The organism is Acinetobacter sp. NigerLNRRAM0016, assembly GCF_054112845.1.
On the sequence record NZ_JBSYVT010000001.1, the window covers coordinates 57672 to 115342 of the forward strand.

55 protein-coding genes and 3 tRNA genes (2 of these 58 cut by a window edge) are annotated in these 57671 nt (G+C 43.8%); 25 read left to right on the forward strand and 33 right to left on the reverse strand.

Features of this window, described 5'->3' with window-relative positions:
• Nucleotides 1–753 carry the 5' portion of an AraC family transcriptional regulator gene (locus tag ACWQ4X_RS00285; protein ID WP_100240537.1) on the reverse strand. Its footprint begins 255 nt before the window's first position, so 753 of the gene's 1008 nt are visible here — the first part of the coding sequence; the start codon lies at nt 751–753; the stop codon falls past the left edge of the window.
• Nucleotides 754–982: 229 nt separating this feature from the next.
• On the opposite strand from ACWQ4X_RS00285, the gene infA reads away from it, so the two are divergent.
• On the forward strand, nt 983–1204 hold the full coding sequence (gene infA, locus ACWQ4X_RS00290; RefSeq protein ID WP_001284370.1) for a translation initiation factor IF-1: 222 nt from the start codon (nt 983–985) through the stop codon (nt 1202–1204).
• Between the two features lie 140 nt (nt 1205–1344).
• Complete coding sequence (locus tag ACWQ4X_RS00295) at nt 1345–1737, forward strand: hypothetical protein (protein ID WP_457902309.1); 393 nt, start codon at nt 1345–1347, stop codon at nt 1735–1737.
• A gap of 62 nt (nt 1738–1799) precedes the next feature.
• Here ACWQ4X_RS00295 and leuB read toward each other — a convergent pair whose 3' ends face one another.
• The 4 genes from leuB to leuC form a co-directional block, all read right to left on the reverse strand.
• On the reverse strand, nt 1800–2879 hold the full coding sequence (gene leuB, locus ACWQ4X_RS00300; protein ID WP_100240535.1) for a 3-isopropylmalate dehydrogenase: 1080 nt from the start codon (nt 2877–2879) through the stop codon (nt 1800–1802).
• Between the two features lie 42 nt (nt 2880–2921).
• Nucleotides 2922–3485, reverse strand: coding sequence for a hypothetical protein (locus ACWQ4X_RS00305; RefSeq protein ID WP_457902310.1), 564 nt, complete (start codon nt 3483–3485; stop codon nt 2922–2924).
• 100 nt (nt 3486–3585) lie between these two features.
• Nucleotides 3586–4236: a 3-isopropylmalate dehydratase small subunit gene (gene leuD / locus ACWQ4X_RS00310; RefSeq protein WP_100240533.1), complete on the reverse strand. Its 651-nt coding sequence runs from the start codon at nt 4234–4236 to the stop codon at nt 3586–3588.
• A 21-nt stretch (nt 4237–4257) separates the two neighbouring features.
• A complete protein-coding gene (gene leuC / locus ACWQ4X_RS00315) occupies nt 4258–5676 on the reverse strand; it encodes a 3-isopropylmalate dehydratase large subunit (RefSeq protein WP_457902311.1) in 1419 nt (472 codons plus the stop codon).
• Nucleotides 5677–5905: 229 nt separating this feature from the next.
• Here leuC and ACWQ4X_RS00320 point away from each other — a divergent pair, with 229 nt between their 5' ends.
• Nucleotides 5906–6148, forward strand: a complete 243-nt coding sequence (locus ACWQ4X_RS00320) for a DUF2061 domain-containing protein (RefSeq protein WP_100240532.1) — start codon at nt 5906–5908, stop codon at nt 6146–6148.
• A gap of 122 nt (nt 6149–6270) precedes the next feature.
• Nucleotides 6271–7128, forward strand: coding sequence for a LysR family transcriptional regulator (locus tag ACWQ4X_RS00325; protein ID WP_457902312.1), 858 nt, complete (start codon nt 6271–6273; stop codon nt 7126–7128).
• Between the two features lie 50 nt (nt 7129–7178).
• Here ACWQ4X_RS00325 and ACWQ4X_RS00330 read toward each other — a convergent pair whose 3' ends face one another.
• From ACWQ4X_RS00330 to ACWQ4X_RS00340, 3 genes are all read right to left on the reverse strand, one after another.
• Entirely contained in the window at nt 7179–7685 is a 507-nt protein-coding gene (locus ACWQ4X_RS00330) for a DUF2628 domain-containing protein (RefSeq protein ID WP_457902313.1), read from the reverse strand.
• A gap of 76 nt (nt 7686–7761) precedes the next feature.
• Nucleotides 7762–8010, reverse strand: a complete 249-nt coding sequence (locus ACWQ4X_RS00335; protein WP_100240529.1) for a DUF2789 domain-containing protein — start codon at nt 8008–8010, stop codon at nt 7762–7764.
• Nucleotides 8011–8158: 148 nt separating this feature from the next.
• A complete protein-coding gene (locus ACWQ4X_RS00340) occupies nt 8159–8812 on the reverse strand; it encodes an HAD family hydrolase (protein WP_100240528.1) in 654 nt (217 codons plus the stop codon).
• A 182-nt stretch (nt 8813–8994) separates the two neighbouring features.
• On the opposite strand from ACWQ4X_RS00340, the gene ACWQ4X_RS00345 reads away from it, so the two are divergent.
• Complete coding sequence (locus ACWQ4X_RS00345; protein ID WP_374529371.1) at nt 8995–9477, forward strand: RNA pyrophosphohydrolase; 483 nt, start codon at nt 8995–8997, stop codon at nt 9475–9477.
• Nucleotides 9478–9560: 83 nt separating this feature from the next.
• Complete coding sequence (gene ptsP / locus ACWQ4X_RS00350; protein ID WP_100240526.1) at nt 9561–11858, forward strand: phosphoenolpyruvate--protein phosphotransferase; 2298 nt, start codon at nt 9561–9563, stop codon at nt 11856–11858.
• On the opposite strand, the gene ACWQ4X_RS00355 is transcribed toward ptsP, so the two are convergent.
• A complete protein-coding gene (locus ACWQ4X_RS00355; protein ID WP_457902314.1) occupies nt 11855–12055 on the reverse strand; it encodes a DUF7230 family protein in 201 nt (66 codons plus the stop codon). The two genes, ptsP and ACWQ4X_RS00355, sit on opposite strands and share 4 nt — an antisense overlap.
• A gap of 252 nt (nt 12056–12307) precedes the next feature.
• Here ACWQ4X_RS00355 and ACWQ4X_RS00360 point away from each other — a divergent pair, with 252 nt between their 5' ends.
• Nucleotides 12308–12748 (forward strand): MarR family winged helix-turn-helix transcriptional regulator, encoded by a 441-nt coding sequence (locus ACWQ4X_RS00360; protein ID WP_457902315.1) that lies wholly within the window; start codon nt 12308–12310, stop codon nt 12746–12748.
• Nucleotides 12749–13078: 330 nt separating this feature from the next.
• Nucleotides 13079–14068 (forward strand): zinc-binding dehydrogenase, encoded by a 990-nt coding sequence (locus tag ACWQ4X_RS00365; RefSeq protein ID WP_457902316.1) that lies wholly within the window; start codon nt 13079–13081, stop codon nt 14066–14068.
• Between the two features lie 330 nt (nt 14069–14398).
• Here the strand turns inward: ACWQ4X_RS00365 and ACWQ4X_RS00370 are convergent, their stop codons facing one another.
• The gene (locus tag ACWQ4X_RS00370; protein WP_457902466.1) at nt 14399–16051 is read right to left on the reverse strand and encodes an acyl-CoA dehydrogenase family protein; all 1653 of its coding nucleotides are present in this window, start codon (nt 16049–16051) and stop codon (nt 14399–14401) included.
• A gap of 79 nt (nt 16052–16130) precedes the next feature.
• Here ACWQ4X_RS00370 and ACWQ4X_RS00375 point away from each other — a divergent pair, with 79 nt between their 5' ends.
• A complete protein-coding gene (locus ACWQ4X_RS00375; protein ID WP_457902317.1) occupies nt 16131–16748 on the forward strand; it encodes a TetR/AcrR family transcriptional regulator in 618 nt (205 codons plus the stop codon).
• Between the two features lie 174 nt (nt 16749–16922).
• On the opposite strand, the gene ACWQ4X_RS00380 is transcribed toward ACWQ4X_RS00375, so the two are convergent.
• Nucleotides 16923–17456 (reverse strand): PaaI family thioesterase, encoded by a 534-nt coding sequence (locus ACWQ4X_RS00380; protein WP_457902318.1) that lies wholly within the window; start codon nt 17454–17456, stop codon nt 16923–16925.
• Nucleotides 17457–17689: 233 nt separating this feature from the next.
• Nucleotides 17690–18037, reverse strand: coding sequence for a hypothetical protein (locus tag ACWQ4X_RS00385; RefSeq protein ID WP_457902319.1), 348 nt, complete (start codon nt 18035–18037; stop codon nt 17690–17692).
• Between the two features lie 382 nt (nt 18038–18419).
• On the opposite strand from ACWQ4X_RS00385, the gene ACWQ4X_RS00390 reads away from it, so the two are divergent.
• Together ACWQ4X_RS00390 and ACWQ4X_RS00395 are read left to right on the forward strand one after the other, a co-directional pair.
• The gene (locus tag ACWQ4X_RS00390) at nt 18420–18863 is read left to right on the forward strand and encodes an RrF2 family transcriptional regulator (protein WP_374529355.1); all 444 of its coding nucleotides are present in this window, start codon (nt 18420–18422) and stop codon (nt 18861–18863) included.
• Between the two features lie 58 nt (nt 18864–18921).
• A complete protein-coding gene (locus ACWQ4X_RS00395) occupies nt 18922–19278 on the forward strand; it encodes a DUF1360 domain-containing protein (RefSeq protein WP_457902320.1) in 357 nt (118 codons plus the stop codon).
• Nucleotides 19279–19619: 341 nt separating this feature from the next.
• Here ACWQ4X_RS00395 and ACWQ4X_RS00400 read toward each other — a convergent pair whose 3' ends face one another.
• A complete protein-coding gene (locus tag ACWQ4X_RS00400) occupies nt 19620–20495 on the reverse strand; it encodes a LysR family transcriptional regulator (RefSeq protein WP_457902321.1) in 876 nt (291 codons plus the stop codon).
• Nucleotides 20496–20674: 179 nt separating this feature from the next.
• Here ACWQ4X_RS00400 and ACWQ4X_RS00405 point away from each other — a divergent pair, with 179 nt between their 5' ends.
• Entirely contained in the window at nt 20675–21367 is a 693-nt protein-coding gene (locus ACWQ4X_RS00405; RefSeq protein ID WP_457902322.1) for an aspartate/glutamate racemase family protein, read from the forward strand.
• Between the two features lie 89 nt (nt 21368–21456).
• Here ACWQ4X_RS00405 and katG read toward each other — a convergent pair whose 3' ends face one another.
• The 8 genes from katG to hcaE all read right to left on the reverse strand — a co-directional run bounded on the left by katG (nt 21457) and on the right by hcaE (nt 30774).
• Entirely contained in the window at nt 21457–23643 is a 2187-nt protein-coding gene (gene katG / locus ACWQ4X_RS00410; protein WP_457902323.1) for a catalase/peroxidase HPI, read from the reverse strand.
• Nucleotides 23644–23928: 285 nt separating this feature from the next.
• Entirely contained in the window at nt 23929–24981 is a 1053-nt protein-coding gene (locus ACWQ4X_RS00415; RefSeq protein ID WP_457902324.1) for an MBL fold metallo-hydrolase, read from the reverse strand.
• Nucleotides 24982–25226: 245 nt separating this feature from the next.
• Nucleotides 25227–26453 carry a 3-phenylpropionate/cinnamic acid dioxygenase ferredoxin--NAD(+) reductase subunit gene (gene hcaD / locus ACWQ4X_RS00420; RefSeq protein ID WP_457902325.1) on the reverse strand — a complete coding sequence of 409 codons (1227 nt, stop codon included), beginning with the start codon at nt 26451–26453 and terminating at the stop codon, nt 25227–25229.
• 4 nt (nt 26454–26457) lie between these two features.
• Nucleotides 26458–27423, reverse strand: a complete 966-nt coding sequence (locus ACWQ4X_RS00425) for a 3-carboxyethylcatechol 2,3-dioxygenase (RefSeq protein ID WP_457902326.1) — start codon at nt 27421–27423, stop codon at nt 26458–26460.
• A gap of 324 nt (nt 27424–27747) precedes the next feature.
• The gene (gene hcaB / locus ACWQ4X_RS00430; RefSeq protein WP_100240511.1) at nt 27748–28563 is read right to left on the reverse strand and encodes a 3-phenylpropionate-dihydrodiol/cinnamic acid-dihydrodiol dehydrogenase; all 816 of its coding nucleotides are present in this window, start codon (nt 28561–28563) and stop codon (nt 27748–27750) included.
• Between the two features lie 2 nt (nt 28564–28565).
• Nucleotides 28566–28892, reverse strand: a complete 327-nt coding sequence (gene hcaC / locus ACWQ4X_RS00435) for a 3-phenylpropionate/cinnamic acid dioxygenase ferredoxin subunit (RefSeq protein ID WP_457902327.1) — start codon at nt 28890–28892, stop codon at nt 28566–28568.
• Nucleotides 28892–29410 (reverse strand): 3-phenylpropionate/cinnamic acid dioxygenase subunit beta, encoded by a 519-nt coding sequence (gene hcaF, locus ACWQ4X_RS00440; RefSeq protein ID WP_457902328.1) that lies wholly within the window; start codon nt 29408–29410, stop codon nt 28892–28894. The genes hcaC and hcaF overlap by 1 nt, the downstream gene beginning before the upstream one ends.
• Nucleotides 29407–30774 carry a 3-phenylpropionate/cinnamic acid dioxygenase subunit alpha gene (gene hcaE, locus ACWQ4X_RS00445; protein ID WP_457902329.1) on the reverse strand — a complete coding sequence of 456 codons (1368 nt, stop codon included), beginning with the start codon at nt 30772–30774 and terminating at the stop codon, nt 29407–29409. The genes hcaF and hcaE overlap by 4 nt, the downstream gene beginning before the upstream one ends.
• 283 nt (nt 30775–31057) lie before the next feature.
• On the opposite strand from hcaE, the gene hcaR reads away from it, so the two are divergent.
• Both hcaR and ACWQ4X_RS00455 read left to right on the forward strand, forming a co-directional pair.
• The gene (hcaR, locus tag ACWQ4X_RS00450) at nt 31058–31957 is read left to right on the forward strand and encodes a DNA-binding transcriptional regulator HcaR (RefSeq protein WP_457902330.1); all 900 of its coding nucleotides are present in this window, start codon (nt 31058–31060) and stop codon (nt 31955–31957) included.
• Nucleotides 31958–32265: 308 nt separating this feature from the next.
• On the forward strand, nt 32266–32943 hold the full coding sequence (locus ACWQ4X_RS00455) for a DUF1345 domain-containing protein (protein ID WP_457902331.1): 678 nt from the start codon (nt 32266–32268) through the stop codon (nt 32941–32943).
• Nucleotides 32944–33018: 75 nt separating this feature from the next.
• Here ACWQ4X_RS00455 and ACWQ4X_RS00460 read toward each other — a convergent pair whose 3' ends face one another.
• The 9 genes from ACWQ4X_RS00460 to ACWQ4X_RS00500 all read right to left on the reverse strand — a co-directional run bounded on the left by ACWQ4X_RS00460 (nt 33019) and on the right by ACWQ4X_RS00500 (nt 42692).
• On the reverse strand, nt 33019–33879 hold the full coding sequence (locus tag ACWQ4X_RS00460; protein ID WP_241625681.1) for an alpha/beta fold hydrolase: 861 nt from the start codon (nt 33877–33879) through the stop codon (nt 33019–33021).
• Nucleotides 33880–34162: 283 nt separating this feature from the next.
• Nucleotides 34163–35401: an OprD family outer membrane porin gene (locus tag ACWQ4X_RS00465; RefSeq protein ID WP_100240504.1), complete on the reverse strand. Its 1239-nt coding sequence runs from the start codon at nt 35399–35401 to the stop codon at nt 34163–34165.
• Between the two features lie 825 nt (nt 35402–36226).
• Nucleotides 36227–37246 carry a 4-hydroxy-2-oxovalerate aldolase gene (dmpG, locus tag ACWQ4X_RS00470; RefSeq protein ID WP_457902332.1) on the reverse strand — a complete coding sequence of 340 codons (1020 nt, stop codon included), beginning with the start codon at nt 37244–37246 and terminating at the stop codon, nt 36227–36229.
• 10 nt (nt 37247–37256) lie between these two features.
• Entirely contained in the window at nt 37257–38153 is an 897-nt protein-coding gene (locus tag ACWQ4X_RS00475) for an acetaldehyde dehydrogenase (acetylating) (RefSeq protein ID WP_457902333.1), read from the reverse strand.
• Between the two features lie 25 nt (nt 38154–38178).
• Nucleotides 38179–38976 (reverse strand): fumarylacetoacetate hydrolase family protein, encoded by a 798-nt coding sequence (locus ACWQ4X_RS00480; RefSeq protein ID WP_457902334.1) that lies wholly within the window; start codon nt 38974–38976, stop codon nt 38179–38181.
• 416 nt (nt 38977–39392) lie between these two features.
• Nucleotides 39393–39998, reverse strand: a complete 606-nt coding sequence (locus ACWQ4X_RS00485; protein ID WP_457902335.1) for a glutathione S-transferase family protein — start codon at nt 39996–39998, stop codon at nt 39393–39395.
• 49 nt (nt 39999–40047) lie between these two features.
• A complete protein-coding gene (locus ACWQ4X_RS00490) occupies nt 40048–40761 on the reverse strand; it encodes a helix-turn-helix transcriptional regulator (RefSeq protein WP_457902336.1) in 714 nt (237 codons plus the stop codon).
• A gap of 74 nt (nt 40762–40835) precedes the next feature.
• A complete protein-coding gene (locus ACWQ4X_RS00495; protein WP_457902337.1) occupies nt 40836–41504 on the reverse strand; it encodes an HAD-IA family hydrolase in 669 nt (222 codons plus the stop codon).
• A gap of 249 nt (nt 41505–41753) precedes the next feature.
• On the reverse strand, nt 41754–42692 hold the full coding sequence (locus tag ACWQ4X_RS00500; protein ID WP_161933208.1) for an RluA family pseudouridine synthase: 939 nt from the start codon (nt 42690–42692) through the stop codon (nt 41754–41756).
• Between the two features lie 758 nt (nt 42693–43450).
• On the opposite strand from ACWQ4X_RS00500, the gene ACWQ4X_RS00505 reads away from it, so the two are divergent.
• The 5 genes from ACWQ4X_RS00505 (at nt 43451) to ACWQ4X_RS00525 (ending at nt 49255) form a co-directional block, all read left to right on the forward strand.
• Nucleotides 43451–46798, forward strand: a complete 3348-nt coding sequence (locus ACWQ4X_RS00505) for an Rne/Rng family ribonuclease (RefSeq protein WP_457902338.1) — start codon at nt 43451–43453, stop codon at nt 46796–46798.
• A gap of 188 nt (nt 46799–46986) precedes the next feature.
• On the forward strand, nt 46987–48828 hold the full coding sequence (locus ACWQ4X_RS00510) for a long-chain-acyl-CoA synthetase (protein WP_457902339.1): 1842 nt from the start codon (nt 46987–46989) through the stop codon (nt 48826–48828).
• Nucleotides 48829–48961: 133 nt separating this feature from the next.
• Nucleotides 48962–49037: transfer RNA gene (locus tag ACWQ4X_RS00515), tRNA-Lys, on the forward strand.
• A gap of 18 nt (nt 49038–49055) precedes the next feature.
• A tRNA-Lys gene (locus ACWQ4X_RS00520) sits at nt 49056–49131 on the forward strand.
• A 48-nt stretch (nt 49132–49179) separates the two neighbouring features.
• Nucleotides 49180–49255 (forward strand) — tRNA-Lys (locus ACWQ4X_RS00525).
• Between the two features lie 102 nt (nt 49256–49357).
• Here the strand turns inward: ACWQ4X_RS00525 and ACWQ4X_RS00530 are convergent.
• Nucleotides 49358–50017, reverse strand: a complete 660-nt coding sequence (locus ACWQ4X_RS00530; protein ID WP_457902340.1) for a hypothetical protein — start codon at nt 50015–50017, stop codon at nt 49358–49360.
• A gap of 293 nt (nt 50018–50310) precedes the next feature.
• Between ACWQ4X_RS00530 and ACWQ4X_RS00535 the strand changes: the two genes are divergently transcribed.
• Nucleotides 50311–50577, forward strand: coding sequence for a PspC domain-containing protein (locus ACWQ4X_RS00535; protein WP_457902341.1), 267 nt, complete (start codon nt 50311–50313; stop codon nt 50575–50577).
• Between the two features lie 84 nt (nt 50578–50661).
• Here ACWQ4X_RS00535 and ACWQ4X_RS00540 read toward each other — a convergent pair whose 3' ends face one another.
• Complete coding sequence (locus ACWQ4X_RS00540) at nt 50662–51771, reverse strand: HPP family protein (protein WP_457902342.1); 1110 nt, start codon at nt 51769–51771, stop codon at nt 50662–50664.
• A gap of 115 nt (nt 51772–51886) precedes the next feature.
• Entirely contained in the window at nt 51887–52300 is a 414-nt protein-coding gene (locus ACWQ4X_RS00545) for a lysozyme inhibitor LprI family protein (protein WP_457902343.1), read from the reverse strand.
• A gap of 261 nt (nt 52301–52561) precedes the next feature.
• On the opposite strand from ACWQ4X_RS00545, the gene glyQ reads away from it, so the two are divergent.
• From glyQ to ACWQ4X_RS00570, 5 genes are all read left to right on the forward strand, one after another.
• Nucleotides 52562–53551 (forward strand): glycine--tRNA ligase subunit alpha, encoded by a 990-nt coding sequence (gene glyQ / locus ACWQ4X_RS00550; protein WP_457902344.1) that lies wholly within the window; start codon nt 52562–52564, stop codon nt 53549–53551.
• Entirely contained in the window at nt 53551–55620 is a 2070-nt protein-coding gene (glyS, locus tag ACWQ4X_RS00555) for a glycine--tRNA ligase subunit beta (protein ID WP_457902345.1), read from the forward strand. The genes glyQ and glyS overlap by 1 nt, the downstream gene beginning before the upstream one ends.
• A gap of 68 nt (nt 55621–55688) precedes the next feature.
• Entirely contained in the window at nt 55689–56570 is an 882-nt protein-coding gene (locus ACWQ4X_RS00560) for a hypothetical protein (RefSeq protein WP_457902346.1), read from the forward strand.
• Between the two features lie 71 nt (nt 56571–56641).
• Nucleotides 56642–57031, forward strand: coding sequence for a hypothetical protein (locus ACWQ4X_RS00565; protein WP_457902347.1), 390 nt, complete (start codon nt 56642–56644; stop codon nt 57029–57031).
• A 311-nt stretch (nt 57032–57342) separates the two neighbouring features.
• A protein-coding gene (locus ACWQ4X_RS00570) for a hypothetical protein (protein ID WP_457902348.1) crosses the window boundary here: on the forward strand, nt 57343–57671 show its 5' portion. Its footprint extends 280 nt past the window's final position; only the first 329 of its 609 coding nucleotides appear in the window; it begins with the start codon at nt 57343–57345; its stop codon lies beyond the right edge, outside the window.

Consider the following 57671-nt stretch of genomic DNA (forward strand, 5'->3'; position numbering starts at 1 on the left):
TAAAGTCGTTTCACCACTTTCTAGGGTCGACCCGATTGCACGACGAACCTCACCCACCAAATCATAGCGAGCCAGTTCTTGCAGTTTTTCAATAGCCAGTTGCTCGTGTAACTGCAACAGTTCTGGTTCAGCTTGCCATAGCGGATAAGCCAGAATGGCAGGATCGAAATAAAGCCGTGTTTCCTTTTGACCTAAGCTGACAGGGCATTCAAACACCCGGAAGTATTCATCATCGGGTGCGCCTTGAGAAAAGTTAAAGTCAATATACAAGGGCTGAAAACGCCCTTCCGTAATAAACTTAAAAAAGCGCAAGATGCCTGACATCGCACATTCAGAAAAATGACGATTAATTAAGTTTTCCGCCCAAGGTTGTTCACCATTGGTCAAATAACATCGGTCATCTTCTATCACCAAACGTGCATGAAAAGCATCGCTAATCAGACGCTGATACGCCAAGGCACGCTTTAAACCTTCACCAAAATTTTCACTACTGATAAACAAATGTTCAATCACCTGTCCACGATATAAGGGCAAATGCTCCCCTAAATGCAAACCGATATCAGGGTCCTTACTGACGTCTTCTGCTGCTGTCCAAAACGCAAATTGTGCATTCAATGGGGTACGATCATTGGCCTGAACTTGATTTAAGGCCACCCCTGCTTTTGTTAAAATTTCTTCGGTTGGTAATCCTGAACGACGAATCGCCTGATAGCCCAATCGTAGTACAACCGATGCATCCGTTAGCTGACCCACGCAATGACCTTCCTTGTATGTGATTCATTTATACCTAAAACAATAAATTTAGATTAACTGCGATTGACCAAACTGACAACATCTATAGTCAATTTTTTCTGGAATTTTTTGAAACCACCAGTTCGCTTAATTTACTGCCAGCTAGCACACTCACAGGGGTTTGATTCTTGATTTTTTCTAAAAAATTGACTATAATTTGCCCCTTTCCAATTTGATCATCAGGTAGGCTATGGCCAATAAAGAGGAACTCATTGAGTTCGAAGGCGTTGTCACCGAAACGCTTCCTAATACGATGTTCCGTGTACGTTTAGAAAACGGTCACGAAGTAATTGCCCACATTTCTGGTAAAATGCGTAAACACTATATCCGCATTTTGACTGGCGACAGTGTGAAGGTAGAAATGACCCCTTATGACCTCACTAAAGGTCGTATCACGTACCGTGCACGCTAATTAGTGAATGCAAATGAAGCCACACATGATGTGGCTTTTTTGTTGCCTAAATTTGTCGATTTCACCGCCTATCGTGTTATGAATCACATCCAATAAGGGATGCTTATAATGAAGGGAATGATCAAGCCTAGGATACTCCGATGAAGCTGGTTTATCTCTTTCTGACAAGCAGTTGTCTGTATTTATCTGCATGTGCGACATCACCCTCTTCACATCTGCAACTCGAGCAATACTTGCAAGGCTATGTTGGTCAATCCAGCCAGCGAATTGTGCAAGACTTTGACCTCCGTGCTTTAGGCTATGCGCCTGCTCGCCTGATCAAACACAATCAAGACGTCTTGATCTACAGCATTCCTCGAGCTGTGAATATCCCGATTCCTATTCCGCAAGCACCGAATAGTGCAGGTGAAGCCCCAATTTACATCCCCAGTAACAGCGCGCAACAGTACTCCACCGACTTGTCTTGCACGATTCAGTTTCAGCTCAAAAATGACATCGCAACGGCTGTACAAGTGAGCCAAGGGACGTGTTAAATGTGCGATTTAACCCATAAAAAAACGCAGCTCAGGGCTGCGTTTCTAACATCAAACAAGGATTAGGCAAGTGCCGCAACCACTGCTTGACCCATTTCCACTGTGCCTACTTTATTCATACCTTCAGACATAATATCCGCGGTACGCAAACCTTGATCCAAAACTTGACCCACCGCATCTTCAATCGCCTGTGCAGCAGCTTCCTCACGGAAGGTGTAACGTAACATCATGGCAACTGACAAAATTGTAGCTAATGGATTAGCAAGGTTCTGACCTGCGATGTCTGGCGCCGAACCATGGCATGGCTCATACATGCCTTTACCATTTTCATCTAATGAAGCCGATGGCAACATACCAATCGAACCTGTCAACATTGCCGCTTCGTCAGAAAGGATATCACCGAACAAGTTACCCGTTACAATCACATCAAACTGCTTCGGTGCACGCACCAACTGCATGGCAGCATTGTCGACATACATGTGCGACAAATTAATTTCAGGATATTGCTCTTCTTTTAATGCCGTAACGGTTTGCTTCCAAAGCTCAGTCACTTCGAGTACGTTGGCTTTATCCACCGAACAAACTTTACCACCACGTAAACCTGCCAATTCAAAAGCAACTTTAGCAATGCGCTTAATCTCAGATTCAGCATATACGTCGGTATTGAAACCTTGTTTCTCACCATTTTCGAGTTCACGAATACCACGTGGCTGACCGAAATAGATCCCCCCCGTTAATTCACGCACGATCAAGATATCCAAACCTGCCACGATTTCAGGTTTTAGACTTGAAGCATCTGCCAATTGCGGATACAGAATTGCAGGACGCAAATTCGCGAATAAATTCAATTCACTACGAATCTTTAATAAACCACGTTCAGGACGAATTGAACGTTCAATGGTATCCCACTTAGGACCTCCCACAGCCCCTAATAAAATCGCATCGGCATTTTTCGCCTGCGCTGCTGTCACTGCTGGGTACGGTTCGCCATGTGCATCAATCGCTGCACCGCCTAACAAGCCGTGTTCCCATGTAAGACCTAAATTAAATTTTTCATTGACTCGGTCGAGTACATGTTCAGCCGCCTTGACAATTTCAGGACCAATACCATCACCCGCCAAAATCAAAATTTGTTTAGACATGAGAACTTCCATTATTGCATCAGTACATTGACTGTTTAGAGATTAATTTTTTTGCTCTACAAACTCACCCAACCCCGTTTGCGGGTTATATGGTCTGCAAAAGCGACGAATGGTTTTTTGTTGTTGCTGCAAATCGACACAAAGTGGGTCAGGCACAGATGCATTCAGTAGACTGACATGCTGTCGAGTACGATCCCGATACATTTTAAAGGTGTAAGTCTGCTTGGCTTTAAAGGCATGAATCACATGCAAGGTTTCTGCTCGGTCTGGTGAAATCGGATAAAATCGGATCACCAGTTCCTGCTGCTTTGCAGGTGCAGATAAGTACAATGCATTCGGCTGATTTAGCGTTTTTGCCTGTAAACGGACCAAACCTTTATCAATTGCATCCGCATTCACTCGATGCGTTTTAGCATCCACAATGAAAACTTCACCTAGACGCTCAAACTCACAATTATGCGTTCCAGCACAATAAATTAAAGCATTTGCTGGCGTGTTCTCGGTGTATTCCACCTGCTTGATGCGAGCACTATCCACCCACTGGCACGCGTTGAGGGTACTGAACAATAATCCCGCAATGACACATTGACCGAGAACCTTCGTCATTTTGCTAGCCCAACCTTGCGTAATAAAGCATTGATCATGTTGATTATGCCCCGATGTTAGCAAGAGTTGGGCGGTGTTGTCATGAGTAAATATGCAACCTTTAGCCTTGAATTTCTTGAAAAACCCAAGGACGCGACTGTTTGGTTTTTTCTTCATAGGCACGAATGTCATCTTGCGCCTGTAAAGTTAAACCAATGTCATCCAAACCATTTAACAAACAATGCTTGCGGAACGGATCAATTTCAAATTTGAACGCTTCACCTGATGGGGTACGCACTTCTTGCGCAGCAAGATCAATCGTCAACTGATAGCCTTCATTCGCTGCACATTCTTTAAAAAGTTGATCGACAATCTCTTCAGCCAAAATCACTGGTAACATGCCGTTTTTAAAGCTGTTATTGAAGAAAATGTCCGCATAGCTTGGTGCAATCACAGTACGGAAACCGTATTCTTCCAATGCCCATGGTGCATGTTCACGGCTTGAACCACAACCAAAATTGGCACGAGAAATGAGAACCGAAGCCCCTTGATAACGCGGTTGATTTAACACGAAGTCAGGATTTTTCGGACGTTGTGAATTATCCTGTCCTGGATAGCCTTCGTCTAAATAACGCAACTCATCAAATAAGTTATCGCCAAAACCTGTGCGTTTAATTGATTTCAAAAACTGCTTCGGAATAATTAAATCGGTATCGACATTGGCACGGTCTAATGGTGCAACAATACCTTGTTCAACGGTATAAGCTTTCATTCTTTGCTCCCTTCAACCCAATTAAAATGTACGAACATCGACAAAGTGACCTGCAATTGCCGCTGCTGCTGCCATTGCTGGACTCACCAAGTGCGTGCGACCGCCATTGCCTTGACGACCTTCAAAGTTACGGTTTGAAGTTGAAGCACAGTGTTCACCAGGTTGTAATTTATCGGCATTCATCGCCAAACACATTGAGCAACCTGGTTCACGCCATTCAAAGCCTGCCTCAAGGAACACTTGATCCAAGCCTTCTTCTTCGGCTTGTTTTTTCACTAAGCCCGAACCTGGAACCACCATCGCTTGTTTAATGCTTGCAGCCACTTTGCGACCTTTGATCACTTCTGCCGCGGCACGAATGTCTTCAATACGCGAATTGGTACATGAACCAATAAACACGCGATCCAATTGAATGTCCGCCAATGCCTGACCCGCTTCTAAGCCCATGTAGTTATAGGCACGTGTCCAGTCATTGCGTTGTACATCATCTTTCGCTTCAGCCAAAGTGGGTACTGCTTGAGACACTGGAATCACCATCTCTGGCGAAGTTCCCCAAGACACTTGTGGCTCAATCTCTTCGCCTTGTAATACTACAACAGTATCGAATTCTGCATCGGCATCTGAGTGTAAGGTATTCCAGTACTCAACCGCTGCATCCCATTGCTCCGCTTTCGGTGCATATGGACGATCTTTGACATAAGCAATGGTTTTGTCATCGACTGCAACCATACCGACACGCGCACCCGCTTCAATCGCCATGTTACATACCGTCATACGACCTTCAATCGACATATCACGGAACACTTGACCACCGAATTCAATCGCATGACCTGTGCCGCCCGCAGTGCCGATTTTACCAATTATAGCTAAAACCACGTCTTTTGAAGTTACACCCTGACCCAAAGTGCCATCCACGCGAACCAACATGTTCTTCATTTTCTTTTGAACCAAGCATTGGGTTGCCAATACATGTTCAACTTCAGACGTCCCGATCCCATGTGCCAAACAACCGAAAGCACCATGCGTAGCCGTATGTGAATCACCGCACACCACAGTCATGCCAGGTAAGGTTAAGCCTTGTTCTGGTCCAACCACGTGCGCAATGCCTTGACGGATATCGTTGATTTTGAATTCAACAATATTAAAGGCTTCACAGTTGTCATCCAAGGTTTGTACTTGAATACGTGACGTATCATCTTCAATACCTGCAATACCTTGCTCACGCTCTTTCTTCGAGGTCGGTACGTTATGGTCAGGCGTTGCCACATTGGCACTTAAACGCCAAGGTTGACGTCCTGCAAGCTGTAAACCTTCGAATGCTTGCGGTGAAGTCACTTCATGTAATAAATGACGGTCGATATAGAGCAAGCATGAACCATCATCACGTTGTTTTACTAAGTGGTCATCCCACAATTTGTCATATAAGGTTTTGCCTGCCATGTCGACGCGCTCCATAGAACTGGGTAATTGCTTTACTTTAGGTGATTATAACGCTGAAATAATATAAATCTAATTTATCATTTTTATAAATTTAAGAACTTTTTGGAATAGTTTAATATCAAAACTTAAATCGAATTATTCGATCATTTTTAAAAAAATATTCGTTTTTACAGATTAAATAAAACTCATTATCATTTACTCATACCCAGCGACTCAAGGCAAAAAACTCATGGCGCATATTTATCAATTTGTTCAACACAATCAACGCACTTTAAAGAAAACCTTCAGCTATTACATTATGCATATTAGCGTTGCCATGCTGGTTGGCTATTTTGTCACAGGCAGCTTAGTGATGGCGATTACCTTAAGTTTACTCGAACCAACAGTACAAGCGATTGCCTTCTTCTTCCATGAAAAAGTATGGGACAAGAAATCTAACCCAGAAACGAACACTCAAGAAAGCACAGCTTAAATTGTTCTTCCTTGAGTCGGCTTTCCACTTTGCACCCTACCCTCGGGTGCTTTTTTTATTGCTTAATGCAAAAAGTTTATAAATAATACATTACACATAAAAAAACTTTATGGATTACTCCTATGAATTTGGCCGCCTTTGAAGCATTTGTAAAAGTCATGGAAACAGGTTCTATTTCTTTGGCGGCAGATCAACTGTTTATTACCCAACCCGCAGTCACCAAGCGAATTCATAGTCTGGAAGATTATTTTGGGGTGAAATTATTTGAGTCGGCTGGACGCGGGGTACAAGCCACCCATGCGGCACATTCACTATTACCGAAAGTCAAAAACTGGCTGAATGAACTGGGCGATATTCACCATACCCTCAGCCATGAACAAGGTCAGGTGCAAGGCAAGCTCAAGATTGGCACCAGCCATCATATTGGCTTACACCATTTACCGCATCATTTACGCAATTATGTACAACACTTTCCGCAAGTCACTTTAGATGTGCATTTTGTTGATTCAGAACAAGCACATGAACAAGTACTGGCGGGTGATTTGGAGTTGGCATTTCTGACCTTGCCTCCGCAAGGTGATGATCGCCTCAATTATGTCACTATCTGGAAAGATCCTTTGGTGTTTGTGGCAGCGCCTTTTCATCCCTTGGCACAAAAGAAAAATCTCAAACTGGAAGATTTAATCGCCTATCCGAGTTTATTGCCCTCTGCGCAAACCTATACCAGTCAAATTACACTGGCAGAATTTGAAAAACAGGGGTTAAAACCGAAAATCACCATGAGCAATAACCCACTGGAATCGATTCGGATGTTGGTTTCGATTGGCTTAGGTTGGTCAGTACTGCCGCAAACCTTGCTTAATCAAGACCTACAGCAACTCGACATTAATTTTGAAATGAACCGTCAACTGGGTATGGTGTGGCACCCTGGGCGTACACAATCCAAAGCGGTACTGGAATTGATTGAAATGATGAAGTAATCGCGACAATAAAAAACCATCTCAAAGATGGTTTTTTATTGTATTGGGTCTTAGGAATTCATGATGGCCAGTCCAATCAACCCAAGCACTATCAGCAACGGGATTAAACCTGCAACAACATTGGTTCCACCACATTTTTCCAATTCAACGCTCAGGTCACCTTTTTCCAACTGTCGTAGCTTGGCAATCTGCTTATCAACATGGTGCTTATACAAAGTATTGCCAAATACACCGAAGGCGACACTCAAGCCGATAGTTGAAGCAAAACCGTCTATCCCCAAAACGGTTTCAATCACCCCAATCAGGATAATCAATGCGATTGCCATTACCGCATAGCTATACATTTTTCGGTAAAACAACCAAATAACACCAAAGAAAAAGGCGGCAATATTAAAGCCAGCATACGGTTTCTTGGGCGTCATTTCCCCAAACTGTTGCTGGTAATAAGTTTGATATTTCTCACCGACAAATGCGGCACGATCTTGCTCCAGCTGATGCATCAAGGCTGAATTTTCTAAGGGCACTGACGGCGGAACTGCTTGTTGATCTAAAGTCATATTATTCTTCTTCATTTATAGGTTTATTTACAACCAGACGTAAAAGTCTTTTGATCACCACACTTGAATATAAACCCTATTTTTTAAGCACGGACTCTTCATGCAAGGATTCATTCAACTGATCAACTACAATCGCCCACTCGCCATCGGACTGGATTTTTTCTTCTAAAAACTGACGTTGCGCTTCGTTCCAGTAATCTGCCTGCACAATATGGGTCTTTGCATTCAATTGATGGGTCACAATAAATAATGCAATCGCATCTTCACTCGCGTCTAAACCGAGCTGTTCAAATAAATGTGTCATTCTTGGTCGAACTTGATTCATGCTCATGTCCTTATCGTCTTATTATTCTCACCATCAGCATAGCAACTCGAAGCGCTGAAAACTGTTAAATCTCTTTAACATGCGCAAAAAAAATGGGCAGATTTTCATCCACCCATGTCATTTAGAATCCGCGTCAGATATACATGATTTAGGCAATCGACCAGTCTTGAATATCCCAACCTTGTTCTTTGGCTAAGACTTCCAAGCGATCATCTGGATTGACAGCAATGGCATGATCCGCATATTCCAACAGGAAACGGTCATTGATGGAATCTGAGTATGCCCAAGACTCCTCCACTTCACGTCCGGCCAACCATAAATCCAAACGTGCCAATTTGCCTTTTTGATAACATGCAATATTAATTACTTTACCCGTGTATTTACCATCAACCACTTCCGCATTGGTCGCAATAATTTCCGTAATTCCAAATTCACGAAAAATCGGTGCGGTAATAAAGTCTGAAGTGGCGGTAATGCCCACCAAGGCATGACCTGCTTCACGATGCTTTTCAATCGCAGCAAAACCCTCTGGGCGCATTTGAGGACGAATCACTTTCTGCATGAACAATTCATGCAGGTCGCTTAAATACTGATTGTCATGCTGAGTCAGAAATTCAAATACAAATTCATTGTAGGCAATCGGGTCTAATTGCCCTGCCTTGTAGTCTTCATAAAATTTGTCGTTCATTTGACGATGGCGGATGGGATCGACCAGTCCTTCATTGACTAAAAACTCTCCCCAAGAATGATCTGAATCGGTATTAAGTAAGGTGTGATCGAGATCAAATAGCGCCAATTTCATGAAAATACTCGTAAAAACTGAAATTTAAGAAAAAAATTGTAAATCTATCTCCGCTAGTCGATAGAAATTCGTTAAGATCATAGCAATTTTAACATTTTAGCTTTGTTTTGGTTCGAGTTGGATAAAGAAATAACAATCCCCGAACGCGAGGCCACAATATTACACAAAATTTAGGTAGCCAAATGATCGACTCTGAAGGTTTCCGACCCAATGTCGGGATCATTTTGGCAAACGAGTTTGGACAGGTTTTATGGGCAAAACGCATTGGACACAATGCATGGCAATTTCCACAAGGAGGTATCCAATATGGAGAAACCCCTGAACAGGCACTTTATCGTGAGCTGAGAGAAGAAGTTGGCTTACTGCCCGAACACGTCGAAATCATAGCGCAAACTAAAGGGTGGTTGCGCTATCGTTTGCCACATCGGTATATACGTGCGGATTCAGACCCCGTATGTATTGGTCAAAAACAAAAGTGGTTTTTACTCAAGTTGACCGCTTCGGTACAGCATATTCAATTGAATTTGTCCGATCCTCCTGAATTCGACCAATGGCAATGGGTGAGCTATTGGTATCCCTTGGGACAGGTGGTCAATTTCAAGCGTGATGTTTACCGAAAAGCCATGGTGGAATTGTGCAATCAATTACCCATTAAAAAACCTTAAAAAAATTGTATAAATATGCAGATTTTTTAGGGCACTATTGCTATAAATAAAACTAATTTACACTTTTTTTGGGAGCAGACTCTATGTCGAATATGCAACTGGATACCCTTAGACGGATTGTGCAAGAAATCAATGCGTCCACCAGTATGCATGAATCGCTCGACATTATGGTCAATCAGGTCGCAGAAGCGATGCATGTGGATGTCTGCTCCATCTATCTGCTTGATGAGCGGAATCAACGCTATTTGCTCATGGCATCGAAGGGTCTCAACCCTGAGTCTGTCGGACATGTATCGCTGCATACCGGTGAAGGTCTAGTCGGTCTGGTTGGACAACGTGAAGAAATTGTCAACCTAGATGATGCACCTAAGCATGAACGCTTTATGTACCTGCCAGAAACTGGGGAAGAAATTTATAATTCTTTCCTTGGTGTGCCTGTCATGTACCGCCGTAAGGTGATGGGCGTGTTGGTGGTGCAAAATAAAGATAAACAAGATTTTAGTGAAGCCGCAGAGTCCTTCTTAGTGACCCTCTGTGCGCAGCTTTCAGGCGTAATCGCACATGCACATGCTGTGGGCAATATTGATGTCTTCCGTAAACCTAGCAATCTACCTGCCTATAAGACCTTCCAAGGGGTTTCAGGTTCAGGTGGCATCGCTTTAGGTCGTGCTGTCATTCTGTATCCGCCTGCCGATTTATCTGCTGTTCCTGACCGCGAAGCCGATGACATCAGTGAAGAACTAGATCTACTGGATCGTGCATTGAAAGCAGTCCGTGAAGAAATTCAATCGCTAGACGATAAAATGCAAGATGCCTTGATGGCAGAAGAACGTGCTTTATTTAGTGTGTTCTTGCGCATGCTGGATGAAAATGCCCTGCCTGCCGAAATTAAATCGGAAATTCGTGATGGCAACTGGGCGCAAGGCGCAGTCCGTATTGTCATTGATAACCATATTGCGCTGTTTGCGCAAATGGAAGATGACTACTTGCGCGAGCGCGTGGCAGATCTGAAAGACCTAGGTCGACGGATTTTAGCCTTCTTGCAAGAAGCCGATTCCAGCCATCGTGAACTCACCGATGAAAGCATATTGATTGGTGAGGAAATTTCGACCGCAGCCTTGGTGGAATTGCCTGTCGATAAAATTGCAGCGATTGTGACCACTGAAGGCGCCATGAATTCACATATGGTGATTGTGGCACGTGCGCTGGGTATTCCGACTGTGGTCGGGGTGACTGAACTGCCGATTAATACCCTTGATGATGCAGAAATGATTGTGGATGCCCATCAAGGACGGGTCTTTATTAATCCGCCACGTCGTTTACGTACCCGCTATAAAGAAATTCAGAAAGAAGAAGAGCAAATTGCCAAAGACCTGAAACAGTACGAGACCAAAGATGCAATCACGCCTGATGGGGTTGCGGTTCGTCTCTATGTGAATACAGGTTTGATGATTGATGTGGTCCGTGGCGTGCAACGCGGCGCTAAGGGCGTGGGACTATATCGCTCTGAAATTCCGTTTATGTTGCGTGACCGCTTCCCGGGTGAAGAAGAACAACGCGCCATTTACCGTCAGCAGCTCAGCCACTTTGCCAACAAGCCTGTGGTGATGCGAACGCTGGATATTGGTGCGGATAAGGATTTACCCTACTTCTCGATTGAAGAAGAGAACTCGGCATTGGGTTGGCGAGGCATTCGCTTTACTCTGGATCATCCTGAAATTTTCTCTTCGCAAATTCGTGCCATGCTCAAAGCCAGCATTGGTCTCAACAATTTGCATATCTTATTGCCAATGGTCACTAGTGTCAGTGAAGTCGAAGAAGCCCTGTATTTACTTGATCGTGACTGGCATGCGGTTCAAGAAGAAGAACAGGTCAAAATCAATAAACCGAAAATCGGGATCATGGTTGAAGTGCCAAGTGTGCTGCTGCAAATTGAAGAGTTTGCAGAGTTGGTGGACTTCTTCTCGGTGGGTTCGAACGACTTGACCCAATATCTATTGGCGGTGGATCGTAACAACCCTCGGGTTGCCAATGTCTATTCACACTATCATCCATCCATACTACGTGCGCTCACTCGCTTGGTTCAAGAATGTCATAAATTTGATAAACCGATCAGTATTTGTGGTGAAATGGCGGGAGATCCGCTCTCTGCAATTTTACTCATGGCGATGGGCTTTAATACCCTGTCCATGAGTTCGAGTAACATTCTGCGCGTGCGTAAAGCGATTTGTCATGTGCCGATGTCTGATGCGCAAGAACAGTTGGATCGTGTGTTAAAAATGAGTAATCCTCTGATGGTGAAAAGCTGGATGGAATATTATTTCAAAACCCACGGCTTAGCAGACATGGTCAAATCTAGTACCCGTATTGTTGGGGTTTAACACAGCGTTATAGGCTGAAAAACTGAGCATAAAAAAGGGCGATAATCTTCGGAATATCGCCCTTGCTTATGTTTGCTATAACCACGTTTTGCATTTTTCTTTCGATCTACAAACACTTGGCTTTTATTGACCTCATGCATATGTTTTGCCACAAAGTTATGCACGACCTGTTCAGGTTGTCGTTTCTGTTTTGCCATGTAATTTCACCTTTTACACACCAATGTTGATTGAACTACTGAAAAAGTAGGAAGTTGATGATACGCCTTTTTGGCTATTTTACAAGCAAATTTCATCCTCTATAGATACTGTGCTTCGATGTTCAAGTTCACCACCTCTATACAGGTTCTCGCCTGTAGCTTTTGCCTAAACGCCTGAATCTACAGATAGCTATGTGCGTCATGCTGGCTTAAAGTTATAATAAAGCCTATTCATTAAATTGGTACGATCCTATGTCAAATCAAGAGGAATTATTAAAGCTCGATAATCAACTTTGTTTTGCTTTATATTCCACTCATCTTGCCTTGAATCAGTACTATAGAAAACTGTTACAACCGCATGGCATTACCTATCCACAATATTTGGTGATGCTGATTTTATGGGAACAAGACCAACTCACCGTTTCTGAGATTGGACAACGTATTTTCTTAGAATCCTCCACCCTCACTCCCTTATTAAAGCGTCTGGAAAGTTTGGGTTTGATTGAACGTAAACGCTCAGCTGAAGATGAACGACGTGTGCTGATATCCCTGACTGCCGAAGGTCGTGCTTTAAAGCAAGCTGTCATGCCAATTCCTGAACAGATTCTGACCGCGATTCAGTGTGCGCCCGATCAAGTTAGCCAGTTACGTGAAGAGCTCAATCGTTTACGCACACAACTCAAAGAACAATGATGTAGAAAACTGATCAAGACACAATTGAAAAGCAGTGATGCTCCATTTTACAATCATCTTATGACTTAGTTTCTGAGACATTAGAGCAATGACTGAACTCATTCAGTTGGGTGCAGTAAAGGCAGAGCAAAGTTCTTATGAAATAAAGCCAATCCATAGCTGTTGGCAATGACAGTTTTCATTGATTCGATACACAGATAAGATTTCACACCGTAATATCCCCCAAACTGAAACCGAGAATAATTAAAGCAACAACAACTGATAATTCAATGCTTTCGCTAGATAAGTGCAAGATCAATTATAAAAAGCAAATGCAAAAGGATGACAATAATGAGGAATCAAGCATTTCGGTTATCCAGATATCCACAAGGAAAATTCAGTATGGATATATTTGATATGGTTCCCTTACCACTCCCGCACTTTACCGAGGGTGAGTTTCTGGTCATGCAGACCCATATGTCTTTAGACCCTATGATGCACGCGTGGTTGCAGCAAAATAAATTCCATCATGCTCCGCCCATGCACATTGGTGAAATTTTGCAATCTTATGGTGTCGGTAAAGTGGTTGAATCGTTAAATCCAGATTTTCCCGTGGGAGCACAGGTGGTCGGTTTGACGGGCTGGAGTGAATATATAGTCGGGAATGACGACATGTACCTGATGGATGCAAGTCTCGCACCTGAAGCAATCCTGTCTCTGTTCTATTTCACAGGGCTAACCGCCTATGTCAGTCTGTTCAAACTCGCGCAGCCCAAACAAGGCGAAACTCTGGTCATCACAGATGCCGCAAGTGCGGTAGGCTCCCTGCTGGGTCAACTGGCTAAAGCCAACGGTTTAAGTGTGCTGGGCATAACCGACTCAGAGGAAAAGTGCCAATGGTTAATGCAAGAAATCGGATTTGATGCTGTCATCAATACGCATAGCGAACATCTCGAAGCACAATTAAAAGCCGCCGCACCGAATGGGATTGATATCTTCTTTGAAAATAGCGATGAACCGATTCAAGAATTGATCTATCCGCTGATGAATCCTTATGGGCGTGTCATTATTACGGACATACCTGAAACACAGCAGCACAAAGCCCGCCCTATTCCAGATTTAATACAGATTCAGCACAAACGCTTAAGTATTCAAGGATTTGAAGTCCGTGATTATCTCGCGTTGATGCAGGAATCGCATTGCGTGTTGGCGGAGTATTTCGCGCAAGGCAAAATTAAATACCAAGCCCATGTGATTGAGGGTTTTGAAAACTTGCCTGAAACTTTAATACAGTACTTCAATGAGACAGCCCCCATGGGCAAATTGATTGTCCGATTTTAGTACAGCAACAAAATGGAATGATGCAGATGAAGCGGCGGGTTGATTGATGAGATGCTGTGCGAATACACATAAAAAAAGCCCAACATCCTGTCGGGCCTTTTCCATATTCGTTGCTCGGTATAACTTCCTGTTGCACCAAAACGATCCTTGCTTTAGAACATCACAATCCTTGTATGTTCTGGAACATCCTGTTCCTGAATGAAATGCATGATAGGAGATTTCGAAAAAATTGCCTATACGCAATGTCCATCATTCATTGTAAGCCTAGGCTTACACGTGTGATTAAATAACAATCAACAGTCTATCTAAACAAACAGCCTCTGCTCGCGATTAAATCGCCAAAGCCCGTGCCAGTATGGCTTCGACATCATCATGTTGTAATTCCAGCATACCGACCACGCGCCCATGAAAAGCCTGATAGCGGGATTGAATAAATGCCCCTGCTACATATGCAGGTGCATATTGTTGTAATAATATTGCTTGCGCAAGGATTACCAAGCGACTGACCAAGCTGCGGGCCATAAATTGTAACGCATCGGGTGATTGCTGGAATAACTGGGTCAGTTGTTGCAGTTCTTGTTGCAATATAGGTTGGTGCTTTACCACCTGAGCAAAAGACTGGAACAATAGCTGGATGGATTCAGGTTCGCGTTGAATCGCACGTAGCACATCCAGACACATGACATTACCTGAACCTTCCCAAATAGTATTTACTGGGGCCTCTTTAAAAATTCGCGCCATAATGCCCGTATCGACATAGCCATTGCCACCAAACACTTCCATCATTTCGCCTGTTAATTCCACTGCCCGTTTACAAATCCAGAACTTTGCCGCAGGCGTCATCACCCGTTTCCATACTTCAGACAAGGGATCCTCTTGCGCATAACAATGTGCCAAATGGAAGCTCAGTTGGACTGCGGCCTCGGTTTCTAATGCCAAATCGACCAAAACGGCCTGCATCAATGGTTGTTCCGCCAAATGTTTGCCAAAGGCTTTGCGTTGTCGGGTATAGGCTAGGCACTGCACCAAAGCCTGACGCAGCATGGCACTGCTGCCCACCGAACACGTGAGTCGAGTGTAATTTGCCATTTCAATAATGGTCGGAATGCCGCGTCCTACCTCACCAATCATGATGCCCCAAGCCTCTTGAAATTCGACTTCGGAACTGGAATTACTGCGGTTCCCGACTTTTTCTTTTAAGCGTTGCACCTGTACGGTGTTTTTACTGCCATCTTCCAACCAGCGCGGCACAAAGAAGCACGCCAAGCCGTCCTGTTCGGTTTTTGCCACCACTAAATGTGCATCACACATCGGTGCCGAGAAAAACCATTTATGCCCTGTAAGCAAATAGGCTTGCCCCCGCCCCCCTGTAGAGACTGGGCGTGCAAGGGTCTGATTGGCACGTACATCCGATCCGCCCTGCTTTTCAGTCATGCCCATGCCCAACCAAATTGACTTTTTCTGGGCGATTGGGAGATCGCGTGGATCATATTCGGTCGAGAGCAATTGACTGCCGATTTTTTCCCACAATTCAGGTTCACGCTGCAGTAAAGGAATACTGCCAAGCGTCATCGCTGTTGGACATAAACTGCCGCATTCCACTTGCCCCGAGAGATAAAAACGTGCAGCCCAGTCTACCCAAGCCGACTTTGATTGCGGTGCTAAAAAGGGATGGGCATGCACGGCATGCTGGCGATTGAATGCCATCCACTGATGCCATGCTGGATGAAATTCAATAAAGTCCTTACGCCGTCCACGTGCATCGAAAGCATGTAAAATTGGCGTATGTCGATTGGCTTGATCGGCGTAGCTGTAATATTCCGCAGAACCTGCGACCTGTCCGAGTTCAGTTAAAGTCGTTTGATCTTGACTGCCATAACGGGTCAAAATTTCCTGTAGCACTTGATCGGTAGCAAACAGGTTATAGTCCTGTTTTTCATCAAATTGATTACTGATTTGATGGGTCATCCATGTATTGATCATCGTCATTTTGCTCTTGTTCTGATTCGATTTTCATTTCAGTATAGAGAAAAAATGACCTTGATATGTTCAGCTTTGTGCCATGAAAAATCCTGAGATCCAAGTCCGCCGCAGACCGCGCCAATCACGTGCCAAGCTTACCCAAGAAGCCTTGCAGGAAAGTTTTGTTCGGCTTTTGCATGAGCATTCAGCCGATAAAATTACCATTCGTGAAATTACCGATCTGGCCGGTGTCGGCTTAGGTACCTTTTATGAATACTTTTCCAAAAAAGAAGATTTGATTGCATTGACCATTTTCCAGCAGGTGAAAAGCAATGCTGAACAACTCAAAAGTTATGCACAGCAACAGATTGAGTTATCCACAAATTTGACTTTACAAGGGTATTTACAGCGCATTATTCATTTTCAACTAGAACAGATTCAAGCCCAGCAATTTTTATGGGCACAGACATTTTTGCTGGAACGGCAGATCTCCAACATTGAAAGTTACCGTAAAAGTTATGCCATGATGCTGGAGATGTGGCGCAGCATTCTTGCCCCTTTTATTCAGGACCGTGAACAATTACAACGCAGCAGTTTGAATGTACAACGGATTTGCTATGGCTTTGTCTCGCAAAGCCTGTTGATGGAACCCGAATTTGATGCTTGGTCAATCTTAGAACAGGACATCCTTTTCGGCTTATCGACTTTGGGTAGCTGAGTAATATCACTGCTTCCAATGGTACAACATCACTGGTTTCATTGGTCTATTTGCAACAAAATCCGATGTGGGTATATCACATCGGATATTTTGAACAATTTAAATTTAGCAGTGCAATAGACAGTTCAATCAACCACTTTTAAAAGTGCATGAACTAGAACGCTAATGTAGAAGTTAAGGCCGCACATCAAAAATTAAACAGGTTGTGGTGGCGTGAGCATAAATTTTCCCGTCTGGACCCACGATACGACCTTCGGCTGTGGAAACTTGATGCCCACTGTGAACCACTTTAGCTTCAGCGCGAACAAGCGGGACATCCACGGTTAATGCCCGCACCATATTGACTTTGATTTCCAACGTCGTAAATGCCTTGCCCTGAGGTAGCGTACTCTGAACCGCACATCCGACCGCAGAATCCAGCAAGGTACATAACCAACCACCATGTACCGTCCCTAAAGGGTTATAGTGTTGATACAGTGGTCGCCCTTGGAACACCGCACTCCCATTTTCCATATGTAAGGGAATAAAATTTAAAGTCTCACCGATCGGGGGTGATGGCAGTTTGCCTGCAAACATGTCATTAAAGAAATCCATACCTGTGCGTTCAATCAGCTCGGATGGATGAACTGAACCAGCTGATGCCAAATGTTCACGCACCTGCCGCTCTTCCTCTTCCCAAATTTTTAGGACGTCTTGAATATTGTTCATTACTCATCCTTTTCTTCTTGGTTTTTTTGATTGTTTGAGCGTATTCATCTTCCTCGCTGTGATTCATCTCACTTTCATTTTACGCCCAAAATCGGCAATCTCTGCGAAACCAGAACCCCAAGCGCTGTATTGTTTGTGAGCAATTATCTCCATCTACAAGACACTCATAAAACATAAAAATGAAAAAAACCGCCTTTAACGGCGGTTTTCACTCTTGATTCAGGATCACATAATTACTGAGCTTTGGCTGCAGGATGGTCTTTAGCATTCATATCTTTGGGTGGCATTGGGCAACCGCTCGCATCCTTTGGTGGTTGCGGACGATCTTTACCTTGCGCATCTTTTAGAGGTTGTGGGCGGTCTTTACCCTGTGCATCTTTTGGTGGCTGCGGACGGTCTTTCCCTTGCGCACCTTTTGGTGGCGGTGGACAACCTTTCGCATTCATTTCTTTATGCTGAGCAGCATCATGCTGCATGGTTTGAGGGTTTTTAGTATCCTTAGTCGTGTTCGCTGCGAATGCGGTCCCTGTCATTGCCAATGCACTCAAACTTAAAATTAAGCCCGATAAGATTTTTTTCATTGTGATGAATCTCATTTGTTCCGTTTATTCTCACCATCCTATAAATCAATTATGAATTTTTAATGGATTTATACAGTTTATCCTGTATTTTCTAATAAATAAGATTTCACTCATCCGCATAAAAATGTTGCTTTAATTCGTTAAACAGGCCGCTTAAATTGGCAAAACTCTTTAAAATTTCTGACAAAAATATAGACTTGTTTCAGAGCCGGTATTTTAAATGAGACTAAATGTTTTAAGTTACTAATATTTAAATAAATATATAAGATATTTTCACATAACCCCCTTATGTTAAATGAATAATAATTAATTTCTTGCGCAAGAATTTTAAATCCAAACTAGAGCTATAATCATTATTAAATTATGCAATAAGTATTTGATAGTGAGAAAAGACAGCCGCCTTTCTAGAATGTTACATGTCCTTCTACATATGGCATATGCGAACAAGCCGCTTTCATCCGAAGTGATTGCTCAAATGATAGAAACGAATCCCGTTGTAGTCCGTAGAACAATGGCAGGACTAAAAAAAGATGGATATGTGAAATCTTTGAATGGTTCAAATGGTGGCTGGATCTTAAACAATCGCCTTGAAAATATCACTTTATATGATGTTTTAATGGCTGTAGGCCAAACAGAATTGTTTACTATTAATACAGATATAGAACATGCAAACTGTGCCGTAGAAGTCGCTGTAAACCAAGTACTTGATAGTATTTTACGAGATGCTGAGCAACAATTGATTGATCAGTTTAAAGCTATAAAATTATCAGAGCTGTTAATTCATTTTGAGAATGAAGCAAATAATAAAAATTGTCCGTCTAATTGAATGAAGACATTTTAAGTGATTTAATATGTAACTTTAAAAGATACATATTGGTTCTGATATGGAATTTATTCAAGATCTTTGGGTTTGTCTGGTAATTTCTGTTGCATCTGCAAGTATTGCAACAACGATTACACTTACAGAACTTTTCGTACCTGTACGTAATTTTGCTAATAAATGCGGGCATATGATAGGTTATCTATTCCAATGCTTTTATTGCATGAGCCACTGGATCGTTCTATTCGCAGTTGCAATTTATCAACCTATCTTGATTAAAAGTGAATATTATTTAATTGATTTAATCTTTTCAGCTTTCTTTACGATAACAATCAGCACACTTGTGAATGGGATAATTTTTAAAGTATTTACATGCAAAATGAAGATGAAAGTTATTGAAAATGAAATAGCTAAATTATAAAGGTTCTCTAAAATTGACATAACACAACTCAGACATGATTAAAAAACAATCAATACATTTCAATGTCTTAAACCACAGAAACCAAACAAATTAGCCGTTTATTTTTAAAAGATAAAATAAATATCCCACTAAAAACCGCCCTTACGAGCGGTTTTTTGATGGTGAAAAATTACTTCACATCAAAGCGGTTTGCATTCGTGATCCTAATCAAAATCTGATTGAAATTGCTAACGATATGGACTGATCGCTTTAATATTCGATGTTTGAAAGCAAACTCACACTGCTGCTATACATCCAATTTTGAAAACACGTATATGCCCTTTCTCCGAAACGGCTTGGAATTATTGCACCGCAGTAACCGTACTTTTCAGGCATTTTTCGAGTGCTTGAATATTTGCAGAGGCTAAATTTTTTCTCCAAATTAATTCAATCTGAATGCGTCCTAATACAGTATTCAGGGGATGTATCGACAGTAAATCTGTATTCGGAAAAATCTCCAACATCGATTTGGGAATAATCGCAATACCCATCCCAGCAGCCACACCGCCTAAAATTGCATGGTAGGAAGTGACCTCCGCAATTCTTTTCGGGGTCCTATTGAATGACTGATACCAGCTTAATAAGCGATCACGATAAGAGCACCCCTCTTTAAACACAAGGACAGTCGCATTTTCAGTATCAGATGGGGTCACAATTGCAGGATGCGCTTTGGCTGCAATGATCACCAGCTCTTCATCAAAAATGAATGTTCTGTTCAGGAGTGGATTCTGCGGTGCATCCCCAATCAAAATCACATCCAGCGCCCCATCGATCAGAGATTGATACAAGGTATCTCGGATGCCAGTGACCAGTTCTAATTCTATTGCAGGATAAGTTGCATATAACTGAGCCAGCGGAAGTGGCAATCTGGCTGCCGCCATACTTTCCAGTGCTCCCACTCTAAAAGGCCCACAAGGTTGATCACTTTTGATCTGATGTTCTGCTTCTTGTGCTAATGCCACAATCTGCTGGGCGTACTGGTAAAGCAATAATGCTTTTGGCGTAGCAATTAAGCTTTTTTTCTCGCGTAAAAACAGCGGTGTATCCAAATTTTCTTCAAGTTGTTGCAGGCGAATAGTAATCGCAGACGGAACGCGATTGAGTATTCTGGCTGCCCCTGTAATGCTTCCAGTATCGACCAGTGCAATTAATGTTTTCAGTTGGCTAATGTCCATCATTCAATATAGTTAAACCATTTATTCAATATTATTTAATTTTATTGAATACAACCAACCTTTAACATGCTGCATATCGGTTGAAAAAAGTATAGAGATCAGTCAATGCTTGGTATAAATCTGCAATTCATAGAAGTAAGCATCGGAGAAACAACAACACAGTTCTGTGCAGAGGCTGGGAAATGAAAAAACTCGGATTAATTGGTGGCATTGGACCAGAGTCGACCCTGCTTTACTATAAAACACTGGTCTATGCCTTACAGCGTGAAGTAGGTGCAACATTCTTTCCAGACTTAGCAATTGAAAGCTTGAATGTCTTTGATGTACTGGCATTTTGTGAAAACAAAGATTTGGAAGGGCTGATTGCCTATCTAATGCAAGGTATTCACAGTCTGATTGCAGGTGGTGCCGAAGTCATCGCCCTGACAGGCAATACGCCGCATATTGTATTTGAACAACTTCAAGCGAAGTCCTCCGTTCCATTAATCAGTATTGTGGAAGCAACCAAAGAGGAAGCTGTGCATCATAGATACAAAAAAGTCGGATTGTTTGGGACAAAGTTCACCATGCAAGCCGAGTTCTTCAAGCAACCGTTCATTGCAGCGGGCATCGACGTCATTGTTCCGCAGAACAGTGAACAAGGCTTTATTGCGGACAAAATTTCAAATGAGCTAGAACATGGCATGGTTTGCAAAGAAACGCAGCAACAGATGTTGAAGATTGTGCAACGGATGTATCAGGAAGATCAGATCGAGGCGATCATCTTAGGCTGCACGGAATTGCCTTTGATCTTTAAGGATACTGCTTTGCCTATCCCTGCTTTAGATACCCTAGACATTCACATTCAAAAGCTGATCAAAGCCGTTCTATGCTGAGTTCTAAGCGTAAAATGAATTCTGACGATACGCACTTTAATCACGGATAAGAAAACCGCTCTGAAGAGCGGTTTTTTATGGTGCGAAGCTTACTTCACATCAAAGCGGTCTGCATTCATCACTTTATTCCACGCAGCAATAAAGTCATGGACAAATTTCTCTTTATTATCGTCCTGCGCATACACTTCAGCATAAGAACGTAAAATTGAGTTTGAACCAAACACCAAATCCACACGGGTTGCCGTCCACTTCACTGCACCCGTAGCACGGTCACAAATTTCGTAACGGTTTTTACCCACAGGTTTCCATGTGTAATTCATGTCGGTTAAGTTGACAAAGAAGTCATTGCTGAGCACGCCAACGCGGTCTGTGAATACGCCTTCTTTTGCACCGCCATAGTTAGTGTCGAGCACACGCATACCACCAATCAATACGGTCATTTCGGGTGCAGTCAAGCCCATTAACTGGGTACGATCCAACAGCATTTCTTCAGGTTGCACCGCATAGTCTTGTTTTAACCAGTTACGGTAACCATCATGGGTTGGTTCCAAATCGGCAAATGAATATTCATCGGTTTGCTCTTGGGTTGCATCGCCACGACCTGGTGTAAATGGCACTTTTACATTCACGCCCGCCGCTTGTGCAGCTTTTTCTACCGCAGCCGTACCGCCCAGTACAATCAGGTCGGCAATGCTGACTTTCGTGGTCAGACCTGCCTGAATTTCTTCCAGTTTCGCAAGTACTTTGGCTAAACGTTCAGGTTCATTCCCTGCCCAGTCTTTTTGTGGTGATAAACGAATACGCGCACCGTTAGCGCCACCACGGAAGTCCGAACCACGATAAGTACGTGCACTGTCCCAAGCCGTCGTAATTAAATCACTGCTGGATAAACCACTGTTCAGCAATTTGGCTTTCAGTTCATCAATTTCCGCTTCAGATAAGGTGTAATCCACAGCAGGAATTGGGTCTTGCCAAATTAAGTCTTCTGCAGGGACATCTGCACCCAAGTAGCGAGATTTTGGTCCCATGTCACGATGGGTCAACTTGTACCAAGCACGGGCAAAGACTTCGGCTAAACGCGCTGGGTCTTTATAAAAACCTTCTGCAATTTTGCGGTATTCAGGATCGATTTTGAGTGCCATGTCGGCATCGGTCATCATTGGGTTGCGACGCACATTCGGGTTGTGCGCATCAACAGGCTTGTCTTCCTCTTTGATGTTAATCGGTTCCCATTGTCTTGCACCCGCAGGACTTTTGGTTTTTTCCCACTCATACGTGAACAACAGATAGAGGAATTCATTGTCCCATTTGGTTGGATGTGTAGTCCAAGCACCTTCTAGACCACTAACCATGGTATTCGGGCCGTTACCTGTGCCTTCAGGGTTATGCCAGCCTAAGCCTTGGAATTCGACATCGGCACCTTCCACATCTTTACCGAGTAACTCGGCTTTACCATTACCATGCGCTTTACCCACGGTATGACCACCGACGGTAAGCGCAACGGTTTCTTCATCGTCCATCCCCATACGGTCAAAGGTGACTCGCATGTCTTGTGCAGTACGCAGTGGGTCTTGTACCCCATCTACCCCTTCAGGATTGACATAGATCAAGCCCATTTGTACCGCAGCCAAAGGATTTTCCAGTGATTTACGGTCTTGGTCACTGGCATAACGGTTGGCTGTTGGTGCTAACCATTCCTGTTCATCGCCCCAGTAAATGTCTTTTTCTGGATGCCAGATATCTTTACGACCACCACCAAAACCAAAGGTTTTTAGTCCTGCAACGTCATAGGCGACAGTCCCTGCTAGAACGATTAGATCGCCCCAAGAAAGTTTGTTGCCATATTTTTTCTTGATAGGCCAAAGCAAGCGGCGACCTTTGTCGGTGTTGACGTTATCGGGCCAGCTGTTCAGCGGGGCAAAACGCTGATTACCCGTATTGGCACCACCACGTCCATCTTGCTTACGATAAGAACCTGCCAAATGCCATGCAGTACGGACAAACATACCAATGTAGCTGCCATAATCGGATGGCCACCAGTCTTGGCTGCTGTTAATGAGTTCGCGGATATCTTGTTTAACGGCTTCTAAATCGAGGGATTCAAAGGCTTTCGCATAATCAAAATCGGGATCTAAAGGATTGGTTTTAGTGTCGTGCTGAGAAAGAATGTCTAAATTAAGTGAATTTGGCCACCAATCGTTTGAGCTGGCAGCGGAGGTATTTGCACCATGCGAAAATGGGCACTTACCTGACGAGGCTTGCGAATTATTGTCCATGTTATCTCTCCAAACTCAATTTCATAAATTGATTATTATTGAACCGTCTAAAGTAGTGTTCGACTACCAACATAGCCTGTTTTTCAGCTGAGCTAAAGCGGAATTTACTAATCAAAACAATCGAATTCTTCTATCTAAAACATTCACAATCTTGAGTTTTTTTGCTTTGAATTCATCAATTTCTGGCAAAAAATAAAGGCTGTGCTGATGAGCAGCAAAGCCTTTAAGTAATATCGAATAAACTGTTTAAATTTTATTCAAAATAAAATAATGTAAACAGCACATTTACACAATTAGTCGTTTCCCTTCACGGATGCAATAAAACGGATTCATCAGTTTGGACGAACCACGCATTGCCACATGTAAATCATGTTCAGGCTGCTCGCGTGCTTCATCGGTCAGTTGATAAGTCCGATAATGAATCGCCAAAGAACATTTGGCATGTAAATCTTTATGTGCCTGAAAAGCATCTTCAGGATTCATATGCATATAACGCATCAGTTCACGGGGTTCATATGCCCCAATTGGCAATAAGGCAATGCGCGGCGCACCCAAACGGGTATGAATTTCTTTAAAATGTGGTGAATAACCTGTATCACCTGCAAAGAAGCTGTATTCACGTCCCTGCTTAACCGCAAAGCCGCCCCAAAGTGCCATATTTTGATCGCGCATACCGCGTCCAGAACCGTGTTGCGCAGGGGTATATATCAATTCCAGCTCATGAAACTGCGCCGATTGCCACCAGTCCAGCTCTATCACATGCATGCTTTTTGGCAGATACCAGCCATTGCCCAAGCCAGTATAAATTGGCATGGCGAATTTATCATGCAACCAGTTCAGGCTGGCCAAATCCATATGGTCATAATGATTATGACTGAGCAGCACCGCATGAATGGTTGGCAATTCTTCTAGTGCAATGCCAGCGGGACAAAAACGCTTGGGACCACGCCCCTGTTTCGGACTGACAAACTCCGCCCAGACAGGGTCAGTCAATAAATTATAGGGACCAATCTGTAACAGCACAGTGGCATGTCCCACAAACCAAACTTGCCAATCATTCGAGGCCGCATTCGGACGGTCTTGTGGTAAAACACGCTTTGCTGTATTCGAGTTGAGATCTACGGTTTCTGGGGTTCCCCACGTTGAGGATTTGCGTTTTAACAGCCATTTAAATAAATCAAAACGGGTACGCCCTTCAGGTGAAGGTAGCGGATTTAAAAATCGAGTCCCATTAAAATGTGCCGATTCAAGATATTGAAAATAAGGTTTGCGCCAAGTATGTGACCAACATTCTTGGGTTTTAATCTGGAAATGCTGTTGTTCTAAATTCTGTTTCATGTACTGTCATTATCTAAAAGAAACGTCACATTCAATGCAATAACATGAATGTCGAGATTGGCGTGTTTCTTATTGTAGATACTCTATGCGCTAATTCAAGCCAAACAACAAAATATAAACTTTAGACTTCGCTATGCTTTATCGCGCGTTCAAATCGAGTAAGCATTGAAAATAACAGATACATCACAAAAAAAAGCGGCAGACTTAAATCCAACTCAGTCTGCCGAGGTTGTAAACCCAAAAACTTAAGCAATTTTGCGTAAGTCTTGCACCAGATCTAAATGCTTTTCTGCATCGAAAGGCTGTTGTTTACTGATCATTTTTTTCAGATGGCGCATTTCTTTGGCAGCATTGATGGTAATACCGCCCACCACCACACCATCAGTCACACCAAACAGCACACAAGAACAGGCTGAACCTAAAGTGGCATCCATTTCACCGCGTACATGCCACTGTGTCGCCTGCATATCGCCAACAAATTGGTAGTTAATATCCAACTGGTCCGTCCAGAACCATGCAGGATTGGCTTGAGGGTGTGCCACTCCCATCACATGGCATGCAAAAATACCCGCCTGCAGATTGGCATTTTCCCAAGTTTCTACGCGACGATACTGTCCATCGGCACGTAACTGAGTTGCAACATCCCCTGCCGCATAAATATCAGGATTTGAGCTTTGGCAGTTTTCATTGACCTGAATGGCAAAATCAACCGCTAAACCTGCATCCACTGCCAATTGGGCATTCGGCACTATTCCAATCCCGTAAATCACTGCATCGGCACGCAGTTCCTCGCCATCGGCCAGCGTGATCACCACATCTTCACCATCTAAACGACAGGTGCTGATTTGGGTATTCAGGCGGACATCAACACCGGCTTGACGCTGCTGTGCCAATAGAAACTCGCTCAAAAGCTGCGGTGAAGAACGCCCCATCACCATTGGACCCATTTCAATGACCGTGACTTGGCAATCTTTAAAACGTGCCGAAGACGCCAGTTCCAAACCAATCACACCGCCCCCAATCAGGACTATGCGACGTTCGGGTTGCAGGACGGGCACCAAGGCTTGTGAGTCTTCCAAATTACGTAAGGTATACACCTGCTGCCCCAAGGCATCGAAATTCGGCAAGCGGCGTGCTGCGCCACCTGTAGCCAGCAATAGTTTGTCATATCCCAACACATCGCCATTTTTCAGAGTCACGGTTTTGGCTTCTGCATTGAGTTTGACTACGCCATTGTTGCGGATCACCTCAACACCCAACTCTGCCAGTTTGGCTTCCGACAAAATTTCGATTTTGGTCGCTTCAGGCTTTAAAATCACATCTTTGGATAAAGGTGGGCGCTCATACGGAAGATGGCTTTCATCTCCCACCAAAATGATTTTGCCTGTATATTGATTGCTACGCAGTTCTAAAATCGCACTTGCGCCAGCTTGTCCTGCACCGACAATGATGATGGTTTCAATCGTACTCATGTGCTTATCCTTTTAACTCTGCCGATACGATGCCAAAGCCCGCAATCCATTCACTGATCGCTTCATAGCAATGTGTAGTCATCTGGTATTCCCCCAATGCATGCAAGGCTGCAAATGCCGCCATCCATGAACGGACTTCCTGTCCACCACGTCCACCATCACGACGGATGTCCGCTTCGGTCATGGCTTCAATCGCGGCAAAGTCAGCTTTGGCCAATGTCTCGAGTAATGCCCGATCCCATTCGGGATTTAGCGGCACAGCAACCGACATATCTCCCGCGGCCAGTTTCTGTCCCACCGCAATAATTTTGGCTTGACGATTGTTGCGTGATTCTGCGGTTGGATTGCGCCCACAAATCAGGAACTCTTCGACCTCGGCAGGCACCGAACCCATTTGTGGTGTTGGTGGATCATGTGACAATCCGCCTGTACCTAAAATCAGTACGCGTTCATTTTCCAGATTTAAAGACTGGATGAACTGCCCCACTGCACGACCCAAAGCCAGCGTACGCTTGGTGGTGGGCATCGGAGCGGCGGCACCGTTAATAAAAATTGGAATGGTTGGATAACGGTTCAGTTGCCCATCACATAAGAAATGCAAGGGCTGAGTCACGCCATGATCGGCCTGCATACGGTAGGAATACGCCACATCCACGCCTTCATCCAAGACACGGTGCACCAATTGCAACGCGGTGGCTTCAGGCACATTCAGTTCAGGATGCGCTTTGCCATAATCCCAATCCCCTGCGGCTGTGGCACGAATACCCACGCAGAAACTTGGCATCAAGTCATAAAAGAAACCATTAAAATGGTCTGGGCCAAAAGTAATAATTAAGGTTGGATCGTAGGCTTTGACTTCCGCAGCCAGCTTGGCAAAAGTGTCACGAACAACTTGCTCTTTGCGTTGTTCCTGCGGAGAGGCAAATTCCATTAATGGGCTGTGCGATGCACAAATGAGTTTAACGGCCATGTGTGACTCCAAAATAAAAATATCCACTAAAAAGACAGCTGCCCAGTAAAGTCTTTAGTAAATGGCTTAAATCATTGTGAGTGGTTTCAAATGAAATATAGAATTCACGAAGCTATTCACTATCGCGGTTGGCGACATGGATGTCGCCGTTGGGTGAAGGTTTCAGGGATGAACCTCTCACCCAACCATGGATTTTTGTTACTTTTGATCCTTCAAAAGTAAGGAAATGCCTTCGAAAAACCATCTAAACTTTCGCACTTATTTGAGGCTGTGCTTCATTTAATTTAAATCTGGGCTAATCAAAAATGCGGCACCACACCCAAATCACTCATCAAAAAAACCAGCACGAGGCTGACGTAAGCCGCGAATTCCCAGACCACATTCCGCATTGATTAACACACCGGTCAGTGGACGGTTATTTTGGCGCGATGCCAGCAGCACATAAGAGCCTGTCATTTCTTCAGGTTCAGGCAGGAAATTCAGTGGCATACCACGTGCAATTTTTTCAGGGTCGCGTGCGTCCAGCAGACCCAGATTCTCTTGCCCTAAAGAAGCAGCCCCTTTGATATTCACATTCATGCCTGATGGCGCGACGGCATTGACGCGTACCTTCGGTGCAAGCTCATACGCCAACTCTTTCATCACACCCACACCCGCATGTTTCGATGCCGTATAAATTGGACCACCGCCCGCAGAATACAGGGCTGAATTGGACAGGGTGAAAATGATGGAACCTTCGGACTTCACCAATTCATCCAGTGCCGCTTTCGCCCCCAAAATCAATGCTTTGGTATTAATCCCCATGATTTCATCAAAGGCGTGTTCTAACTGTTCACCTGACATATTCACGATGTCGGCATAGTGATCCCAGATTCCTGCATTGCCAATAAAGCAATCCAGTTTGCCAAAGCGTTCTACCGTGGCCTGAACAGCACGAACGTTGTCGGCAAAATTCGCCACGTCGCCTGTGACCGCCACAATACGGTCACCAAAATGAGCTTTTAGTGCATCCACTTTGGCTTGTGAGCGTTGCAGAACCGCAACCTGAGCACCTTCTTCTAGAAAGCGTTCGACCAAAGCCCAGCCTAGCCCCGAGCCACCGCCCGTAATCAGGGCAACTTCACCCTCAAGCCAGCCCATGCTTATGCTCCTTCCATATGGACGTACAGCGCACCATCTTCCACCATCACAGGAAAGGTCTGAATCGAATCCGTTGCAGGCAGGCACAATGCCTGACCTGTTTTCAGACAGAAACGGGCAGAATGTAATGGGCATTCCACCGTGCCATCGTCTTCCAGATAGCCTTCTGACATCGAGGCATTGCCATGCGAGCAACGGTCATTCATGGCGAAGAATTCTCCGCCATTGTTGAACACAGCCAAGGCATCAATTCCATTGACACCGCAATCGACCTTGAGTGCTTCGCCTTCATCCAACTCATCGATTTGGCATACAAAAATCTTATTCATTAGAAGAACACACTCAAGTTATGTGACGAATAGGTCACCTGATCCAATACAATTTTGCGGTTAAAAATCTGCCAGCCCAGCTCCGTATCTACCTTTCGGATTTTGTCTAAGCGTTTGCCGCAATAAATGGTCACGTCTTTTTCCTTTTGCGTGCGATACAGCAAATAGGTCAGATGCACATCATATTCGCCTTCAACTCCAGTCGCTTCGACCAAAATATTCGAGACCATATGCGTGGTTCGAGATGGTGGCTCTTCTGCCCAAGCCATCCCTGTTTCCAGACGGGCTACACGACGCTCCAACAAGTGTTTATTGTCATTAAACACCCACGTGGTTGGCGGCTCGACCGAACGGCGACGGTCACGGGTTTGTGCATTTGGCGTGGTGCGTAAGGTGTAGGAAATATCTTCTGCCAGCACATCCAGCCATTCCCGAAATTTCCAGTCATCCAATAACTTGGCTTCAGTATACATAAACTGGCTAATAGAATGATAAAGCTCTAAGCTGACTGGTTTCATTTCACAAGCTCCTTCTCGTAGGCTTCGGCTGCGGCTTCAACGTCTTCCCATTTCTCATGGATCAGCAAGTCTGCCCAACGGCGGTATAAACCACGCGCTGCGGTTTCAGAGAAAATGTAATTGGTAATGCCTGGAATACCATCTTCACGGACTTTCTCATTACCCATGCCCATTTCCATAATCAGTTGGTTTTGACGGGCTTTATAACCACGCAAGACTTTCTGAATTTCCACCCAGTTTTCCGAGTCATCTTGCTCAAGGAAACCTGCTGGACCAAAGGCACGGGTGGCTGAACGTTCAAACGCATCTTTGACTTCTTGTGATGCTTCGGCATCGGCAATACAGAATGCCCAAACTTCAGTCTTGTTTGGACCACGTGGGTGCCATACGCGTAAGGTTGCTGTCCCATTTAACCAAGATAAGGTTGGGAACATGGTGTTATGTCCAGCCAAACGTAAGGCACGGATTTCACCCAAGCGTTCTTTGACTTCGTCAAAAGTTTCGCGGAAGTAATTCGCCACTTCACCATCGACCCAAACGTTGGCATCGGGTTTTTCGGTAAAGAAGAAACCTGAACCATGACCGCGCTGCCCATATTGCAAAGCATCTTTGGCGGTTTCCCAGACTGGACGTGCGGTTTGTGCAGCGCCCAGTTGTTTGGAAGCATCATCATTCGGTTTTGCACCCAACACTTGTACCGCAGACGCATGTGAGAACAAGGCATGGTACTGATCTGAAGCAAACTGCTCCGCAGCAAATTTCCAGTTACACTCGATTTCCCACTTGTGTACGCCACCAATAATTTCCGTGCCGCCAGGACGACGGTCTAGCACACCATCAAGATACCAAGTAATATCGCCCATGTACTCGACCAGATCAGGCGTGGTTTCATCCCAGCAACCAAAGATCAAACCTTTGTAGCTTTCAACACGGTTAACTTCGACCAAGCCCCACTTCTCTTTACACGCCCCTTGCGGAAAAGCACGGTCTTCCAACGGAATATCTTTTAATGCGCCATCCACACCGTATGACCAGCCATGATAAGGACAGGTAAAGGCACGGGTGTTGCCACAGTCAGCAAAGCTCACACGCATAGAGCGGTGACGGCACTGGTTTAAAAATGCTTTGATTGAGCCATCTTTTTGACGTGCCACAATAATCGGGTCTTCACCCATATAGGTATTAAAGAAGTCGCCCGACTTTGGAATTTGGCTTTCATGGCAGAGAAATAACCAAGTACGCCCAAACACACGTTCAAGTTCTAATTCGTATAAATCTGGGTCTGTATAGATGGATGGCGAGATACGTCCATTTTGTGCATCGACCAAAGCGTCGATTTCACGCACATCAATTTTTCCACTCATGAAAAGCTCTCCTGCGACCAATACACGGCACAACGTAAATAGACTCAACTTTTGCAGGAATCATGATTTTTTAGACCCATTTAGGGAAATATTTTTTTTGTTTTAATTAATACGTTTTAGCAATTATTAAAAAAGTTAATTCTTATATTAAAATCTCAGCTCTAAGCTCAAGACCATTTATTTTCTAAATGCTTGAATCAACTTCACGGCATAGTTGTTTATAGATTATACTTTGCTGCAGTCGTGGTAAGACATTTTTTGGATTACTCAGTGGGTTATTTATATGGAACTTAGACACCTTCGTTACTTCATTACCGTTGCTGAAGAACTGAACTTTAGCAAGGCGGCCTTGAAGCTTTATACCGCTCAACCCTCTTTAAGCCAGCAGATTAAAGATCTGGAGGAAGATGTCGGGGTGCAGTTACTGCATCGCACCAAACGCAAAGTAGAACTCACGGAAGAAGGTGCTGTTTTTCTGGAACAAGCGCGCCTGACCTTGGCACAAGCCGATAAAGCCGTGGCGATGGCACGCCAAGTGGCACAAGCCAAACAGCAAATGCTGCGCATTGGTTTTGTCCCTGTCGCGGAAATGAAAATTTTCCCTTATGTTCTGCCGAATTTACGGGTACAGAATCCTGACCTGAAAATTGAATTGCTGAGTATGAACAATACCGAGCAAATGCGCTTGCTCAAGAAAGGCGAACTGGACATCACCTTTACCCGGCATAATTTTCATAATGATGAGATTGAAAGCCAGTTTGTGCTGCGTGAACCGCTACTGTTCCTGCTTCCGAAAGATCATCCTTTGGCAAAATACGAACGTATTCCTGTCAAAGCCTTGAACGGGATTGATTTTATTATTCCTGCGGCAGAGCAGTCACTGACCTTGCACAACACCATTTTGGAGTTTGCCAAAGCCAACAATGTTGAATTCAATATTGTGCAAAAAGCCGACAACATTCTGTTCAATATCAACTCGATTGGCATGGGACTCGGTTGTACGATTTTACCGGGTTACATTGCGCCACTGACCATGAACAATACCGTGATTCGCCCACTCGAAGTCGAATTACCTTCGCTCGACTTGTATGTGAGTTACCGCAAACAGAACTCCTCGCAAGCGGTGGACAAATTTATGGAATTGCTGACACGCGTGTTTTATTTGGATATAAATCGCAATTAATACGCCCTCGTGACGATTGAGCAACTAAACTTTGTGCACACCATTATTTCCTGAGTAAATATTGGTGTGCTTTTTTTACGGTAAAAATGCCTGTTTTCTCGCCAAAACTCAGCATTCCAAACCGTATTTTTCCTAACCCATGCTGAACTTCCAGCACTGCCTCAATTTTTACGATACGATTGCAAAATAAAATCAGATTTTTTGTAGGGTTTTTCCTACAACTTAAGTCTAAACAGATGCGACCCCCAGCATAAATTTTTATACTGTCAGGCATACGATAAAAAACAAAAATCAAAAGGGAGCGCTTTATGCCTATGCCCACCTTGCATCGCCTAAAATCTGGGATGCAATTTCGCCCTTACTTTTTTATTACCTTTTTGCTGACCGCACTGCTATTTGGTGCACTCACCCTGTTTACCCACTGGACATGGTCGACCAATTTACTGATTAGCTGGAATATTGCTGTTTCCAGTTATTTACTGAAAACCATGACCACACTCTGGGCTGTCGATCATCAGCACATTTTGCAACATGCACAGCAGCAGGATGCCAGTAAATGGATTATTTTATTGCTGGTGATTCTGACCCTAGGCATGTGCCTGATTGCAATTGTGATTGAATTGACGCATTTGCCACACAACTCAATGCTGACCCTTGGGCATCTCTTACTTTCATTGCTGACCATTATCAGCGCATGGTTCTTTATGCATACCATTTTTGCGATTCATTATGCGCATGATTATTATCTGGCACTGGCAGATGAGCAAGATGCAGGACTGGATTTCCCCAAGACCCAATATCCAACTTATCCTGACTTCTTATACTTTAGTTATGTGATTGGCACCTCGGCACAAACCGCAGATGTATCCATTACGTCCCGCTCCATGCGGATTTTAAATATTCTGCATATTATTCTGGCTTATGGTTTCAACACCTCCATTTTAGCCATCAGCATTAATGTGGCTGCTGGCTTTATCACGCTTTAAATTTGCATTTCCTCCCACGAAATTTCAGGCATAAAAAAAGGGATGGCTCAAGCATCCCTTTTCTTTTCGATCAGATTATTTCACGCCACGCGCGGTCAAATAATCTTTAATCACCGTATTAAATTCTTCGGCTTTTTCCACTTGCGACCAGTGTCCACACTGACTAAAAATGTGTGCATCGGCAAATGGAACAGTATTTAAGATATCCCATGTGCGTGAAACGGGAATCACCACATCCTGAACGCCATGAATCAACAATACAGGCACTTGGATGTCTTTCATTTTTTCAAAATCGAGCGGGAATTCAAAACGATCGCGGTCACGTGCACCAACCACATCCATTAAACGGTCTGAAGCATAATCATTTTTTGCAGCTTCATAGCGAACTTTGACCAATTCATCGGTAATCAGGCTTTTATCGACCACAAACATCGACAAGGTGTTTTTAATGCCTTCTTCGGTCAATACTGGGTTGGCATGTGCTTTCAAGGCAGCGGTTTGCTTAGCACCACCTGTTCCCATCGAGACAATACCCAATACACGTTCAGGATAATCCAGCACCATTTGGAAGGCTAACCAGCCACCCAATGAATTTCCGACTAGCCACGTTTTCTCAATGCCCAGCGCATCGAGGGTACGCACCGCATGATCAACCCATGCGCGAATGCCATACGCTGTACCTTCCGCCACGACTGTTTGACCATAGCCAATCGAATCGATGGCGATACAACGGGCTTGTTCACCAATTTGAGGTAAATTCAACCACCAGTTTGCTGCTGCCGAAACACCCGTTCCAGAGCCGTGTAAAAATAAAATCGGCGTTCCTTGACCCACTTCATGGTAATGGGTTAACTCACCTTCAGCCGTTTCAATCCATTTATCTTCCAAGCCAAAAAATGGGTCGGTGGTGTAATTCGGGATTTGGACCGTGCTCATACATACTCCTCGTACAGCCTAAGACCTGTCTGATGTTCTGTGTTCAAGACAGGTCAATTCATTCATTTCGACAGGTTTTACTGCTCCATCTTACCTGTTCAAAAGCCTCATACTGATACTTGTTTTCGATCACACACTACAAAAAAACGATTATTTAAGCTTATGTTTTAAAACAATATTTTAAAGATTAAACCCAATAATTCATTCGCTACTCTGTATTTCAAGATTGCATCAATAAAAAAAGAGCGACTTGTTACCAAATCGCCCGCTTGCAGCTGAAAACTTAGAATTTATAGCTATAGGTGGTCGCTACACGATATTCTTTCAGGTCGCTTTTCCAGTCATAATCGGTGTCGATGTACATGGCTTGTACCCCCAGACCTTTGAGTTTGCCTTCAGGCACGGTGTAATTCACAATCAGGTTCAGTTCTTGTTCATCCTGATTGGTCTTGCCGCCTGCTTTGGCATCAAAGCCTGCAAAATAAATGGCATTGGCATTTAAGCCTTTCAGCCCCAATCCTGCAAAATCATAAGCATAAGACACACTCCAAGATTTCTCCTTGGCATTGGTAAAGGTCGCAACAGACCAGTTCACCAAATACGGCTGTGGCACCCAGCCTGCCAAGGTTGGAAAATTATTTTCCCCAAACATTTGTTGATAGCCCAGACCCAGCGTATGCGCGCCATGATTGAATTTCGCCCCAACCGACAAGGCTTGGTTGTCAATATCACCATACAGTTTGTCGCCTGACTCGGAGTTATCAAAATAGCGCACATGACTGCTGAGCTTGGTGTTTGCTGTTAAATTGGTGTTGTAATTGATGCCTGCATAATGCTGTTGATAGATGTCTTTGACATCGGCATACCAATAACTCGCGCCAATCGCAGGATTAAACTGATGATCAATCCCCGCGATATACATCCCATCCGCAGCTTTGGCGGTATTCGGATTATTGTTCGGGAATAAACTTAAGTCCTGAAACTGATTGTCATAACGCGCATTAATGCCATCGATATACGCCAAACTCAGTTTGGTATCTTTCAGCTCTTTAGACTCTAACCACGCGCCGCTATAGGTGGTGAGTAACTGACGCGATGGGTCAAACACCAACACCGGGGACACAGGCAATAACTCACCTACTTTAAGTTCGGTTTGCGACACTTTGGCTTTTAAAGTCGCACCGACTTTGCCGAAATTGCTGGCTTGTTCCTGTCCATTGTGCGGAAGTACCCAATCCGCATTTTTGTCACGCCCATTTAAACGAAATGCATGTTGCACCAAAAGATCGGCACCTAACTGCAAACCACCCAATTCGGCATAACCTGATTTGGCATCTAAAGTGATGCCTTGCGACCAACTGCCCCAATTGTTTTGCGGCACCGTTTCATACTGACGGTCTAAATAAAAATTTCTGAGTTTAAGCTGGACTTGGCTATCGTCGATAAATTCTGCATTCGTTGCAGTTGTACCTAATGCTGCTGTTGCAACACAGATGGCTGTCCATAAAGTTTGACGACGCATGAGATTCATTCCAATGATCACGTTAAGCTATGACGCCATCATGCGGAACTTGTCGGGCAGAAAAAATCCGACCACAGTCTTAAGAGAATGCACCTAAACCTGACTTAAATAGCTGAATAGAGCGAACATTTTTTAGATTAAGATATAATCACAATAACTCGCTCTTTACCCAATTTCGCAAGATATGATGAGAGCTTAGCTCTACCAAGCCTTTCCTAAGGAAATTTGATTTATTTTCTCAAGAGCTGAAATTTTTAAGTGTTTTTTTGTTTAAATTTTAAAGTGGAAAATTTTACGTTCGCTACAGAATTATAAGAAAAAGCGCTCATATCACAGATATTTTCTATATTTAAAGCAAGTAAGTGAACAGCCTGAAAACCTGATGAATATGCAATTAAATTGAGGAAGAAAAGTATTTTTCCCTATAGCTTATTTAACAATCATGACTTGGTTCATTGTGAGTTCATAAAATAAAATTAGCTTTCCTTTGGAATCTTCTTTTTATTTGATACGCGAAAATGGCATTCGCAATTGTTTGAGGCAGACTGTATTTTGCAAATAAAGTTTCTGCGATTAATTATTTAGTAATAATTATATGACGAGTTTTGCGATGAGGCGCACTGCGCCGCAAGATACCTTTCTTGCGAACTCAAAATATATTTTGAGTTTCTCATTTGGGCTTATCCAAAGTAACATACGAGCTCCAAGTATATGATTCTTGAGGGACTCAACAAAATTATGAAAAGAAAAAAGTTAAGGAGTTTACGAGAAACTCCTTAACTTATAGACATTAGATGCTTTCGATTCTTCGCTTTAATTAATAAATTAAACCAAAGCTGCCTTCGCTTTAGACATGGTCAACGCCAAATCTTCAATCATGTCTTCCTGACCACCCACGGTACCACGACGACCCAATTCCAGCAGAATTTCACGGGCAGAGACACCATATTTGGCTTCAGCGCGTTTCGCGAACAACAGAAATGATGAATACACGCCTGCATAGCCTAAAGTTGCGGCATCACGGTCGGCACGGATTGGATTTAGCATCATTGGAATCACCAAATCTTCTGCCACATCTTGCACCTTAAACAGATCTACACCTGTTTCCATGCCCATACGGTTTGCCACCGCAATAAACAATTCCAATGGTGTATTGCCCGCACCAGCACCCAAGCCTGCAGAAGCCAAGTCGACACGAATTGCACCCGCTTCAACCGCTGCCACCGTATTGGCTACGCCCATGCCCAAGTTATGATGCCCGTGGAAACCCAGTTCAATACTGCTGTCCAATTCTTGGCGCAGTAAAGCAACACGGTCGGTCACATCTTGTGGCAGCATATAACCGGCTGAGTCCGTCACATAAATACAGTTTGCCCCGTAAGACACCATCTTTTTCGCTTCTTCTAAAAGACGCTCAGGTGATGCCATATGCGCCAACATCAAGAAACCTACTGTATCCATCCCCAAGTGACGCGCAGCGGTGATATGCTGTTCGGAACAATCTGCTTCGGTACAGTGCGTCGCCACACGAATGGTCGACACCCCAATCTCATGCGCCATTTTCAAATGATCAACGGTACCAATCCCAGGTAAAAGTAATGCCGAAACTTTGGCATTTTTCATCCGTGGAACCACAGCAGATAAGTATTCTTCATCGCTTGCCGCAGCAAAACCGTAATTGACCGATGAACCACCCAATCCATCCCCATGAGTGACTTCAATTAACGGTACACCCGCATCATCCAAAGCAGTTGAAATTGCAATCATTTGCTCAACCGTAGTTTGATGGCGCTGAGGATGCATCCCATCACGCAAAGTCATATCATGCACAATAATCTTAGACATGGGTTGCTCCTTATACTTCAGCGGTTTCCAATAAACGTTCTGCAAACATTTCTGCGGTTCGTGCAGCTGCTGCAGTCATAATGTCGAGATTGCCTGCATAGGTCGGCAAGAAATCGCCCAAACCTTGCACTTCAAGGAAAATCGAAACACGATTGCCATCAAAAACAGGACCATTCACCAATTTATAGCCCGGTACATATTTTTGTACTTCTGTGATCATGGCTTGCACCGAAGCGGTAATTGCCGCTTGATCAGGTTCTCCTTCGACCAAGCAATGCACGGTGTCACGCATCATCAATGGAGGTTCGGCTGGATTAATAATGATGATGGCTTTACCTTGTTTTGCACCGCCAACTTTTTCAATCGCGCCTGCCGTAGTACGGGTAAATTCATCAATATTTTTACGTGTCCCTGGACCGACCGATTTGGTCGAAACGGTGGCAATAATTTCACCATAGTTCACAGGCTGTACACGTGAAATCGCAGCTACCATGGGAATGGTTGCTTGACCACCACAGGTCACCATGTTCACATTTGGCAACTCACCTGCATCCAACAATTCTTGCAAATTCACGGGCGGTACACAAAACGGGCCAATCGCAGCAGGTGTCAGGTCAATCATCTGTACACCCAACTCATTCAACTTGCGGCTGTTTTCTGCATGCACATACGCTGAAGTCGCATCAAAGGCAATCTGAATTTCATCTGCCAGCACATGTGGCAGCAAACCGTCTACGCCTTCTGACGTAGTTTTGATGCCCATGCTGGCAGCACGTGCCAAACCTTCCGAGGTTGGGTCAATCCCGACCATCCATACAGGTTCCAGAAATTCGCTACGCTGCAACTTATACAATAAATCTGTTCCGATATTTCCCGGACCGATTAATGCGCATTTAATCTTTTTCATGCATTTACTCTCTCAAGAATCCAATTTATTCCGCAGCAAACGCAGCGACCACTGAGCCAAATCCTTCAATTTCAACCTTGAATTCATCTCCAGGATGGGCAACCACCATAGGTCCCAAAGCACCAGTTAAAATAATGTCACCTGCAAGCAATGGACGACCACGGCGTACCATCTCATCGGCAAGCCATACCGCAGCATTCAGCGGATTGGCTAAACACGCCTTACCCACGCCTTGCGAAACCACTTCTTCACCACGCGTCATGATCATTGTGCAATTGACCAAATCAAGTTGATCTAATTTGACTGGACGTGAGCCCAATACAAACGCAGCCGATGAAGCATTGTCCGCCACCGTATCAATCAATGAAATTTTCCAGTTTTCAATGCGGCTATCCACCACTTCAATTGCAGGCAAGGCATAGGCTGTGGCACTGATAATATCGGCATAGCTATGTTTTGCTTGGGTCAAATCTTGGTTGATGACCAGCGCGATTTCAGCTTCGACTTTGGGCTGAATCAACAATCCGGCTGGAATGGCTTCACCATCTCCATAGGCCATATCGGCAAACAGCATTCCAAAGTCAGGCTGATCCACGCCAAGTTGTGCTTGAACCACTTTGGAGGTCAGACCAATTTTGCGTCCGACTAAACGACGACCTTCGCTTAAGGCACGTTGGGTATTGACTTCCTGAACCGCATACGCAATATCGACGTCTGCTTGTTCCGCACCCAGTTGTGGGCGAATAGGAGCAATCGCAGTCTGTGTAAGCTCAGCGTTACGAAGTGCCAAGGCAACGGATTCAACAACAGCAGAATTCGACATCTATGTTTCCTTAAACTGTAAATAAAGATAGATAACGTTTTGCGCGAGAGAAGCGTATAGACAGCATCTTTTCGATTTAACGAAAGTGCGAAATGAAATCTGATGGCTGTCCCTAACCACCGCTAAAAACGTGTATATTTAGACAGCTTAAGCATCGGAAAATTGGCGATTTTATGCCAATACTTATTTTATTTTTTACAATAGCTAGAACTTATTAATCTTTGTTTTTTTACTCATCAAAATAAACAATGTAGAAAAATCAAAGAGAAAAATACGCTAATTATTCAAAACTCAGCGTTATAGATTGGATTGAATTTTTCAACTACGACTAAAAAATAATACGCGAGCAGTCTATTGAGATAGATCTATAACTTTAAAAAGCCTCTTAGATCAGAGGCTTTTTGAGTCAAATGGCGTTATGCTGCAAACAAAGCCGGATTGTTCTTTAAACTTTCACGTTGCTGTATAGCTGATACATAGCGGTCAATTGCAGGATGCGGCTTTAATAAATTCATCTTTAATTGCCACATAAGCATTGCGCCTAAACTGATATCGGCTGCCGTAAACTGTGCACCGCACAAATATGGACTCGCCTGCTCCAAACCTTGAATCAAGGCTTGATAGGTATCCTGATAATCGCCATAGCCCATAAACATTTTTTGCTCGGGCGCCACCTGAACTTTTAAATGTTCATTGTCGGAAGCTGCTGCAAACGGGCCTGCAGCAAAGAACAACCAACGATAATATAAACCTCTTTTCGGATCATCGAGTGCGGGCGCTAAACCTTTTTCAGCGAATTTATCTGCCAAATATGCACAAATGGCATCTAATTCATAAATCACCACATCACCATCTACCAACACAGGCACTTTACCAAATGGGTTGAGTTGTAAAAATTCGGCTGATTTCATTTCTGCACCATAAGTGACTTCTATCCGTTCAACCTCAATCCCCAAATCAAGCAAGAGCCAATCCACCACTACGCCTCGAGATTGCTTATTTGTATATAAAGTTAAAGCCATGGTTCTATCCTCTGTGTTTATTGTTTTTTTAGAATAGACCTGAGCTGTGTCAGTTTTTGTCAGTAGTGCTGGCTGATTTTTCTGAATTTGAAAATTCTTTTTGACACCATTGCTGAAATAAGTGACGTTTAAACTGAGGATAGATGTGCTCAGTCAATACCAGCGTTTGTATGCGATCTAAACGGAAATTTCTAAAATCTTCCCTTAATTCACACCATGCAGCCAACAACATTTTGTCATTAAAATATCCCAATGCGAACGGCCATAATTGTCTATGTGAAATCTGTTTGTGCTCATCTAGATAATCAATCTGGATTTTAGTTTGTAAACGAATGGCGATACGCACTTGTTCAACAACAGTTGAGTCGACCTCAATCCACGAATGAATCGATTTTAGATAAGTATCATTTAAAAATTCTTGTTTTCTTTGGGGTAATACTGCTCTTAATTTACTTAATACCGAATGTGAAGCCTGTTGTAAGGCTTGATCAGGAATGGATTTGGCCCATTGTAAGGCCAAATACATGGCCTCAATTTCTGATTCATCCAAACTCATAGGGGGAAGAAGAAAGTTTTCTTTCAATTGAAAGCCTACACCGACACTTCCCTCAATATTGACGCCTTGATCACGTAAACTTTCAATATCCCGATAAACACTTCGTACACTGATGTCTAGATGTTCAGCCAAACGTTGCGCAGTAACAGGATAACGCTGTTCACGAAGATGCTGTAATAAATGCAGTAATCGAATAGAACGACTCATAGCTTATTTTCTTGTTATTCAAAAGTCATTTTAGGCGCATATCCTAATACGCCTTGAAAAATAATCAACGTTGCTTATGCCACATCAGCAGCCTTGACTTGCCGATTTAAAAACTGCGCTAAACTGGCAACATCATCGACAATGGTTAAAGGTTGATACTGTTTTAAGGTTTCAGGCGTATGCACACCATAACTCACCCCTACGCGAGGCATGGCAATATTTCTCGCCATTTCCAAGTCGTAGCTGGTATCACCGACCATAATCGCTTGTTCGGCATGCAGTCCAGTCACCTGCAAAATTTCCTGTAACATTAGCGGATCAGGTTTAGAACGGGTTTCGCTGGCAGCACGTGTCGCAACAAATAACTCGTGGCTATTGGTTTGCGCCAAAACACGATCCAGACCTTTACGGCTTTTGCCTGTTGCAACCGCCAACAACAAACCAGCTTCGCGTAATTCAGTGAGCATGTTTGCCACACCATCAAACCAGACATCGCCTTTGGAATTTGCCACATAATGCTCGGCATAACATTGCAAAATTTCGGTGTGCAATTCAGGCACTTGCGGGAATAAACGCTGAGCGACTTCAGGCAAACCTAAACCAATAATACTTTTGGCATCTTCACTCGTGAGCGGTTGCGAAAATTGCTGTGCTGCAAACAACAAACTCGCCACAATCTGCCCGACTGAATCAAATAAAGTACCGTCCCAATCAAAGATAATTAGTTCTACAGGTTTTTGCATGCTGGGGTTCCAATATTTGCTTTTATGAAGAAAATTTCACGAGGCATTTGCTACATGATGGCAACAAGGATGTCGCCGTTGAGCTGTGGTACAAGTACGTTCCATCAGCTCAACAAATGATTTTTGTTACTTTTCATCGCTGAAAAGTAAAGATGACCAATACCGCATCATTTCCAGTTAATCACGACAAAAGAGGTCCTATATTATTAGCTCTCGCTAATCCTCTTCTAAAAAGGAGAGGGAAACAGCTTAGTCCTTTTTCTGTGCTCTCAACTGCGCCACAATACTCTGCATATCTTCAGGCAACGGTGCTTCAATTGGCGGATAACCAGGAATATCCAAACGCATGGCGTGTAGACATAAACGACGTGGTTTAGGACCGTTGTACTCGGTTTCATGTCCATATTTTTCATCCCCTACCAGCGGATGACCAATACTTAAACCATGCACACGAATTTGATGAGTACGACCTGAAAGCGGCGATGCATACACCAAAGTGGCATGCATAAAACGCTCCGCCACATTCCATTGGGTTTTCGAGTCCTTACCTTCTTTCGATACACGCACACGACGTTCGCCATTGGAAAGTTCATAGCGGTGCAACGGTGCATCTATCAGTTGCTTATCTAAACTCACCACACCTTTCACGACAGCCGCGTAGGTTTTCTTGATTTTGTGCTCACGCAACAGGTCTTGTAAGGTTTTTAACACACTGCGCTTTTTAGAAATCATCACCAGACCTGACGTATCACGGTCAATACGGTGAATCAATTCTAAATATTTTTTGCCTGTAGCCGCACGCAAGCCTTCAATCAGACCATAGGCCACACCGCTTCCGCCATGTACCGCAATGCCCGATGGCTTATTCACCACCATCAGACCTTCATCTTCATACACCACACGGCTGAGTAAACTCTGCGCCACTTTGTCCGATACAGGCGCAGCCGTTTCATCTTTTTGTTCATAGCGAATCGGTGCAACGCGAATTTGGTCCCCAATCGCCAATTTGGTTTCGGCTTTAATGCGCTTTTTGTTCACGCGCACCTGCCCTTCACGAATCAAACGATAAATGCGACTTTTCGGTACACCTTTGAGTCGGCTAAATAAAAAATTATCGATGCGTTGACCCGCTTGATGCTCATCCACTTCAAACCAAGTGACACTTTGCCATTCTTGCGTAGAATTCATACAGATACTGTGACCTAAAAAAATACTAAAATTGATTAAAAACTGATCATTTAGGCTATACTTTTCACTAGAAACGTAAGCTTAGCCCATAGGCAGATGATGCAAGGTTTGCTATAGTCAGCGCACGGAAACCACCGTAAGTGAATCATCATCAACACATTTCAATTATCTTCATATTGAAATATGGCTGAAATTTTGATTATAAACTCGGAAAGGTCCCAAAAGAATTATGCCGACGCCGAAGGCTTATTATATCGGCAAAACTGCAAACTGTTGCGTTTAATTGTACCTCAGGTACATAAATCAGTTTGCCTGAAAAAATATGTCGCCAACCTCAAGTTGGTTTTTAAACGTAAACTGATACACATCAGATTAGTCGCACCCTGAAACCACATTCAGGCTACAGCGTCTGATGCATTGGATCTGCACAATTTGTAAAGATACGACGATAATTCCGTATCAAGACACTCTTATTTTGTAGGGATGCTCTTCGAGCAATGTGACAGTGAAAGTTACTCACATCCAATGCACCGCTTGTTTGCCAGTGAAGTGTACAGGTGACTTTAATCGTTTAAAGATTGAAGCCGTATTGCCATCATCAATACGTGAATCAAAACTGGAGCCCACCTTAAAACAGGCCAGTGTAAACCCTCAGACCGCAATCGGTTTATTTGAGATCTGAGTTTGATCCGTGATGTTTGATGTTCGCTACGTGTATAGCGATTTTTTGCTGTGTATCACTATAAGGTGTTACACCCATGAAACGTATGTTGATTAATGCAACACATGCCGAGGAAATCCGCGTTGCACTGGTTACAGGTCAGCGTCTTTACGATTTTGATTTAGAAAATCGTACCCGTGAACAAAAAAAATCGAATATCTATAAAGGTCACGTAACTCGCGTTGAGCCTTCTCTAGAAGCCGTATTTGTTGAATACGGTGCGGGACGCCAAGGCTTCCTGTCTATGCGCGAAATCGCAAACTCATACTACAAAGCCGACCCTCGCCAAACTTCAAATATTCGTGAACTGATTACTGAAGGCACTGAGCTTTTGGTTCAAGTTGAAAAAGAAGAACGTGGCAACAAAGGTGCTGCGCTTTCGACCTTCATTTCTTTGGCTGGTCGCTATTTAGTGTTGATGCCAAACAACCCAAAAGGTGGTGGCATCAGCCGTCAAATTTCGGGTTCAGTTCGTGAAGAATTGAAAGAAATGTTGGCCTCATTGAATGTGCCGCGTGGCATGAGCGTGATTGTACGCACTGCGGGGATTGGTCGTTCTCAAGAAGAATTACAACTTGATCTTCAACACTTGCTTGACCTTTGGGCACAAATCCAAAATACAGCGAGTTCTGGTCCATCACCAATGTTGGTGCATCAAGAAGCGGGTGTAGTGACACGTGCGATTCGTGATTACTTACGTGATGATGTGGCTGAAATCCTGATTGACTCTGAGCAAGCTTATAACGAAGCGTATAACTTCGTAAAAGCAGTCATGCCGCGTCAAATCGACAAGTTAAAAACCTACACTTTAAATGAGCCGTTATTTGCACATTTCGGTATCGAAAGCCAAATTCAAACGGCTTATGAACGTGAAGTAAAATTGCCTTCTGGCGGCTCAATCGTGATTGACCAAACAGAAGCTTTAGTTTCCATTGATATTAACTCTGCGAAATCTACACGCGGACACGATGTTGAAGAAACTGCACTGAACACCAACCTTGAAGCCGCAGAAGAAATTGCACGTCAACTTCGCTTGCGTGATATTGGCGGTTTGGTGGTGATCGACTTCATCGACATGACCAAAGACCGCAACCAACGCATGGTTGAAGCAAAGTTACGTGAAGCAACGCAAAGTGACCGCGCACGTATTCAGTTTGGTCAATTGTCTCGCTTTGGTTTAATGGAAATGAGCCGTCAACGCTTACGTCCATCTTTAGAAGAAGCAACGGGTTATGTCTGCCCACGCTGTCATGGCACAGGCATGGTCCGTGACCTTCGTTCACTTTCGCTTTCAATTATGCGTAAAGTGGAAGAAATTGCCTTACGTGAACGTCATGGTGAAGTACAAGTTGAAGTGCCTGTAGAAATTGCAGCATTCTTATTGAATGAAAAGCGTCACAGCTTGGTTTACTTAGAACAAACGTCAAATGTACGTGTCACAGTATTACCGCACCCACACTTAGAAACCCCTCATTATGAGATTTCTTATAACCCTGAAGGCTTCGCGCCAACCAGCTATGAACGCACTGAAGCAACACGTTCTAGCGAAAAAGAATTGGGTTATGAAGCTTCAGATTGGCACTTAGAAGATGCTGATCAACAACCAAGTGTTGCACCCGTAGCTGAAAAACATGGTAAGAAAAAACCACAGCAAGCGGTTCAACAACAACAGCAAGCCCCTGCCGCTGCACCAGCTGCATCAAGCAGCCCATGTGCATGGTTAGAAAACCTGTTTGTTCAAAAGCAAGCTGCAACTGTAGACCAAGCGCGTACAGCAAATAACGCAGCTGCTGCAATCGAACAAATGGTGAATGGCGGTGCCGTTAGCCGTGGTCAATTTGGTCAAGTAGCAACGCCTGCTGCTGTTGCACCAGCACCTGTGGCAAGCAACAACGCGTACCTCTCTTCAACACCTGCTCCACAAAAAACTGAGCAACGTGACTTTGCTGAGAAAAATGCAGAGAAAGAAGAAAGAACGCAACGTCACAACAAAAAGCGTAATAACAACAAGCAACGTGAGCCGCGCGAACAGCAACCGCAAGAACAAAATCAAGTGGTTGAAGAAGTTGTGCAAATGTCGCGTCAAGAGCAACGCCAAGAACAGCGTGAGCAAAAGCGTCAACGTCAACAACAACGTCAGCAACAGCCTGAACAACAAAATGAAGTTCAAGCTGAACAAGCTGTACCACGTCGTGACCGTAACAACCAGCAACGTCCAAATCGCCCAAATCGCCACCGCGACCAAAGCGTATTTAACGAGCAACAACAACCTGCGGCAGCAGCTCCAGCGCCAGTGGTTGTAGATGAGCAACAGGTCAAAGTGGAACTGATTGATGCGCCACGTCAAGACATGCTGCCTACGGCATTGGTGGTGAATGTTGATCAAGCACAAAGCGAAATCGTAGCCATCAACAACACTGCGCCAGTCGCTGCGGTTGAAGCTGCAGCTCCAGTTGCGGCTGAACCTGTAGAAGCCGTGAAAACTGCACCTGTGGCTGTGGAAGCAGAAAGCAAGGCAGAAGCTCAACCAGAAGCTACGCCAAGCGTTGAAAAAGAAGAGCAAAAGCCGCGTTCTGAAGTGAAACGTGCCAGCAACGATCCGCGTATGCGTCGTCGTCAGCAACGTGAAGCGCACGCTAAACAAGCGCAAGCACCTAAGCTCAACCCTTCACAAGTGCCGACTTTGGCGCAATACACAGTGGGCAGTTTAATCCGCCATGTCTATGGTGAAGACTGTGCTGTACTGATTGAACAATTTGGTCTAATTCCAACGTTCAACCGTGCGCTACAAAAGTTCACGACAGAGTATGCAGCCAGCTTAAGCAGCGCTCCTGCTGCTGAAGCAGAGAAGAAGCCTGTTACACGTGATGTAGAAGTGGCGAAACCTACGCCTGAAGCTGAACCAGCGCCAGTGTTGGATTTAACTCCACCAAAGCCTGAGTCAGAAAAGCGTGTTGCCAATGACCCGCGTGAGCGTCGTCGTTTAGCCAAACAAGCGGCTGAACAAGCCCATGCGCAAGCCAAACAAGCACAAGTGGAAGATGCTCCTGTTGCCGCTGAACCAGCTGCTCCAGTTGTAGAAGAAGCTCCTGCTATTGCTGAGCCAGTAGCGGTCGTTGCTGAAGTTACAGAAACTGAAGTTGTTGCTGAAGCACCAGCCCCTGCTGTAGTCGAAGAAGTAGTGGTTGAAGCGAAAGCCCCTACGAAAGCTAAAGCCAAGGCAGAACCTGTACAAACTGAACTGGCGGTAGATGTGGTTGAAGAGACAGCCCCTGAAGCAGTTACGACAGAAGACACTGCGGCTGAAAAGGAAGAGAAAGAAAAAGCTCGTCCGCGTCGCCCACGTGGTCGTCCACCGAAAAAAGCTAATCCAACAGCAGAGTAAGTATTTACCCAATTGCTGTGAAAAAATTAAAACCTAGTCATTTCGATGGCTAGGTTTTTTTTGTTATTTTGAGCAGATTAGGTTGATTGCACTAGAAAGAAACGATTAAAAGGACAACTGTACAGATTACCTCGTTCAACCTGTAGACAAAGACATCGTATTGGACACGAAAAATAAATAGGATTCTTATGAGCCAAACCACACAAAGCGATCTTATTGGAATTACAGACGTCGCTGCCAAAATCCCACAATTTCTTGGAAAACTGCCGCATCTGGTTACAGGGTTGAAACAAGCCTATATCCGCACCCCAAATTCTCCTGCTGGTTTAGGGATTGCCTTTGAAAAAGCGGTCAAACGCAATCCTCATGGCGCTGCACTCCTATTTGAAGAACAAAAATATACCTACCAGCAACTCAACGACTGGGCCAACCAGATCGGACATTATTATTTGTCGATTGGCGCGCAAAAAGGTGATGTGATTGCGGTCATGATTGAAAACCGCCCTGAACTGGTTGCCACGGTACTGGCATTGGCTAAGATTGGCGTGACTGCAGCACTGGTGAACACTTCCCAAGTGGGCAAGGTACTGGCGCATAGCATCAATTTAGTTCATCCAATAGCCTTAATTGTCGGTGAAGAATGCCGCAAAGCGGTCGATGAAATTCGCCAAGAACTGAATTTGCCTGAACAGCGTTTTTACTGGTTTGCCGATCAAGAAACACGTCAAGATGCAGGTACTGCCCCTGCGCAGTATCTGAATTTGGCCAATGAAATTATCACCTTCCCGACCTTTAACACGCCAACTACACACAGTGTCAAAGGCAAAGACGGTTTATTTTATATCTACACCTCGGGAACCACTGGCTTACCGAAAGCCGTGATTTTTACCCACAGCCGCTGGACCCTCGCCTATGGCACTTACGGGCATGTGCTGGGCTTAAACAGCAACGACGTGATGTATGTAACCCTGCCACTCTACCATGCCACAGGCATTGTGGTGTGCTGGTGTGGCGTGATTGCAGGGAGTGCCGCATTGGCCCTGCGTCGCAAATATTCCACCTCCTCTTTCTGGAAAGATGTACAGAAATTTGATGCCTCTGCAATTGGCTATGTCGGAGAATTGTGCCGCTACTTAATGGATGCACCTGCATCGGATTTAGACCGTGCCCATCGTGTGAAAAAGATGATTGGCAATGGCATGCGCCCAAATATTTGGGACAAATTCAAGCAACGTTTTGGTGTTGAAGAAGTACTGGAACTGTATGCCTCGAGTGAAGGCAATGTCGGCTTTAGCAATGTGTTTAATTTCGACAATACCGTGGGTTTCTCGCCGACACCGTATGCGATTATTCAATTCGACAAAGAAAAGAATGAGCCGATTCGTGATGCACAAGGCTGGTGTCAAAAAGTCGCAAAAGGCGAGGTTGGATTGTTAGTCGGCAAAATTACCCGCCGCTCACCTTTTGATGGCTATACCGATCCTGAAAAGAACAAATCTGTGATCATGCAAAATGTGTTTAAACAAGGAGATGCCTTCTTTAACACGGGTGATTTGGTCCGCGATATTGGCTTTCGTCATGCACAGTTTGTCGACCGCTTAGGAGATACCTTCCGCTGGAAAGGTGAAAATGTCTCCACCACCGAAGTGGAAAACATGCTGTGTGAATACCCTAAAATTGTAGAAGCGGTGGTCTATGGTGTGGAAATTCCGCATACCAATGGTCGTGCAGGCATGGCCGCCATTACGCTGGCAGAACAAGCCCAGCTGAATGAGCAAGACCTGCAAGCCATGGTCAGTTGCTTTAAAAAAAGCCTGCCTGCCTATGCCGTCCCTGTATTTTTACGGGTACAGAAACAGGTTGAAACCACAGGTACCTTTAAATATCAAAAGAATAAATTAAAAGAACAAGCATTCAATCCTGAAAAAACTGATGAGCAAATTTTGGTCTTATTACCAAATAGCAGTGCCTATTGCGATATGAATACAGAAATCTATAGCAACATTCAGCAGTACCAATATCGCTTCTAAACTGAGAAATCGGCATTTTTTTGCATAAAATCAGGCAAAGTTGTTGTATTTATAATCAAACATCAACAACTTTGCGATTTTTCTCTTGCGCTCGTGTCATATCTTGCTACAATACGCTCCATCAAAACGAGATGGGTCGTTAGCTCAGTTGGTAGAGCAGCGGACTTTTAATCCGTTGGTCCCGCGTTCGAGTCGCGGACGACCCACCACTTATTTTGATTCCTGATGGGTCGTTAGCTCAGTTGGTAGAGCAGCGGACTTTTAATCCGTTGGTCCCGCGTTCGAGTCGCGGACGACCCACCATCTTTAAGCTTGATCAAAAAGCTGTCATAATGTGAAAGCATTCTAAATGGGTCGTTAGCTCAGTTGGTAGAGCAGCGGACTTTTAATCCGTTGGTCCCGCGTTCGAGTCGCGGACGACCCACCATTTATTTCAAAGCTTCTTCAAATTTATCTCTTCAGCACTGCTGTTCTAAAGCTCTAGTTTTCGTTTATATTCTTCTGCTCTTCAGCAAATTTAAGCCTAATATTATTGATCTTTGATCAAGCGATACGCTTGTGTTGGCATGGGATAACCTGCTGCGAAAAAGTGCTGATTGGTTTGATTACTCAAGTCTAAAGTTCGATCTATATCTAGAATTAAATTATGTTGCTGGTCGACCCGATAATAAAATTTTGCACCTTCTTCTAAATGCACCACCAGCTCTGCACTTTCAGGATTGACTGTCCATGTATCTCGGCGGTAAGTTCGGATTCTGCGATCCTCCGCCATTTTTTCGCTAAACAGTTTTCCCGTATAAATAATGCTGCGATAGGCCGAACCATCGGCCACCAAAGTCAAAATATATTCTGCAGAGCCTTCCGAGCATTGCACAAAATCATCTTTACAAAAAATCTGGACATGATAGCGCCCAATATAAGGGGTTTTATCCTCGGCAGAAGCCTGTTGTACCGTGGATGCCGCTTCATTGTCTGGCATACTTGCCTGCCCTGCCAGTTCCGTGAGTTTTTTACCAGACTGGGGCGGATTGACAACTGATGCTGGCTGCTCTTCTGCGGCAGAAGCCATCGGCTCATCCGCTGGCGTTGATGATCGGCTACACGCCGCGACCACCAGACTGGCGCATAGACACCCCAATAGCTGCCAACCGAACTTCGGACGAAGTTTTAAACTGTTCCATTTCATCACGTTAATACACAATCCACTTTCATTTGACCGAGCACCCAAAGGGTAAAAAAATGCTATGACATTATTTTTCCTTAAATTCAGCAATAGCATTGCAAGTGCCTGTATTTGCTTGTCAAAAATAAAGGCATCTGTAAATTTGATCACATTTTATGTACAGCGCAGCTCAGAGCAAATCTTTCTTTACATAACTTAACTATTTTCATGCCAGCTTTGCTTTAAAAATTGAATTGCATCACCATTTATTAATTATGAGATTACATAAAATCTCTCATTTATTTTCTAAGGAGACCTAGATGGCCAATGTTGGTTTATATCGTTCGAATCGCCAAAATATAATTGCAGGTGTTATGGGCGGTATTGCTGAACGTTTTGGTTGGAACGCAAACTTATTAAGAATTATCTTCTTTTTAGTTTCAGTCATGAGTGCCGCTTTTCCAGGCATTCTCGTATATTTGGTTTTATGGTTAGTGATTCCAAAACGTCAGGATGAGAGTTATTCCGATTCATCGAATTACCAACGTCCAGTACGTACCGTAAATAATCACAAATCACCATTATAGGTTTCATGAACATCATTTGACCTACCGTTTTGGTCGCTACGGCTTTTTCCCCAAAGAGTCGTAGCTTTTTTTTATTTCAGCCCATCATTTTTGCTGTTTCAGTTGAATCAATTGCTGGTTCAATGCCGCAATCATATCGGCGCGACTAATCATACCGACTAGTTGTTGCTGCTCAACCACAGGAATATAGTTAAATGAGCGCTCAACAAAATACGGTACCAAATCTTGAATCGGCTGACTCGGCTGTACCGTCACCACTTGTCGATTCATGATCTGTTTCACCTGATGCTCCCAACTGGCTTTCGGATCAGCAGCACGTTTAAACCATTCCACGACTTCATACAGTGCCAAAGTTCCCACCAACTGCCGAGCATCATTGACCACAGGTAAGCTCATCAAATTTATCTGCTTGAACTTATCTAAAGCCAAATGAATATCATCTTGCTCATTCAGCATCAGTACATCTTTAGACATCAGGTCTTGGCAGGTGAGTTCGTTCACTGCACGTGCGTTGGCAATTTCCTGTGCCTTGAGAATAATCTTTTGTAAATCATATTCACTGATGTCGAGCAACTGTGGCTGATGTTCCAACACGTTATGAATATCTTGTGGCTGAATGGTGACTTTTTGGGTCGGTGTTGGATCGGTGGAACGTGAGTTTAGCTGTGCCGTTTGCGGATATTGGCGCCCCAACAATCGGTTAAAAATAATAGCGATGATCAGTAGCAATAATGAATTCAACAACACAGGATAGGCAATAAAAGCATAACCTAGTTCATGTACGCTTTTACCCCCCAATACCGCAGTAATAGCGACCGCACCACTGGGTGGATGTAAAGAATCCGTAGTCATCATCAGAAAAATAGACAACGCCACCGCAATACTAAAGGCTTCTGTTAAATTCGGTAGATACAAGGCACATGTCACCCCAATAAAACCCGCCAACGTATTGCCAATGATCATATTCCACGGCTGTGCCAATGGACTGGCAGGTACAGCAAACAGCAGTACAGAAGATGCACCCATAGGGGCGATATACCATGCGTTAATATCACCCAGTACCCACCAACTAATCAAGGACGACAGTGTCAGACCCAATAATGCACCGAAACCGCAGACTAGGCGTTCCTTCAAAGGTAACACTTTAAAATTGGGTTTGAGATGATTTAACCATTCAAGCTGAGTCTGAAACACGGTCATCCTTCTTTATTCTAGGCAGGCTTGCAAATTATACGTGGGCTAAACAATAAGATGTATTTATTTTACATGTTATAACAATCAACTTTCTTGATTCTTAAACCGTTAAGATTTAGTCGATATAGAGCTGTAACTGCAACACCCGCTCTGCATAGTGTTGCATCGGGCAATAAGCATACATCGGTGAACCAATATACTGCCCTGCATTCTCACATTCTTGATCGACATAAGTTTTCCACAAACGCTGTGATTTCAAAATGGCTTGGTAACGCTCAGGCTGCCTCCAATCTGCACTTTGTACCCGAATTTGATCGAGTAATGCCACAATTTGCTTTTCATAGCCGTGCTTGGCTTGGTCGGAACAAATCTGTACCACGCTGTTATTGATACTGGCAAGTTGCTGTTCTTGAATGGTTTGCTCAACACACGCATTATAAGGATCAGGCTCTTCTTGAGCTGGTTGCGCATAGACCGCACCACCACAAAAAAGTGTGAGCAATAAAATAAAAGAAATCGATTTCAGCATAGGTTATTGCTTTTGTTGTTATGAATTGTCGTCACTATAGCAAAATGCAGAATCATCCCCCAAATCACAAAACGTATGCGGTATCTTGAAAGATAAATACCTAAGCTTCGGATCATCGTTTATCAACCAACTTTTAAACCGAAAAAACCACAAAGCTGTGCACAAATATTAAATTGCTGATTGCAACTGAACCCTTTGCCACTCCCCTGCAAAATCCTTATACTTAGGGGCAATTTTTCTCTAATTTTTAATGGATGCACCATGAGTCGCGCCATATCGCATATTGATACATTTCAAGGCTTAATTCTTGCCTTACAAAACTACTGGGCTGAACAAGGTTGTGTGGTTTTACAACCTTACGATATGGAAATGGGAGCAGGGACTTTCCACACTGCTACATTCCTTCGTGCATTAGGGCCAGAAACATGGAACGCGGCTTATGTACAACCTTCACGTCGTCCAAAAGATGGTCGTTATGGCGAAAACCCGAACCGTTTACAGCACTATTACCAATTCCAAGTGGTGTTGAAGCCTAACCCAGATAACATCCAACAGCTTTATCTTGACTCATTAAAAGCGATTGGTATTGACCCACTGGTTCATGACATCCGTTTCGTAGAAGACAACTGGGAATCTCCAACACTCGGTGCTTGGGGCTTAGGTTGGGAAGTTTGGCTTAACGGTATGGAAGTGACTCAGTTCACTTACTTCCAACAAGTCGGTGGAGTTGAATGCTACCCTGTCACAGGTGAAATCACTTATGGTTTAGAGCGTTTAGCCATGTATCTACAAGGTGTAGACTCAGTTTACGACTTGGTTTGGACCAAAGGTCAATTCGGTACGGTAACGTATGGCGATGTGTTCCATCAAAATGAAGTGGAACAATCGACCTATAACTTCGAATATGCCCCTGTCGACAAAATGTTTGAACTTTTCGACTTCTACGAAGCAGAAGCGACGCGTTTAATTGAAGCAAAACTTCCGCTCCCTGCGTATGAACAAGTGATTAAAGCATCGCATAGCTTTAACTTGCTCGATGCTCGCGGTGCAATCTCTGTGACTGAACGTCAACGTTACATTTTGCGTGTGCGTACTTTGGCACGTGCGATTGCACAAAGCTATGTAGCAGCGCGTGCGGAACTGGGCTTCCCAATGGCAGAGCCACATTTACGTGATGAAGTTTTAGCGCAACTCAAAGCTCAGGTTGAAGCAGAAGCTGCTCAAGCAGAAAAAGCAGCGGAGAACAAATAATGTCTAAACATACTGTTTTATTTGAACTTGGCTGTGAAGAACTTCCACCAAAAAGCCTCAAAACTTTACGCGATGCCCTAAAAGCTGAAACTGAAAAAGGCTTAAAAGATGCGGGCTTGGCATTTGATACAATTGAAGCGTATGCAGCACCGCGTCGTTTAGCCCTTAAAATTGTCAATGTCGATGCAGCACAAGCAGACACGCAAAAACGTTTTGATGGTCCTGCGGTTCAAGCAGCCTATGATGCTGAAGGCAAACCGACTAAAGCTTTAGAAGGCTTCATGCGTGGTCAAGGCATTACCGCAGATCAAGTTTCGACTTTCCAAGCAGGTAAAGTTGAAAAAGTGTGCTTCTTGAAAGATGTGAAAGGTCAAAGCCTTGAAGCACTTTTGCCACAAATTTTACAAACAGCTTTAGATAACTTGCCAATTGCAAAACGTATGCGTTCTGCGGCAAGCCGTACTGAATTCGTGCGTCCTGTAAAATGGGTGGTATTGCTGAAAGATGACCAAGTGGTTGACGCGACCATCCAGGATCACAAAGCTGGCAACGTGACTTATGGTCACCGTTTCCATGCGCCTGAAGCGATTACTTTAGCGAATGCAGATGCTTACTTAGATGCGCTTCGTGCAGCGAAAGTTGTAGCGAATTTTGAAGAACGTCAAGCAATCATCGACCAGCAAGTCAAAGCATTGGCAGATGAAGTCAATGCCATTGCGATTGTGCCTGCGGATCTTCGTGATGAAGTGACTGCATTGGTTGAATGGCCTGTCGCATTACGTGCCAACTTCGAAGAACGCTTCCTTGCTGTTCCTCAAGAAGCATTGATTACCACCATGCAGGACAACCAAAAGTACTTCTGTTTGGTGAATGCGGACAACAAATTACAACCTTATTTCATTACCGTTTCAAATATTGAGTCTAAAGACCCAACGCAAATTATTGAAGGTAACGAGAAAGTTGTACGTCCACGTTTGTCGGATGCTGAATTCTTCTTCTTGCAAGACCAAAAGCAACCATTGGCTTCTCGTTCAGAAAAGCTTGCCAACATGGTCTTCCAAGCACAATTGGGTACGCTTTGGGACAAATCTACACGTATTGCAAAACTCGCTGTAGCGCTTGCGCCAATTACAGGCGCTACTGTTGCTGATGCTGAAAAAGCAGCGCTTCTTGCAAAATGCGACTTAACTTCTGAGCTTGTGGGTGAATTCCCAGAACTTCAAGGTATTGCGGGGACTTACTACGCACGTCTTGAAGGTGAAAATGACGAAGTGGCTGAAGCTTTAGGCGAGCAATATCTTCCGAAATTTGCAGGTGATGTATTACCACAAACCAAGACCGGCACCACCATTGCCCTTGCTGACCGTTTAGACACGCTCACAGGTATTTTTGGTATTGGTCAAGCACCTACAGGTTCAAAAGACCCATTTGCATTACGTCGTTCTGCGATTGGTATTTTGCGTTTAGTGACTGAAAACAACCTTGATGTTTCAATTGAAGCACTCATTAAGTTGGCTTTAGCAGCGTATGGCGATGTATTGAAAGATCACGACAAAACTTTGGCAGATGCAGTTGCATTCTTAGAAGGTCGTTACCGTGCGAAATACGAAGACCAAGGTGTTGCGGTTGATGTGATTCAAGCGGTTCAAGCGTTGTCTCCAAAATCTCCACTTGATTTTGACAAGCGTGTAAATGCGGTAAATCACTTCCGTAACTTGGCTGAAGCGGCTGCGCTTGCTGCGGCAAACAAACGTGTTGCCAACATTCTTGCGAAAGAAGCAACTCCTGAAGGTGCGGTAGTTGAAGCAAAATTGGTTGAAGATGCTGAAAAAGCATTATTCGCAGAGCTTCAAGCCATTACTCCAGTGGTTGAGCCATTATTGGCTGCGAAAGACTACACCGAAGCACTTTCTAAACTCGCTGCCCTTCGCGCGCCAATTGATGCCTTCTTTGATGGCGTAATGGTCATGGCAGATGATGCTGAATTGAAAGCCAACCGTTTACGTTTATTGGCGCAGTTACGTGGCTTGTTTACAAGTGTTGCAGATATTTCGGTGTTACAACACTAAGCCTTAATTGGTTGTAAATTAATGAGAACCCCGCTATAAATTAGTGGGGTTTTTTATTAAAAATAAATATGGAAAATTTAGAAGTCTTTCTTATCAATTTATTCATGTTAGGTGAAAACTTCTCTAACCATAATAATCAGCGAATTCGTGATACAACAGTCATAGAATGTGAAGGTTTTAAGTTTGAATTTAAGCAGCTTAATATCCACCTAAAGCAAAGTGAATTTATAAATCAAAGTTTAATTACCACTAAAATTACTATTGAAAACATTAGTTCCGATCAAGTTGAACATGTTTTAGAAGTCATTGATGATCTTTGCTGGCTACTGTCGTTTGCTCAACAATCTCCAGTTCGACGCTATAGCCATAAAATCGGTTCAGCTGAATATGGAACAAACTGCTCAGGAGCTGTTGTTAATCCACTTCGTACAATAATTGAAGATAGTGGTAAAGAAATCCGCAACTTTATTGAGCAAACTTATCCAACTTTTAAAAAACTCAAATCGATTAGACAGCTTACGGTAGTCTTCGGTTATTTATGTGAAGCCAATCGCTCCACTTTAGCTTTAGAGATAACTCTAATTTCACATTACGTTGCGATAGAAAATCTTAAAAATACGTTTGCACTAGAACAAGGCTATAAATATAAAGATGGCAAGTATAGTCATAATCTTTATGGTAAATGCAGCTCAACTGAAATGACTAAAAGAATGTTCGAAGCAGTCCAATTTAACAGAGAGGAAATAGCTCCTTTCTTAAAAAAACGGAACAAAATGATCCACGAAGGCATTTTATTACCTTTCGGAGATGAAAATTATATGGAGCAAGCTATAGAAGACCGAAGAGATGTTAGCGATCTATTACGGAAATATTTACTGACTTTATTAAATTATAAAGGAGCATATTATCTCAGCCAAGATCGATTAGGTGCTTCAGGATATATCCCTTAATATCGAACTAGCCAATCTAAATCCAATTCCCTATACTCAAGCTAACAACACTCAACAAGAAAGAACGTTATATGAAATTAAAAACACTTTTACTTACGGGCTTCACTTGCGCAGCACTTACAGCATGTACTTCATCTCCTAAAATTCCACAAATGGAAACAGGTGTACTGCAAGAAGTTCAAAACCTAGATGTCTATCCAAACACCACAGATAACAAAGCCAAACTGACCAAATTTGCAGACAAATGCGTCATCGAATTTACAGGGAATTTAGACGGCAACAAAGTCGTTGAGCAATGGTCATTTAGAGGCAACACGCTCATTACAGGCGCTACAGCAACCTTCGCGAAAGATGGCACCAGCCAAGCCAGCAATTTCGACCTGAACAATGCTGACGTTCAACAAAACTTTATCAAGTTACGTAAAAACTTCGCTAATGATGCCGTTGCACAATGTGACTAAATGACACACAGGCTTTACGTCCACATGACGTAAAGCCTTTCAAGAATGCTTAAAATCCAAAGCCATAAATTCATTTTCCACATCTTCCCTGCACTTACATAACGTTGCTGATGCCAACAAATGGCAGCATTCAGACACAGCAACATCCTCGAACGAACGTGTATCTCTACAATCTTGCGCCAACTGTAAAGCTGCTGTGCGGAACTGTGTAGCTTTTATCTCAAAGCGCAAAACACGCTTTAAATCTGTTTATGATGGCCCACATTCAGCACTTCTGTAATACGGAGTGAAGTCACAGAGGAAAATCCAACATGAACATGATGAAAACAGCACTAATGAGTACCGCATTTTTTGCGTCTGCATCGGTCTTTGCTAACGTGACAGTCAATGGACAGGTCAATGCCTCTGCCGAAGCACAAGGCAATACGCACGGCGTATTACACAATATTCATGAAGGCGTAAGTACGTCTGCCCAAAAAGTCGGTAATGGTTTAAGTACGGCAACAGAACATGCTGGGCATGGCATTCAACATGCCACTACCCAAGTTGGACAAGGACTCAGCACAGCAACACAGCGCGTCGGTCAAGGCATCGAAAATGGTGCTGAACACACCAAATCTACCAGTAAAGCGGTTTGGAA

Bases quoted from the DNA above. Each gene is read 5' to 3' on its own strand.
- infA (WP_001284370.1), top strand. From the start codon at position 983: ATGGCCAATAAAGAGGAACTCATTGAGTTCGAAGGCGTTGTCACCGAA.
- ACWQ4X_RS00295 (WP_457902309.1), top strand. From the start codon at position 1,345: ATGAAGCTGGTTTATCTCTTTCTGACAAGCAGTTGTCTGTATTTATCT.
- leuB (WP_100240535.1), bottom strand. From the start codon at position 2,879: ATGTCTAAACAAATTTTGATTTTGGCGGGTGATGGTATTGGTCCTGAA.
- ACWQ4X_RS00305 (WP_457902310.1), bottom strand. From the start codon at position 3,485: ATGACGAAGGTTCTCGGTCAATGTGTCATTGCGGGATTATTGTTCAGT.
- leuD (WP_100240533.1), bottom strand. From the start codon at position 4,236: ATGAAAGCTTATACCGTTGAACAAGGTATTGTTGCACCATTAGACCGT.
- leuC (WP_457902311.1), bottom strand. From the start codon at position 5,676: ATGGCAGGCAAAACCTTATATGACAAATTGTGGGATGACCACTTAGTA.
- ACWQ4X_RS00320 (WP_100240532.1), top strand. From the start codon at position 5,906: ATGGCGCATATTTATCAATTTGTTCAACACAATCAACGCACTTTAAAG.
- ACWQ4X_RS00325 (WP_457902312.1), top strand. From the start codon at position 6,271: ATGAATTTGGCCGCCTTTGAAGCATTTGTAAAAGTCATGGAAACAGGT.
- ACWQ4X_RS00330 (WP_457902313.1), bottom strand. From the start codon at position 7,685: ATGACTTTAGATCAACAAGCAGTTCCGCCGTCAGTGCCCTTAGAAAAT.
- ACWQ4X_RS00335 (WP_100240529.1), bottom strand. From the start codon at position 8,010: ATGAATCAAGTTCGACCAAGAATGACACATTTATTTGAACAGCTCGGT.
- ACWQ4X_RS00340 (WP_100240528.1), bottom strand. From the start codon at position 8,812: ATGAAATTGGCGCTATTTGATCTCGATCACACCTTACTTAATACCGAT.
- ACWQ4X_RS00345 (WP_374529371.1), top strand. From the start codon at position 8,995: ATGATCGACTCTGAAGGTTTCCGACCCAATGTCGGGATCATTTTGGCA.
- ptsP (WP_100240526.1), top strand. From the start codon at position 9,561: ATGTCGAATATGCAACTGGATACCCTTAGACGGATTGTGCAAGAAATC.
- ACWQ4X_RS00355 (WP_457902314.1), bottom strand. From the start codon at position 12,055: ATGGCAAAACAGAAACGACAACCTGAACAGGTCGTGCATAACTTTGTG.
- ACWQ4X_RS00360 (WP_457902315.1), top strand. From the start codon at position 12,308: ATGTCAAATCAAGAGGAATTATTAAAGCTCGATAATCAACTTTGTTTT.
- ACWQ4X_RS00365 (WP_457902316.1), top strand. From the start codon at position 13,079: ATGAGGAATCAAGCATTTCGGTTATCCAGATATCCACAAGGAAAATTC.
- ACWQ4X_RS00370 (WP_457902466.1), bottom strand. From the start codon at position 16,051: ATGATCAATACATGGATGACCCATCAAATCAGTAATCAATTTGATGAA.
- ACWQ4X_RS00375 (WP_457902317.1), top strand. From the start codon at position 16,131: ATGAAAAATCCTGAGATCCAAGTCCGCCGCAGACCGCGCCAATCACGT.
- ACWQ4X_RS00380 (WP_457902318.1), bottom strand. From the start codon at position 17,456: ATGAACAATATTCAAGACGTCCTAAAAATTTGGGAAGAGGAAGAGCGG.
- ACWQ4X_RS00385 (WP_457902319.1), bottom strand. From the start codon at position 18,037: ATGAAAAAAATCTTATCGGGCTTAATTTTAAGTTTGAGTGCATTGGCA.
- ACWQ4X_RS00395 (WP_457902320.1), top strand. From the start codon at position 18,922: ATGGAATTTATTCAAGATCTTTGGGTTTGTCTGGTAATTTCTGTTGCA.
- ACWQ4X_RS00400 (WP_457902321.1), bottom strand. From the start codon at position 20,495: ATGATGGACATTAGCCAACTGAAAACATTAATTGCACTGGTCGATACT.
- ACWQ4X_RS00405 (WP_457902322.1), top strand. From the start codon at position 20,675: ATGAAAAAACTCGGATTAATTGGTGGCATTGGACCAGAGTCGACCCTG.
- katG (WP_457902323.1), bottom strand. From the start codon at position 23,643: ATGGACAATAATTCGCAAGCCTCGTCAGGTAAGTGCCCATTTTCGCAT.
- ACWQ4X_RS00415 (WP_457902324.1), bottom strand. From the start codon at position 24,981: ATGAAACAGAATTTAGAACAACAGCATTTCCAGATTAAAACCCAAGAA.
- hcaD (WP_457902325.1), bottom strand. From the start codon at position 26,453: ATGAGTACGATTGAAACCATCATCATTGTCGGTGCAGGACAAGCTGGC.
- ACWQ4X_RS00425 (WP_457902326.1), bottom strand. From the start codon at position 27,423: ATGGCCGTTAAACTCATTTGTGCATCGCACAGCCCATTAATGGAATTT.
- hcaB (WP_100240511.1), bottom strand. From the start codon at position 28,563: ATGGGCTGGCTTGAGGGTGAAGTTGCCCTGATTACGGGCGGTGGCTCG.
- hcaC (WP_457902327.1), bottom strand. From the start codon at position 28,892: ATGAATAAGATTTTTGTATGCCAAATCGATGAGTTGGATGAAGGCGAA.
- hcaF (WP_457902328.1), bottom strand. From the start codon at position 29,410: ATGAAACCAGTCAGCTTAGAGCTTTATCATTCTATTAGCCAGTTTATG.
- hcaE (WP_457902329.1), bottom strand. From the start codon at position 30,774: ATGAGTGGAAAAATTGATGTGCGTGAAATCGACGCTTTGGTCGATGCA.
- hcaR (WP_457902330.1), top strand. From the start codon at position 31,058: ATGGAACTTAGACACCTTCGTTACTTCATTACCGTTGCTGAAGAACTG.
- ACWQ4X_RS00455 (WP_457902331.1), top strand. From the start codon at position 32,266: ATGCCTATGCCCACCTTGCATCGCCTAAAATCTGGGATGCAATTTCGC.
- ACWQ4X_RS00460 (WP_241625681.1), bottom strand. From the start codon at position 33,879: ATGAGCACGGTCCAAATCCCGAATTACACCACCGACCCATTTTTTGGC.
- ACWQ4X_RS00465 (WP_100240504.1), bottom strand. From the start codon at position 35,401: ATGCGTCGTCAAACTTTATGGACAGCCATCTGTGTTGCAACAGCAGCA.
- dmpG (WP_457902332.1), bottom strand. From the start codon at position 37,246: ATGTCTAAGATTATTGTGCATGATATGACTTTGCGTGATGGGATGCAT.
- ACWQ4X_RS00475 (WP_457902333.1), bottom strand. From the start codon at position 38,153: ATGAAAAAGATTAAATGCGCATTAATCGGTCCGGGAAATATCGGAACA.
- ACWQ4X_RS00480 (WP_457902334.1), bottom strand. From the start codon at position 38,976: ATGTCGAATTCTGCTGTTGTTGAATCCGTTGCCTTGGCACTTCGTAAC.
- ACWQ4X_RS00485 (WP_457902335.1), bottom strand. From the start codon at position 39,998: ATGGCTTTAACTTTATATACAAATAAGCAATCTCGAGGCGTAGTGGTG.
- ACWQ4X_RS00490 (WP_457902336.1), bottom strand. From the start codon at position 40,761: ATGAGTCGTTCTATTCGATTACTGCATTTATTACAGCATCTTCGTGAA.
- ACWQ4X_RS00495 (WP_457902337.1), bottom strand. From the start codon at position 41,504: ATGCAAAAACCTGTAGAACTAATTATCTTTGATTGGGACGGTACTTTA.
- ACWQ4X_RS00500 (WP_161933208.1), bottom strand. From the start codon at position 42,692: ATGAATTCTACGCAAGAATGGCAAAGTGTCACTTGGTTTGAAGTGGAT.
- ACWQ4X_RS00505 (WP_457902338.1), top strand. From the start codon at position 43,451: ATGAAACGTATGTTGATTAATGCAACACATGCCGAGGAAATCCGCGTT.
- ACWQ4X_RS00510 (WP_457902339.1), top strand. From the start codon at position 46,987: ATGAGCCAAACCACACAAAGCGATCTTATTGGAATTACAGACGTCGCT.
- ACWQ4X_RS00535 (WP_457902341.1), top strand. From the start codon at position 50,311: ATGGCCAATGTTGGTTTATATCGTTCGAATCGCCAAAATATAATTGCA.
- ACWQ4X_RS00545 (WP_457902343.1), bottom strand. From the start codon at position 52,300: ATGCTGAAATCGATTTCTTTTATTTTATTGCTCACACTTTTTTGTGGT.
- glyQ (WP_457902344.1), top strand. From the start codon at position 52,562: ATGAGTCGCGCCATATCGCATATTGATACATTTCAAGGCTTAATTCTT.
- glyS (WP_457902345.1), top strand. From the start codon at position 53,551: ATGTCTAAACATACTGTTTTATTTGAACTTGGCTGTGAAGAACTTCCA.
- ACWQ4X_RS00560 (WP_457902346.1), top strand. From the start codon at position 55,689: ATGGAAAATTTAGAAGTCTTTCTTATCAATTTATTCATGTTAGGTGAA.
- ACWQ4X_RS00565 (WP_457902347.1), top strand. From the start codon at position 56,642: ATGAAATTAAAAACACTTTTACTTACGGGCTTCACTTGCGCAGCACTT.